Origin of the sequence: Aneurinibacillus tyrosinisolvens (assembly GCF_001015055.1) — a bacterium.
Taxonomy (GTDB): Bacteria; Bacillota; Bacilli; order Aneurinibacillales; family Aneurinibacillaceae; genus Aneurinibacillus_A; species Aneurinibacillus_A tyrosinisolvens.
The window spans coordinates 1-57,671 of record NZ_BBWZ01000004.1 but is presented as its reverse complement, the minus strand read 5'-3'; the positions used below and the strand labels follow the sequence as shown (position 1 = coordinate 57,671).

The window sequence follows — 57,671 nt, the reverse complement described above, 5'->3', positions numbered from 1 at the left end:
ATGCTCCACCAAAACCAAAAGCACGTTCAGGTGTATACGTCCGGGGACGAACATACTTAGGAACTTCAATTTGTTGTTCACGGTTGACCATTTGAAAACAGAATGGCAGACCTGGAACAAAGCCAATCATGGAGACCAGGAACGGATAGTTTGTCAGATCTTGAATAAACTTCTCTTTAGACTCATATCCATTCACTCTAGCCGCGTATTCAATGTCTGTAGATTGCGGATCTTGATGGCGATCACGTGATTTCATAAGCGCATCATGTGTCCAGGGATCTTCAAAAAGTATCGGAACATCTACCGCGCGTGAAACGATTTCCATTTCTAATGAAATAGCAGATTCAATCTGCTTTAAAATTTCTATTAATTCATTTGGATGTAGAATTTCTGGGTCTACCCGAACCATATACGAGGCGTTGGAAGGACAAATATCTAGAATCCCCTCCACCTTTTTTTCTTTTAACTCCTGAGTAATCGCTACCCCTCGGAAATTTGCTTCCGAATTCATAGTCTCAGCCAATTCAACAAAAACAAACTCGTCGCCACCATACTCATAACGTGTAGCCAACTTTATTCACCTCACCTAACCTTAAGAAATATACGCATAAACATAATAAAGCAAGAATAATGCCAAAATTATATGCAATTTTAAATAGTCAAACCAGGAAAAACGAACATGATCTTTCACTTTTGAAACAAAATAGCACCTTTCGTTTTAGGAAATTTTTAAAAAAGCATTGAAATGACAAGTTCCATACCATTTATTTCATTTTTGAAACGTATCTTTCATTTTTGAAACAACATTGTTAGATTTTATGACAGAAAAGCCTGTTTTTATATTATGGGTCTAATTGGAATGTTAACTATTATTTTGGCTGTCGCAACGAATGGGAAGTATTATGCAAAGTCCGCTTCTATTGACACGCCTGAAGAAGCGTATATAATTCACTAAGAATTTAGTACAATTTTACAAATGAATGAATCACAAACAATAATCCGATCTCCAAATCGGACTATTGTTATTACCAATTAAAAATCGTACTATAATGCTATAATAGCCCATAGAGGTGAACAGATTGATTTATGTCATTAAAGCCGCATACAGCTTTTTTCTCCCTCCTGGGATTTTTATTATTCTCCTGCTCCTTTTAAGCTGGCAGCAGTATCGAAAAACAAAAAGCCCCCCTTCTTCCCCCTCCTTCTTGCTGTATGCTTTTATATCGTTTCCACTCCTTACATAGGCGATGTAGCAATTAAATCATTGGAAGACCGTTATCATCCTCCCACACAAATACAGGGAGATGTGCTCGTTATGCTTGGCGGGGGAGCGACATCCGGGACACCGGACGTTAATGGAGCAGGTCAGCTGTCAGGTTCGGCTGCCAATCGCCTGCTGACGGTCGTCAGACTCTACAATAAAACAAACCTGCCCATCATTTTGTCCGGCGGGCAGGTTTTTAGCGATTCCAGCAATGAAGCATCCATTGCCAGAAGACAATTAATTGAATTAGGAGTTCCCAAAAACAAAATTATTGTGGAAGACAAAAGCCGGAATACCGAGGAAAACGCCAAATATGTTAAGGAAATGCTGAGCAGGCACCATTTCAAGCAGCCGATTCTTGTTACTTCCGCCTTTCATATGGAACGCTCGGTGCGTAATTTTTCTGGTGTTGGAGTTACGGTGACTCCCTATCCAACAGATTATAAAAGCAGCCGTCCCATAACTCTTTACGCTAATAAGCTTGTCCCGTCTGCCAATGCTCTCTCCAATGTGAGTACAGCCCTTAAAGAATACATCGGCATCGCTGCTTTATCGTTCTGATGCGGTCTTTCATATGAAAGGCCATTTTTTAAGCTCCGCTCGCTTCTACCTGGCTTTTGGCTTTGGCCTTCTTTGATGATAAATAAACACCGGCAAAAATAATAAGAAGTCCGACAATTAGATTTGAAGTAATCGGCTCTCCCAATAAAACATAACCCCAAATCATCGCGGTTGCCGGAATTACGTATGTTACAGTCGTCGCAAATTCCGGACCGCCTTTTGCCATCATGTAGTAAAAAAGCAGATGGGCGATCCCCGAACCAAAACATCCAAGTCCGATAACAGCAAAAATAGGCAAGGAATGAAAAAGCATAGCTGGCTTAATCGGTTCAGTCAGAACCATGCCTGCTAAGCCGACAAGGGCTCCTACAAGCAGTGAATACGTTGTAATCACAAGCACACCTGTATTGGATAGAAAACGTTTTGCATACTGGGAAGCAAACCCATAACTCATGGTCGCCAGAAGCATCGTGCCAATTCCAACGAAGTCTCGTGCAAGAATGTGCCCGAACTGAAAATTCATAAGAACGAGGATACCAAAAAAGCCGATCATAATTCCGAACCACTGGCGGGCTGTTAATACGACAGAAAAAACCACAACACCCATTATCCCTGCCCAAATCGGTGTTGTTGCATTTAAAATAGAAGCCGTATTGCTTTGAATTGTTGTTTCACTCAGGGATATTAGTCCCCAGGGTAACCCGGCATTACATATTCCAACGACAATGAGAGATTTCCACGGTAGTGGTCCCGTGATTTCTTTGCGTTTCCTCCATAGAACTGGAAGAAGAATGATGGCTCCAGCGAGACACCGAAGAAAAACCGTGCCCCAAACACCGGCTGGTTCTAACAACCATTTCATAAATACAAAGGATAGGCCCCAGATTAAACTAAGGCCAAGTAAAGCACTATACAATCGCAGCATTTTTCTCCCCCTTTTACCGTTTTTTTGTGCTACCTCCATGGATAGTATAGCTGGATCGAGGAGGCTATGTAAGGTTTTGCGAATGAAAGAGCAAGATTACAAAAGCAGATTCTTTATGATTGCAGCAAGACGAGCCATTTCTCTTTCCATATCGGCAAGTGATGCATACGAATAGGAAAGCCTTAAATAATTGCTTGTATCAGGACCATACAGGTTTCCCGGGTTAAGCAAAATCCCTTCCTTTAACGCCTTCTCAAAAAGCTCTCGCGTTGCTGCAAGCGAAGTGAGCCGAACCCAAATATAAAATCCGCCCTCCGGAACATTCCATGAAGCAATTCCGCCAAAATACTTCTCAAGATAATGGACCATAGCATCCCTGCGCTCCTTGAGCTCTTTCCTGATAAAGCGAAGCTGTTCTGCGTATAGCCCGCTTGAAATCCATTCCGCTGCTGCCCACTGGGATAAAGAACTGGAGCCGTAATCTGTCTGCATTTTTATATCCGATAGCCGTTCAATTACCGGTTCCGGCCCTACGACCCACCCAATTCTCAGCCCCGGACTTACGGTTTTCGATAGGCTTCCCACATAAAGAACGCTCCCACTTTTATCGTTTGCCTTTAGAGGGCTTGGCGGCGGACAATCCATCCATAAGTCCCGGTACACGTCATCCTCAATGATAGGCAGCCTTTCTTTCTCACACACTTCGAGGAGCTGCGCCCTCCTTTTCTCTGTCATACACACCCCGGTAGGATTATGAAAAGACGGAATCGAATACAGCAAAGCCCCATCGCATTGCTTTTGATATGCAGCAAGCAGCGAAGTTTGAATGCCTGATTCGTCCATCGGAACGCCAAATAACTTCATGCCGGCTGACTGAAAGACATGGACGGAATATAGATAAGACGGTTTCTCGAGCAGTACCGCCGCTCCCCTGTGTAAGAGTCCAACCGAAATAAGCTGCAGCGCTTGCAGAGCTCCCGATACAATCAGGATGGATGCGGGAGAAGCCTGAATTCCTATCGTTTTTAAATACTTGCTCAATGTTTGGCGCAAAAACAAATTTCCTTTCGGCTCCTCATATCCTAAAGACAGATTGTGATCAGGAAGCTCTCGAAGCAGATTTTGTATTTGCCTATAAGGCAATAGCTCAGGGGAAAGTTCTCCTGTCCCCAGCCGAATCATATTCGGGCGAAATTCTGCATGGTTTATTTCTTGAACCGTCAATAAATTCGGCTGATGAATGCCTGAACGGACGAAGGAGTTCCAATCAGGAGGCGGACTGGACGCCAGCAGGCTCCACGTTGTATTCACCACTCTTGTCCCGCCGCCTTTTTTCCCTTCAATCAAACCCTGGGAGGCGAGTTCATCCAGGGCGGTAACAACGGTGCTGCGATTAACGTTAAGCAGATTTGCTAACCTGCGCTGGGAAGGGAGCTTTGTTCCAATTGTCCATTCTCCATTGCTGATTTTTTCTTTTAAATGTTCTTCAATTTGCTTATGCAGCGGAACCGAAGAGAAGCGATTGGGTTTCCAATCCAAAGCGTTCACCGTTTTCCCCCCCATATGATTTTTAAAGATATGCAATTTGGTTGGTTTAACATGCATCCAAATGGATGGAGACAAATCATTCCTCTATTTTTAAAATAAAACTGTAGTCATTTTTACATAATGGAGGATACATAATGATAGAAGCCGTAATGCATGCCGTTGTTCTTGCCTTTGGGCTCATTTTGCCTTTAGGTGTTCAGAATGTATTTGTTTTTCAGCAAGGAGCCTACCAGCGCAGTTATTGGAGGGCATTGCCCGTTGTTTTGACAGCGTGTCTCTGTGATACGCTGCTGATTACTTTTGCTGTAACAGGCGTATCCGTTCTGGTATTAACAAGCCCGTTGTTTAAGGTTATATTACTATCCGTCGGTGTTGTTTTTTTGTTGTATATGGGATGGATAACATGGAAAAGCAAGTCCAATAACGCCAGCGAACAGACGGAGGCTTTTTCATTTAAAAGACAGGTTATCTTCGCTGCTTCTGTGTCCCTCTTAAACCCGCATGCCATCATGGACACAATCGGTGTAATTGGCGTCAGTTCCTTGCAATACTCAGGTCTGGAGAAGGTCGCATTTAGCGTAGCCTGTATTTGCGTATCCTGGATCTGGTTTGCTTCCCTTGCACTGGCCGGCAGAGTTTTTGGCCGTATCGACTCATCGGGCAAACTTATGGTCCTGCTGAATAAAATATCGGCCGTCATCATGTGGGGTGTTGCCATTTATTTAGCAAAGTCAATGTTTTCGTAATACTATATTACCTTCCATGAGCAGCAAGCAAAGCGCTCGCCACTTCCCTGGCCTGGCGGGCCGACTCCTTCTTGTTTCCAATATGCGCGGTCACGATCGCCCCTTCTACAAGAAGCATGAGCTGATCCGCAAATGTACCCGGATCGCTTATCTTCACTTCACGAGCCAGCCCATGGATATAATCGCGTATAAACTCTTTGTGCTCATAGGCGATTCGCCGAACTTCCCCCTTCTCAGAACCAAACTCTCCCACCGCGTTAATAAACGCGCACCCTCGGAAATCTCCGGTTTGAAACCATGCATGCAGTGCATCAAAAACAGCTAAAAGGCGTTCCCTTGGCGTATCTGCCTGTTCAATGTATTCAGTAAACCAACTCCGCCAGTTTTCATCCCGCCGGATAAGGTAGGCCTCAATCAGTTTGTCTTTTGAAGGAAAATGCTTATACATTGTATTCATCGCAACGCCTGCTTCTTTCACGATGCGGTCGATTCCGACAGACTGGATTCCTTCCTGGTAAAACAGCGTTGCGGCAGTGCTCAGGATCCTTTCCGCCGCCTCGCTCTTCCCTGAATGCTTCGGTGTGTTCATTATTTTTCCATCTCCTTATTGACAGTAGAAAGAACGTTCTATATAGTTAATTATACAAAAAGAACGATCGTTCTACCTAAAAAGATTGTTCTTTTACATAAAAGGAGGGTTCCCCTTATGGAAGAAACACAGATTAGAGGCTTTCGGCTTGGCATTTATGTTTTCAAAGACGCAGAAATTATCGATTATGCGGCTCCCCATGGCGTGTTTTCGGTAGCCAGACGATTCGATCCGGAACTGGATGCGTTTCTTATTTCTGATTCCATGCATCCGGTTCAAACGCAGGCAGGGTTCACCGTCATGCCGAACTACAGTTTTGCGGATCGACCCGATATGGACGCTTTCTTAATTCCGGGAGGATTTGGCACGCGGCAGGAAACATATAACGGCCGCCTGCATGATTACATTACATCGCTGCCGCAGAAAACACTGCTGACGAGCGTATGCACAGGTTCCTGGATTTACGGGAATATGGGCTTGCTGGATGGGATACCGGCGACAAGCCGGAAGGAGCCCGATCGAGTGGAAGCCTCATCGTCCGGGATGGTGCCGATCGATCGGCTGGCACAGCTCGCGCCCGCTTGCAAAATAAGCAGATCCCGCGTGGTCGATAGCGGACGCATCATTACAGCCGGGGGCATTGCAGCAGGAATGGAGATGGGCTTTCACCTCTTGCGCCGTGCTGGTTACGATGAATCGTTTATTTATGAGGTGGCCCGTGTAATGGAGTATCACCAGGCGTATGAAGGGTACCGTGAGGATTTAGAAATCATGGACGCAAATCAATATCGCTAAGTACAGTAAACAGCCTGCTGAATTGAGTGAATTCGGCAGGCTGCTGTTTTTAAAAATGGTTGTTATATTACCTTCCAAACAAACAGGAAAAAACGCTGCTTTGTTATAAAATTATCACAAATCAATCGGGAAAGGTGTGATAAAATATGGCGTTATTAGGAAGAATTGTTTTTTTACAAAGGTTAAAAGATGAGTTGATCGAAAAAATAAACCACCCTTCTACCACCTATTCTCAGATGACCGAAATCAACAAACAAATGCGCCAAATTAACCTAGAAATACAAAATATAAGGCGGACAGGAAATGAATAGATCTACTTGTCCTTTCATTATAAACCACCTGGGTTTCTATTTTAGCCTCCTTTTACGTTTCACCTCTAAAAAATACGGGAAGAGGGAGAACATAAGGGGTGAAAACGATGGTAATGTTAATTTCTGTGTTAGCCTTTTCCCTGGCAATTCTGCTGTCATTTTTCATGGCCTATCGATATCGGAAAGAACGCCAGGCAGTATCATGGTTATTTTCAGGGATAGGAGGGTTTGCACTCCTTTTATCCGGCAGTGTTTTTGGTTTTATTTATACGCACCCAAAACCTCAGCCTTCTTCTTTCCTGCCGATTAAAGTCAGTGAAGCCGATCATTCAGACTCATCTTCTCTAATACCGGCAACTTCTTTTTCTTCTCTTCCGCAAAATCAACCGATCGAAGTACGTCTGATTTCCCGCTCACAACAAAGGGATATAACAGCAGTAAGTCCCGCTGATGCAAAACCGGAAAAGAAAGCAGGCCCAAAAAAAGAAAACAAAAACCAGTTAACCCCCCCTCCCCCATTACCTAAACAACAAAAGGAAAGAGGGACGAAACCAGCCTTACCTGAGCCTGTACAGTCTGCAAAAGCAAAAAAAGAGACAGTAAAATCGCAGCCAACGCCGTCAGAAACACAACAGCCGCGTACACCTGAACCGCTACCGCAAGAACAGCCCCCGGCTCCTTCAAAGCAAAATCAGGAACAACCTCCAGGAGACAGTACCAGTCAACCGCCACAGCCAGTGGAGCAAAATGTAACGCCGTCTCAGCCGCAGTCTCCAAACCCATCACAAGTAGATGAAGGCCAGGCCAAGGAAGTAAATGCAAGCTCACAATCAACAGAACAAGAGAAGCAGACCCCGCCGTCACCACAACCATAAAATATAAAGAAATAACAAGTAAGGCTCCAACAAAAACAGGCGGCATCTTTTTGTGAAAGATGCCGCCTGTTTTTGTTGTTCTACCGCTTGTTACCGCTCTTTCGCACTTTCATTCAGCAAATACAAGTTATAAAAAGTAACGATAGATAATGCCAAAAGAACAACGCTTACCAATCTGATAATGCTTGACATCCTCATACTCTTAACCCCGAGTAAAATGGTAAAATAAAGGAAGGGAAAGAAGAGTATGACCTACTAGGATTTTTTTGAAATCATTCAAATTGGAAGGAGTTATTCATTATGATTCGTAACATGGGACACATTACGATTCTTGTGAAAGATTATGAGGAAGCTATCAAATTTTATGGGGAGCCGAAGCAAGTGCCCTGGGGAGTCGAGGTTGTATTTGAGGATTTATATGGCAACCGGTTTGATTTAATTGAGCCTGTGATGAAGATATGACGGACAAAAATGTTGTTGAACTGCATAATGTCTCAAAAACCGTCGACGGAGAACCAATCATCCGGGATTTATCGTTTTCCATCCGGCGCGGAGAAATCTTAGGGCTGTTAGGGCCGAACGGCGCCGGGAAAACGTTCACGATCCGCATGATGGTCGGGCTTATTACGATGACGGATGGTGATATTTTCATTGAAGGGCATAGCATAAGAACCGATCGAACAAAAGCCCTCCAGCATGTCGGAGCGATTGTAGAAAATCCTGACCTGTACGGCTACATGACAGGGATGCAAAATCTCAAACACTTCGCCCGGATGTATGATACATCGATAAGCAGGGAGCGAATCATGGAAATCGTTCGTCTTGTCGAGCTTTCCGATGCGATTCACCGCAAAGTGAAAACATACTCACTCGGTATGCGTCAGCGCCTTGGAATTGCACAAGCGCTTCTCCATCAACCGGGCGTTCTTATTCTGGATGAGCCGACAAACGGTTTGGACCCGGTCGGCATTCACCAGCTCCGCGGGTACTTATATAAGCTTGTGAAAGAAGAAGGCATCGCTATTATTGTATCCAGCCACTTACTGGCTGAAGTTGAATTGATGTGTGACCGTGTCGTTATTATACAGAACGGAATGTTTGTCGGAGAACACAATATAAAGGAAAGAAAAGATAGCGTGACAGCCGTCGAAGTTGCTTTTGAAGTCACAGAACCAGACAAGGCAGTCTTGCTGCTCGCTTCCTTCGGCACTGTCCAGGCAGTCGAAACAACGATTATGCTTAAGCTCCCTAAACAGCAGGTTCCAGCTATTGTCGCATTGCTTGTTGAATCTGGAATCGGTATTTACCAGGTCAACATTAGGACTGAATCCCTTGAAGAAACGTTCTTAACCTTAACAGGGGGAACACGGTTATGACAAGATTTCTCGCACTCATACAAAATGAAATTATAAAAATTAACAGTAAAAAGCAGCTCATATTCTTCCTATTGTTCTGTTTGCTGCTTATCGGGGGCATTGGCATTGCGAACCGGATTGTTCCTGATATGAGAGCAGCGGTGGATTACTTAAAATTCGCAAACAGCATGGCGTCGTTTCTGGCTGTCTTTCTTGTCTTGTTTGCTATCGTGCTGGGAGCCCAGTCTCTCTATGATGAATTCAAGGATGGCACAATTAAGCAACTGCTGCTGCGTCCGGTAAGCCGCACATCGATTTTATTATCGAAATATACGGCCAATGTTGTTGTTATCCTATTTGCCGCTCTTTTTCTATGTGTAGCATGTGCTGTCATTGGTTTGCTGTTGTTTGGTACAGGCAGAAGCGGAACCCTCACCCTTGGGGTTGTGTGCAAGTCCTACCTTTACAGTCTGCCGGATGTCCTTTTCATTATGACGCTCTCTTTTTTTATTGCGGGGTTGTCCAAAAGCAGTGCGTTGTCCATTACAATCTCCATTTTTCTCTACCTGGCTGGTGAGGCATTAACCTCTCTTATCCCGCAAAAGTGGGGAGCTAAATATATTATTTTTAATAACCTGAATTTGAAAGTTTACGACCAAAACCCTCTCCTGAATGGAGGGATAGAGGCCCCGTTCTCGGGGATGTCCTTTGGGTTTTCCATCATGCTTATTTTTCTGTATGTGGCCGCCCTGTTATTTATTGAAATTATTGTTTTTGAAAAAAGAGACGTGTATTAAACCATTGTGCTGCAAATAAAGCAGAGGCCAGGAAAGCCGGTCCTGCTTTTTTCTTTTATTTAGATATGATGCAGGGAGGGTTAAAGAAATTTCAGCTTTAAAACAGCCTGTCTACTGCCAAGTGGATAAAGGGTAAAATCGCCTCGTAATGAACAAAATAACACGGGAGAGGTGAGTAACAATGAAATACTTGGCAGAACTGTTTAAATTCCTGTAGAAAAAGCGGCCCGGTTTTGTTTAACTGCCGGCGTGTACGGAAAGGAGGAGGGATGACTAGAATGAACGCGTTAACTAGACATTTATATCGCATGGCCAAAATAATAAGCATCGCCCTCCTTCTTTCCTGTACGGCACATGCATCGTCTGCTACGGCAAAAAAACCTGAAAACCGGGCAGCGGATAGTTATCAACTGTATATTAATTTATGGTATCGGAAGCTGTACATAATAAAAGACGGCACCCCTATAAAAAAGTTTTCCATTGGCCCGGGTACAAAAGAAACGCCCTCCCCTATCGGCATATACCGTGTTGTTTCTAAGGATACCGGATGGGGCGGCGGTTTTGGAAGCTGCTGGCTGCAATTAAATGTTCCCTGGGGAACATACGGAATTCATGGAACGAATCGGCCGGGGCTCATTGGAAGATATGTAAGCCATGGCTGTTTTCGAATGAAAAACAGAGACGTTGAAGAAGTATACGAACTCATTCCCGTTGGCACACGGGTCGTTATTGACGGTCCCATTACAGGACATAAGGACGTAACATACCGCATTCTTGTAAAAGGATCAAGAGGGGCCCTCGTCCAGCTCGTTCAAAACCGTCTGCAGGCAGCAGGACTGTATAAAGGAAGATGCAATGGCATTTTTGACGGCGGTACAGAGCTTGCCGTTATGCGTTATCAAAAGCAAAATAAACTTCCGGTCACAAAGCAAATTGGCTATGAAGACCTACTTCATCTCGGTCTTATTGAATGAAAAAAATCTTGAATACAGTTAATGCCCACTTTTTTCTTTTTACCTCACGTTTTCCAATTTAAGACATAAGCTAAATGTAATTAACAAATATTTTTTCTTACTTTTACACCCCCGACCACTCGTAAGATAAACATAGGCCACCTCTAACATATGTGCTTATATCCTTTCCCTGCAAGGCGAGCTTCTTAGCAGGAGAGCGTTACACGCGAGATGCTCTGAGGTAATAAATGTACAGGCAACCGGAGTGAGGAGGGACAGCGTATGTATTACAATTTTGTGGAGTTCAGCTCTGGAGATACTTACACATACAAAAACCTGGAAACTGATTTGCGAAGCGGACGAGAAATTGATTTTTTATATAAAGATTCAAGATATTGCATTCTTTTAGAGGAAGAAGGATGGGTGTTTGTTGAGTTATTCAGCGGTTGGACAAGTGAGGTGTATGAAAGCTTCGAGGAATTGCTGGACACAATCAAGATTGATGGAAAGAAGCTAAAGGACATTCTAGACTCGCTAAAGGTGCGGTATATCTTCTAAAAAAGGAACAACTCCTTCTGGATTGTTCCTTTTCTTCTGCATTGCTCCGGCTATTTTAAGGACTCAGGATTCAGCCCTTCCAATTCAGGAATGACAAACCTTCCATCCTTCCTGATTAACCTGTCATCAAACCAAATCTCGCCTCCGCTGTATTCAGGGCGCTGAATGAGCACCATGTCCCAGTGGATGGCCGACGCGTTTCCATTATAAGCATCCTCATAGCACTCTCCCGGGGTAAAATGGATAGAGCCGTCTATTTTCTCATCGAATAAGATATCTTTCATCGGCTCGCGGATAAACGGATTGAGCGCGATAGAAAACTCCCCGATATAACGGGCGCCTTCATCGGTGTCAAAAATTTTATTAATGCGTGTTGTGTCATTCGCAGCCGCGTCGACAATCTTCCCATCTTTAAAAGTAAGCTTGATATTTTCGAATACGAAACCATTGTAAGGAGACGGCGTGTTGAAGCTGATAATGCCGTTTACCGAGTCCCTCACAGGAGCAGTATAGACCTCACCGTCCGGTATGTTGAGCTGGCCGGCGCACTTAACCGCCGGAATCCCCTTGATGGAGAAAGTAAGATCGGTATCTTTCGCCACCAGCCGGACTTTATCTGTTTCGTTCATTAAATGAGCGAGGGGGTCCATCGCCTTGTTCATCTTACTGTAATCCATTGTACAGACCTCAAAGTAGAAATTCTCAAATGCTGCTGTGCTCATGTTTGCCAGCTGGGCCATCGATGGATTAGGATAACGCAGCACGACCCATTTCGTTTTCTTTACCCGAATTTTGGAATGGACTTCCGCCATGTAGAGCTGATTGTACAGCTTCATTTTCTCTTCCGGTACATCGGAAAGCTCACTAATATTTGAGCCTCCGCGGATCCCGATATAAGCCTGCATCATGCTCATCTGTTTGGCATCAGCCTGGGTCCAGGTCCGTATTTGCTCTTCTGTTCCATTCAGCAGCAATTGCCGGAGAATCTCGTAGTCCCGTATATTTACATGCGGGTGTCCGCCGGCTTGATGGATTTTTTGAATAAGCGCCTTTACAAAAGCATGATCAATCCCAAACGCCTCGATTAAAACATGCTCCCCCGGTTGAACTTTTATGGAATAGTTGACAAGTATGCCTGCTAATTGTTCCAAACGGCTGTCTATCATGCGGGTTTCCTTCTTTCTGCGTCTGTGTAGTATTCTCAACTATTATTTACGATCCATCCGTTTTTTTCTCACCTTCCCAAAACAAGAAATCTTCGGGGAGCGAAATCGCAAGCCCCGAAGATTTCTTGTTATACGGTATCACATTCGACAATCATAACGGACAAATCCTTCATCAAATCAATATCATAATAAGAGGACACGCTGTGCCCTCCTGCGTCTTTAATAACCCGGAGAATGGGCCTTGTCGGCGCATCGCGGTTCTGACCGATGACAATCGCTGTTTCTCCTGTGTTTACTTTTACGGTAAGCCCTATGGGATAAATCGCAATCGTACTGCGAAACGCTTCCACGATATCAACATCGAAGTGCGTGTGCGTCTCTGTATAAATCAACTCCATCGCTTCATGGGGCAGCATAGAACGCCGGTATACCCGGTGTGTTGTCAGCGCATCAAACACATCGCACACAGACAGCACCTTTGCAAAGGGATGAATTTCATCTCCCTTTAGCCCTCTCGGGTACCCGCCGCCATTCAATTTCTCATGATGCTGGTATGCGCAGTGCGCCGATGACAAAGGAATTTCATATGTTTTCCGCAGGAATTCGAACCCATGTTCCGTATGCTTTTTTATCTGTTCAAATTCCTCTTCGGTCAGGCGGCCCGGCTTGTGTAGAATTCCCTGTGGGATAAACAGCTTCCCAACATCATGGAGAAGCGCTCCCATCCCAATCTCAGACAGCTGCTTTGTGTTAAAACCGCGTTTAATAGCGACAGCCGTTGTATATAGTGTAACATTCAGCGAATGAGAAAATACATAGTTTTCCTTAACATGCGTGTAAACGAGCATGTTCATCGCTTCTTTCGTTTGGCGAAGGTCCCCGTACAGCATCGTGAAGATCTTTTTAAACTCGTCTGCGATTTTTGCGCTGGCCTGCGTACCTCTCCAGCGAAAGGTGTCCTTTTCAATGGCAGAAAAAACAGTTTGAATCGAATTCATTGCTTCAACTCTTACTTCATGGGAAATAACATCATTCAGTTCAATATCCGCCGTAGCTTTATCTTGTATGTATAAAACAGGAATTTGATGCTGTCTTAGATTGTCAATCATTCTCTGGGTAAGGACGACGCCTCTTCCGAGCAGCACCATTCCTTTTTCATTAAATATAGGTTTAGCCAATTCCATCCCCGGAATACATCTGGCTGTTGCTACTAGTCTCATGGCTTTCTTCCTTATAATGTAAATGTGATAGTAAAATAGCTTTTTGTATGTAGACTCCAATTACATATTACACGTTTTATTGGCAGCTGAAACCATTTTGTATGTAAAAAATTTAAAGTGTACTTTTCATACAATGTTTTCTATAATAATTATTTGTATGTTGTTTTCTAAGAAAGACTGGCACACGTAGGTGGAAAATAAAAATTTATATACAGAGGTGAACTGCTTTGATGCGAGGAATGTATGATAAAGTGTTCTCCCGCTATTGGAGTCCGTATGTTGCTGTAGGGATTGCCGGCTTGCTAAGCGCACTCTACTTTGGAATTACAACGACGGTATGGGCGGTAACAGGAGAATTCACAAGATTGGGCGGCCATCTGCTTCAGCTTTTTGGTGTTGATATCTCAAACTGGGCATACTTTAACTTAGTCAAAATGAATGGAACACCGCTTGACCGGACCGACGGCTGGATTGTCATCGGGATGCTGGCCGGCGCTTTAATCACTGTGCTGCTTGGAAACAATTTCAAGATTCGCGTCCCCCAACAGAAGCGTCGTCTCGTCCAGGGCTTTGCAGGCGGTATCATCGCCGGGTTTGGCGCAAGGCTGGCACTCGGCTGCAATCTTGCCGCGTTCTTCACGGGCGTTCCGCAATTTTCTTTTCATTCGTGGATTTTTATGTTTGCTACTGCAGTTGGAACGTATATCGGCGTCAAAATCATCGGCACCTCCTGGTGGCGAGGCAAGCCCAACCTAAAACCGTTTAAGAAACCCGCAGCTTCTGAAGCGGGGGTCCCGGCAAAGAAACGTGTGAACCAGCGTATTCTCGGTCTTATTGCCGCCCTCCTCTTTATCGGTGTTGTTATCTTCTACTTCAGCACAGGAAAAACAATGCTTGCCATTGCCGCTCTTTTTGGTGCGGGCTTTGGAATGTCCATTGAAAGAGGGCAAATCTGCTTCACATCCGCTTTCCGCGACATGTGGATTAGCGGCCGCGCCGTCATGACGAAAGCACTGGCGATTGGGATGGCGATTAGCGTGCTTATCACTTTCTTCTTCCTTCAGTCCGGCATGGAAGCCGTAATTAAAGTTGCCGCTCCAAGCACCCTTGTTGGCGGGCTTTTATTCGGAATCGGCATCGTGCTCGCCGGCGGGTGCGAGACAGGCTGGATGTACCGGGCGATGGAAGGCCAGCTCCACTTCTGGGTTGTCGGTGCAGGAAATATTATCGGTGCAACCTTCCTCGCTTATGCGTGGGACCACCTTGGCGTTTACAATGCGCTTGCCAAAGGATGGCCGAAAATCAATCTAATTAAAGCATGGGGGGCCCCTACAGCCCTCATTGCAACGTTTGTGCTGCTTGCTGCCTGGTACTTCTTCTCCGTATGGTGGGAAAGGCATTATCGTTTCGGCCGCGGCTTGAAAACGGGAGAGGGAAAATACGTACCTCAGCATTCAAACATGCAATAGGAAAGAACGTTATACAGCGATCGAGGTGAAAAAAAGTGGATGAACTTGCTATCGATTTTGTGCTTGATATTCGCGGTGAGCCTTGACCGTACCCCGTTATGTATGCGCTGGATGCGCTGCGGAATATGAAAGCCGGACAGGTGCTGCAGGTCATTGCGGACTGTCCCCAATCGTTTAAAAGCGTGCCTGAGGAAGTTGTTAAACACGGCTATACGCTTGTAAAGGAACCGGAGAAGAAAGGGCACGATTTGTACTTTGTTATCAAAGTTACATCATAAAAATAATGCATGGAAGGACAGGTGAGAAATCACCTGTCTTTTTTTACTTTTATGAAACAAAATAGGCGTCAGCGCGTCAATTAAATAGGAAGAAGAAGAATTTTATGGAAAAGAAACGGAGAGAAAAATGAAGAAGAGAAGGATTGTTGTTTTTACACTGCTTATGTTTTTCGCATGCTCCCTGTCCCTGCCGGCCACAGCACAAACACCCACGATTAAGCTAGGAGATGACCTTCTCTTAAGCAACTATTCCAGTTTCATAAATGGAAAGAGAGTCGGCCTTATTACAAACCAGACCGGCGTAAACAGCCAGGGTCAAAGCACCATTAATGTGCTCGCCTCCTACAGGAACGCTTCACTAACAGCGCTCTACAGCCCGGAGCACGGGCTGGACGGCAAAGCGAAAGCGGGTGCTTATGTTGAATCTTACAGGCACAAAACGCTGGGCATCCCGGTATACAGCCTGTATGGCAAGACGCGGACTCCATCCGAAAGCATGCTCCGCAACGTTGATGTCCTCGTGTTCGATATGCAGGATATTGGCGCGCGTTCATATACGTACATGTCAACGCTGAACTACTGTATGACAGCAGCGAAAAAGTATAACAAGCAAATCGTTGTACTGGACAGGCCGAATCCCCTCGGCGGAACGATTGTCGAAGGCCCCGTCCTTGAAGACAAATACAAAACTTTTGTTGGTGTAGATAACCTGCCGATGACGCACGGGATGACAGCCGCGGAACTGGCCCAGTTCTTCAACCGGAAAATCGGAGCCGATCTTAAAATCGTACCGATGGAAGGCTACACACGGTCCACCATTTTTAAAGATACAGGCTTAAAATGGGTGCAAAGCTCCCCGTTAATGCCCAACCTTGATTCTGTCTTCGGCTACTCGGCAACCGGCCTTGGAGAAGGAACAGGAATTTTCCAGGCGGACGCTTTCAAGTGGGTTGGCGGAAAAGGCATTGATTCAGTAAAATACGCTGTCCTGCTCAACCGCTCCGGTTTGCAGGGTGTACAGTTCATCCCGGAAAAAAGAGGGAGCGCCGGCGGTGTTCGCTTAAAGATTACCAATCCGTATACGTTTAATCCGGCTCGTACAGGCATCTACACTCTGGCGTACGCCCATTCACTCAATAAATTTAAAGTACCAAAAAGCGGGCGAGAGATTGTCATGTTTGATAAAATTATGGGGACGAATAAAATCGGCCAATACCTTGAACAAGGCCTTATACCGAAGCAAATCGAAGCAAAATATGCGGCACAGCTCGCTCTGTTTAAAAAAGAGCGTGAGAAATACCTTTTATATGGAAATAGCAGCCTCGCTATGGCTGGCAAAAGAAAATAACGCAAAGAAACCCTCCGAATCCCGGAGGGTTTTTCTTGCTGGATAAGAAAAAGACCGCCATTGTCTCCCGCCCCGAGCTACCCAGATGTTTGGTGGGCGCTGCTCGCAGGGAGGTGGAGCGGACAGTCTCCTCTTCCTCGCGGAAGGGAAAGGCAAGTGGAATGAACTCCCTTTTTTCTTGCTTATACAGAGAAGTACTCGGCAAACCGTTCTTCTGTCAGGCGGTTTCCGACAATGAACGTACCAAATTCACCAAAGCGCGCGCTTGCTTCATCGAATCTCATCTCGTACACAAGCTTCTTGAATACAACCGGATCATCCGCAAACAACGTTACGCCCCACTCCCAATCGTCGAGGCCAACCGAACCTGTAATAATTTGGGTGACGCGGCCGGCGTAGCCTCTGCCGATCATTCCGTGGCTGCGCATCATGCCGCGGCGTTCTTCCATAGAGAGCATGTACCAGTTGTCGTTTCCTTCACGCTTTTTGTTCATTGGGTAGAAGCAAACGTTTTTCGCTTTCGGAAGAGCCGGCTTCAGCCGTGCCTGAATCGCGGGGTCCTCTTCCGGATTCTCCGCATGGGAAATATAACTGCTTAGTTCAACAATGGAAACATACGAGTAGTTCTGCATAGTGTAGGCGGCAAATCTGGTTTTATTAAAAGCCGTCTCTAATGCGTCTAATTCCTCAAGCGTAGGACGCAGGTGCATAAATGCGATATCCGCTTTATGGCCAACTACCGTAAACATTACGCTGCTTCCCTGTTTGTTCTCTTCCCTTGCTGCCCACTCGCGGGCCAATGATTGCAATTCATCCAATGCCGCATTCCGTTCTTCTTCAGAACTGTTTGTCCACATCGTCCAGTCAATCGAGCGGAAATCATGGAGGGCGTACCAGCCTTCCAGCGTGTTTACTGCTTCACTCATTCCAGGTCAACTCCTCACAAATAGATTGCTATGTAGCTGCGTTTCGTACCACAACTCCCATTATATCAAAAACCCGGGAACAAAATGCAAAAGGAGATTTGTTTACAATTAAGCAATTGAGCATAAAGGAAAATTCTGCTTCTTTAGACATAACTATTTAGATCATAATCTAAATCTTTACAGTATAAATAGGACATCAATGTAAGTAAAAATAGGTTAATTTTATCATTTATCTGAGAATAAAAGGTATTTAACTATCCTTCATGAAATAAATTACTTGTTTTAGAAATTTTACAATATTTTCAAGGAGGTACTGTATGAAATCAAAGTTTTTAGCTGTTGCGCTCACTTCTGTTCTTGCCGCAGGTAGTTTGGCAGGAACTGCCTTCCCGGTCAAGGCTAGTACTTCAGCCAATCAGACTTATCTTGTTGCCTTTAAACAAAAACTTCCGCCGGATTATCAATCCATTATCTCTAAATCAGGTGGAAAGGTTCTCCGTGCTCTCCCAGAAATCGGAGGATTGGAAGTGCAATCCACTGATCCTTCTTTCCTTGACAACCTTAAAGGAATTTCTGCTGACGTGCAGGCGGCTAACGTGGAAGCACGCCACAAGCTGGACGATGAGCAGCCATCCGCTGCAGATGGCCAGCCTGTAACCGATATCCCTCAACCGAATAAAACGAGCAGCTATTGGCAATATCAGTGGGACATCCAGCGTATTACCCACAATGGTGATTCTTACAGGAAAGAAACGGGTGGAGTTAAAAATCCGAATGGAACAGTAACGCACAAAGCTGTCGTCGGTGTTATCGATACAGGAATTGACGCTAACCATCCTGATCTACAAGTTAATTTTCTCGGTGGGCGAAATATGGTTCCGGCGGGCGTAGACGCTGGGGAGACGGGGGATCCTACCGATGTAAAAGATAGACAGGGACACGGTACACACGTAGCCGGTTCGATCGCCGCAAACGGAAAAGTCAAGGGCGTAGGACCCGATCTGGGCATTCGTTCGTATCGGGTGTTCCCAATGGCGGATGGTGCGGCCACTGCCTGGATTGTAGATGGCATCGTCGCAGCATCCAATGACAAAGTAGATGTCATCAACATGTCGATAGGCGGATACGATTCGATGAAGTATCTATATAACGGAGAGAAACAAAGCGATATTGCTGATGCTGTACTGTGGGAGCGTGCCGTTGAATATGCGGTTAATCATAATGTGACGGTTGTAGCAGCAGCCGGTAATGAATCCCTTAACCTGGATGACAAGAAAGCTGTTATTGATTATATGAACCAGAATAACACGATCCCCGGGGTTGTATATGAAGGAAAACCGCTTGAGACACCCGGAACTTCTAACCTCAAAAGCTACGCTCTCCTCCATGGAACATCCATGGCTTCACCTAAGGTGGCCGGCATTGGCGGGAATCATAAAGGCAGCAAATCCAAGTCTATCCCCTTCCCAGGTTGCCTCGCTCATTGAGCAATCTTCCATGGATTATGGAAAAAAGGGAGCCGATCCGCTTTTCGGAGCCGGTGAAGCAAATGTCTTCAATGCACTCACGCAAATGGGTAAATAAACAAGCCCAAGCCTGGCAAAAAGACACCTGAAAAGGTGCCTTTTTGTTCTCTATGCATTAGCCATATCGTCTTACCAGTCTATACTTTGCCAGAAATTCCTCCGCTTTTATGATAATACCAGCGAATTACCTGCAGTCCAAGAATACAGGCAATCAGCCAGGTTCCGCCAATCGTAAACCCGGCAACAACATCGCTGGCGAAATGCACGCCCAGGTAAATCCGGCTCAACCCGATGCACACGGCGAAGCTAAGAAAAACAAGAGGGAATACCCAGCGAACAAGCTTCCGGTGTCTGAAATGGTACCAGAGAAGGTATCCAATCATTCCGTAAAATACAAAGGAATTCATAGCATGGCCGCTTGGAAAGCTATACCCTCCCGCTTCTACAAGGTGCTCAATATCCGGCCGGGCGCGGTGGAACGTTACTTTCAGCAAATAGTTAAACAGCCCGCTTCCTCCAAGGGCAATCGTTAACATGAAAGCCTCAAGCCTTCGCCTGAGAAAAAGCAGGACAAGGAATATGACCAAAAAGATAGGGACAACCCTTGTCGCTGATCCCATGTTCGTGAGAAAAATAACATCTTGCGTCAGGGACGGGCTGTGAAACGTATGCAGAAATGAGTATACCGCTTGATCGAACTGGCCCGTTTCTTTCTCCACGACGTCTTCCATTAATTTAGCTGAAAGCAGCATAAGAAGAAAAGCAACGGCGAAACCGACAGCAAGCACAATCCCAAGGCTTCCTGCCGGCCGGACTTTATTTATCACGCGATAAATAGAATTTTCAATGGTCTGTTTCTCTTTCACTATGCATCACCTTAGCCAAATTATGTATCACAAACCGCATCCTGTCCAGCCTGTAATTCGCTGCTGTTATGTATTATTGTTTCCTCGTTTTTTCATCCTTTGCCAGCCCGGAAACAAGTTTCCCGAACATTTCGGTTGCGTGGTTCTTGCCTGTTGTTGGCTGCTCTTCAGCGACAATCGCGATTGCATACCGCGGGTTTTCCCTTGGTGTATACCCTACAAACCACTGATTGTTTTTCTGTTCTCCCCCAACGATCGTCTGTGCGGTCCCGCTCTTCCCGGCAATGGACCAGGGCAGCCCTTTTATTCCTATACCAGTGCCGTGATCAACGACCCCTTCCATCAAATGCTGGAGCGTTTTTGCGGTTTGCGCCGTTATCTCTCTTCCCTCTAACGGCCGATCCTCGAACTGATAAAAGCTCGTACCGTTCTGGTAATCGATAGCGTCTACGATACGGACTTTTTGTTTCTTTCCATTGTCCGCAATCGTCGCCGCGATTCCGGCTGCCTGAAGGGGTGTCATTTGGACATCTCGCTGCCCGATCCCGGTCTGGATAAGAATTCCTTCATCGTTTCTTGGAATATCGTTGGCAAAAACCCGGCCGCTATCCTCACCATCCAGTTGGCGGAAGGTTCCCATCTTAAAGAACGGATTTTTCTCCCAGCCTATCTGCTGATCCAGCCCAAGATCGACGGCATACTGCTGGAGCTTTTCTGCCCCAACTCTTTTCGCTACCTCAGCGAATGTAATATTGCATGATTCGGCGAATGCATCTGCAAATGTAATATCCCCATGCCCGCCTTTCTTAGGGCACGAGAAACCGTACTTGCCGTATTCGCCCTTACACATAAAATGTTCATCCGGTTTTACGAGGCCTTCTTGAATAGCGGCTGCAGCCACAACAATTTTAAAGACGGAGCCCGGGAACGTCTGTTTAATCGCCCTGTTTTTCGAGCTATCCGATAAGGGATCAGGACTTGTCGGATCAAAATCCGGCCGGGATACCATCCCCAGCACATCCCGGGTTTTCACGTCAAGCACGACGGCAGCACCTTTCTTCACCGTTGATTCATCAAATAAAGTTTCCATCTGTTTTTGGATTCCCGAATCGATTGTCGTACTTATTGAAAGCGGATAAAAAGCGTTTTGCGGCTCCTGCAGACGAATATCAAGCCCATTCAGCGGGTTTCCCTTCCCGTCCACAAAGTAGGAAACAGACTTCTCTCCGACACCGACAAGGAAAGGCTGGAACGAACGCTCAAGCCCTGCTGCCCCGATTTTACTCGTTGCATGCAGCGCCCCAGTCAGCAGTTCTTCCTGGTATTTTTGCTCAATTTCTTTCGTATTTTGTCCGAGATAGCCAATGAGGTGATGGGCAATTCCACTGCCTGGGTATCGAACGGTAACAGGAAGTGGAAGAACACCGGCCAGATTAAGGGCCTGAACATCTTTTGCCTGCTTTTCCGTAAGTGGAATGATTTCACCGTCTTTATTTTTCCAGAAGCCTGCGTGCTTAGCCTGGGATAGAGCGTTCACGATTTCGCCTGTGGATACGCCAAGCGCCTGCGCCAGCCTGTTCATTTTCTCATTTTCACGTAAGGAATAACGAACGAGAGGAAAGATTGCGAGTCCTGTCTGCTCCTCTCCCGTTAGCGAAACCCCGTTTCGGTCATAAATCATGCCTCTGCCTGTATTCAACACAATTTTCTCACGCCGCTGTGCAATAGATTTCTCCACAAGATCAATATGATGGGAAGAAAAAGAGCGGGTGGCTATCACCTGGATCCACGCCATCCGCGTCACGATTCCTGTATAAATGAGCGTAAACAGCAGAAGTACCACGAGCATTCTTCGTTTTTTCCGTTTCTCGGGCATAAAAAAAGCTCCTCCTACTCCGGTAGACTTATAACCTTAAGTCTTGCCGGATAGAAAGAGACTTTATACATACACAACGTTAAAGAGAACTTAGTACTGTATTAATTTTCGTGGAAAGCAGATCAATCGCTACGCGATTTTGTCCGCCTTCCGGCACGATGATATCGGCATAGCGCTTCGTCGGTTCTACAAACTGCATATGCATCGGGCGGACGACACCGAGGTATTGCTCCACAACAGATTCAATCGTGCGTCCACGGTCCCGGATATCCCGCATCATCCTGCGGATAATCCGCACGTCAGCATCCGTATCGACAAACACTTTGATATCCATCACATTGCGCAGGCGTTCATCCTCAAGAATAAGAATGCCTTCCAGAATAATGACATCCTTCGGCATTACCGTTTCTTTTTCCTGCGCCCGCGTATGGAGCTTGTAATCGTATGCCGGCTTCTCTATCGGTTTATGGCGGACAAGCTGGTTCAAATGGTCAAGAAGCAAATCATTGTCGAATGCGAGCGGGTGATCATAATTTGTTTTAACTCTCTCTTCAAATGAAAGATGGGACTGGTCTTTGTAATAAGAGTCCTGTTCAATCATCACGACGCTCATATCGGCAAACTGGCGGTAAATTTCTCGTGCGACTGTTGTTTTTCCGGAGCCGGTTCCACCTGCCACTCCAATCACGATTGGTTTCGCCATTATTTCTTCTCCTTGCGCATCATGTCATGGCGGCTGACAGGTTTACTCGCGCGGAGCTTGACGGTCATCATCGCGTGAGGAGCAGATGCAATCGGTTCGTCGTCTTCATTCCACATTTCCTGCACTGTCTGGGTGAAGCGGTCAATGGTTGGACCGAAGAATTCAATCGTGTCACCGATGCTGAATTTGTTTCGCTGTTGAACGGTAGCAATTCCTGTTTCCTCATTATAATCAAGGACAAGCCCGGCAAAGTCGTACTCAGGAATGTCTTCATTTTCACCATACAACTGATCGCTCTCCGTGGGAACACCATAGAAAAATCCGGTTGTTAAGGAGCGGTGTGAGGCTTTCCAGATTTCTTCCATCCATTCCCGCTTTATCCTATATTGTTCCGGATTTGCACAGTATGCATCCACCGCACGGCGGTATTGATTCGTTACCGTTGCTACATAATGAATGCTCTTCATCCGGCCTTCTATTTTAAAGCTGTCAACTCCCGCATCAATCATGTCGGGCAAGTATTCAAGCATGCACATGTCTTTCGAGCTCATCGTAAACGGCTCTTCTTTCTTTCCGATTTGCTGGATCACGGCATCGTCTTTCGGCAGTTCTTCGAATAAATCATACTTCCAGCGGCACGACTGAGAGCAGCCGCCCCGGTTCGAATCGCGCGCCGTAAAGTGGTTGGAAAGAACACAGCGCCCGGAGTACGAAATGCACATGGCACCGTGAATGAACGCTTCAATCTCAATATCGACATGTTTTTTAATCTCGCGAATTTCCTGAATCGACACTTCACGGGCGAGGACGATGCGGCTGAGCCCTTCTTCTTTCCAGAACTGCACCGTCTGCCAGTTCGTTGTAGACGCCTGCGTGCTCAGATGCAGTTCCAGGCCAGGGGCCGCCTGCTTCGTTCTTTCAATCAGAGCCGGATCTGCGACAATGATGGCGTCGATGCCCACACGCTCCAGGTTTCTCATAAAATCATCGACCTGGTGCAAATCTTCATTATGCGCAATAATGTTCGTCGCCACGAAAACTTTGGAACCGTGAGCGTGGGCGAAATCAGTTGCTTCCTGCATTTCGTCGAAAGAAAAATTATCGGCATTGGCCCGCAGCCCAAGGCTCTGTCCCCCGATATATACGGCGTCCGCCCCATAGCGGACCGCATATTTTAACTTCTCCAGATTTCCCGCAGGTGCAAGCACTTCCGGTTTTTGGAGAATAGGGCCGCGCGGCGTAAGTATGTTTGTATTTGAAATGACGTTCAATTGCGCCATATGAGTCACCCCTTTAATAAACTTGCTCCTTAAACAGGAAGCCTGTCGTTAGCACCCGATTTTTCGGTTGAATTTGTTCGATTTCTTCCAGCAACTGTTCCGCAATTTCCGCGTAAGAATCTGGGTTTTCAAAGCAGGCATCAATCGCGCGCCGGTAGACGGATACTACCTTTATATTATAGTCCGTATCCTTCATAACGCCGTCTATTTTTAAACTGTCGATTTCAGCCTCAAGCAATTCATCAAGATTCTCAAGCAGGCAAATATCTTCGGCGCTCATGATGTGCGTTCCGTTGCGGTCTTCGAACACAGGATACTGCAGGTCCTCCCGCTTTTCTTCTGTGACGAACAGGCTGCGTTCCTTGCCCGCGTTTCCGCCTTCTTTCCCCTGGAACTTCTCATAATTCGTTACAAGGTCGCGGCGTGAATGGAAAATACAGGTCATTCCGTGGACCTGCACCTGAATTTCGACTTCGGCGTGCTCTTTAATCTCAACAATGGCATCGATATTGAGCTCTCTCGCCAGATAAGCCCGGGTCGCGCCTTTTCGGCCCCAATAGTTAATCGTTTCATAATTCGTGGTCAGCACTTCCGCATTCCAGTGAAGGGGCAAATCCGGTGCCACCTGGCGCGCCGTCATGACGACAGCAGGGTCGCCAAAAACAACCGCATCCACGTCCATTTGCCAGAGCGCCTGTAAGTACGCCGGCAGCTCCGTTAAATCCTCGTTATGAAGGACAGCATTCACCGACACGTAGAGGCGTGCATTCCGTTTATGCGCCTCCTCCACTGCCTCGCGGATTTCATCAAGCGAGAAATTCCCCGCTACCCGCAGGCCATATTGTTCATGGCCTATGTTTACCGCATCCGCACCGGCATCAATCACCTCGATGAGTTCGTCCATACTGGCTGCCGTGCAGAGTAATTCCGGCTTTTTCACGTTATTCCCCCCCGTTTTATACATAAAGCAAGCCCGTCGCCCACAGGGACAAAGGACGTTTCCAGCGCCGGGTGCCCGGCGAGAAACCGGTTAAATTCCTGCAGCCTTGTAATCATCGTCCGCCTGCCCCGCGGGATCTCTTCTTCGGCAACCATTCCGCGGAAAAAGACATTGTCGCAAACGAGCAGCCCGCCATCTGAAAGATACGGCACATACTTCTCAAAATAAGTCATATATTGTCCTTTGGCGGCGTCAAGAAAAATAAAATCAAACGCATGCTCACCCGTAAGCCCGTCCTGCGCATCCTGGTGGTAGATTGTAATCCGATCGCTAATCCCTGCCTCTTCAAAATTCGCGCGGGCCCGGGTGACCATCTCCGCAGAAATCTCGATGGACGCAATGCGCGCTTGCGGTGCCGCTTGTGCCAGCCAGATCGTGGAATAACCGATCGCCATCCCTACCTCTAACATGCTTTTCGGCTTGTGCATGGTGAGCAGGAGGCGAATCAGCTGGATACTGGACAATTGGATAATCGGGATGCGCTGGGCTTCGGCCTCCCTTTCCATTCTAAGCAGTTGTTCGCTTCTCTCCGGAATGAGAGCATCGATATACTGCACCATTTTATCTCCGGTAATCATAAAATACACTCCATCGCTTTATCATAAACTTCTCTATAGTAGCATACTGGCAGGGCAAAATCTATTTCTGGTTCGCCTTGCTTTTTTCAATGTTTTTAAGGTGTTCCGGGTAGGTGGCCGCAAAATAATGCTCGCCTGTCCCATCTTTTTTCGTTACATAATAAAGGAACTTGTTCGACTCGGCATTGACAACGGCCTCAAGCGCAGCCTTGCCCGGATTGGCGATCGGTCCTGGCGGCAGCCCTTTCACCTTGTACGTGTTGTAAGGGTCGTCCTTTTTTAAATCGGCAAAGGTGACGCGTTCTTTCTGCTTGCCGAACATGTATTGAATGGTCGCATCCGCCTGCAGCGGCATTTGCTGTTTCAGGCGGTTGAGATAGACACCTGCTACTTTTGCCCGTTCTCCTTCCGCCCGCACCTCCCGCTCTACGATCGACGCCAGCGTGACGGCCTGGTGCACGCTTAAACCGTGCTGCTTTACTTTCGCATTCCAGCTAGTGTCCCATACTTCCTGGAACCGCCCCAGCATGCGATCGATGTACTCGTGCTCTGTCGTTCCTTTTTTAAATTCGTACGTGTCGGGAAAAAGGTATCCTTCCAGCCGGTGTTTCATTTTAGTATCGCCCGGAATCGCTTTCACTATATCATAAGGGAATGTCCCTTTATCCGCCTCGTGAAGAAACACCTGTTTGTTAACAAGGTTTTTGCCGGCAAGGCGGTCCGCGATTTGCTCGACGGTGAAGCCTTCCGGTATCGTGACCGTAATCGTATCCTTGTACACTTCTCCTTTGGACAGCTTCTGCACAATCTCGTCAATCGGCTGCCCGACGGTGAATTGGTATTTTCCTGCCTTCAGCATGCTTCCTTCTCCCTTGATTTTCGTATAAACGGTAAACATGCGGGCATTTTTTATTAACTTATTCTTTTCAAGGATAACCCCCACAGACCGCGGGGAAGACTTAGCCGGAATGACAATCGTTCTTTTCTCTCCGCTATCTGCCTGAACAGGCTGTAGAGCATTCCATACATAATAGCCTGCACCACCTACGATGGCAGCAAAAGCAAGCAAAATAACAATAATAAATTTAATAATTTTCCACGATGTACTGCCATTTCTGTTGTCCATCAAAATCCCCTTTCCTTTCCAATTCCTCTCACATCGCTCTATTATACAACATTCCAGGCAAAACGTCGTACGATGTACTTTTTTGTCATAATTTGCTGAAGAGCAATGTTTGTAAGGTCAAGATTAAGGAGAAATGGGGAGAACAATTTCGAAAACCGTTCCCTGCCCTGGTTCGCTCTGAACCTGAATCCTCCCTTTATGATTTTCAATAATATTGTAACTAACCATTAAACCAAGTCCGGTTCCCTTCTCTTTCGTCGTATAATACGGCTCTCCTAGCATTCTAATTTTCTCTCCAGAAATTCCGTATCCATCGTCCTTGAAACGAATGGCGATAAAATGATTCTTTGTTTTTTTCATCTCAATCTGAATCCTTCCTCCTTCCGCCACAGCCTCCAGCGCATTTTTTAAGATGTTGACAAACACCTGCTTCATTTGATTTTCCACACACTCAATAGGCGGTACATCCGGAGAGAAATCGGTAGTAATTATCACATTCTTTACAACCGCCTGTGCCTCAAATAGCGGGAGCAGATCTTGCAGTAAATCAGCCAACTGTTTCTTTTGGAAATTCATTTTCTTTGGACTGGAAAGCATAAGAAACTCATCAATTATACTCTCAATTCTATGTATTTCACTTGTCATAACATCAAAATAAGCCGGGTTTAACTCCTTCTCATTTTTCCATAGCTGTATAAATCCTCGAAGAACAGTGAGTGGATTTCGGACTTCATGGGCAATTCCCGCAGCTAGATTTCCCGCAATCGTGAGGCGATCCGTTTTCCTCAGCATCTCCTCCTTCTTCCGAAGTTCCGTTATATCATGGGCGACTCCCAGAAGGTGGGTGCACTCTTTTTCTTCATTGAATATGGGGATCATCGTGACTTCAACAATTAAAAGAAAATCAGGCATTTCGACTGTTTCTTCGTATCTAATTGGTTTCCCGGCATCGATAGCTTCTCTATATTTTTGCTGCACAAATGCCGCTTCTTTCTCGGGCAAGATTTCCTGAACTGTTTTTCCCATCTGTTTTTCACTCAGGCCGGTAACCCGGAGGTAAGCCGGATTTGCATCCACCCAGCGATACATTTCGTCTTTTCCAACTTCTATGAGGCAGATGAGGTCGGAAACATTATTAAAAATCAGGTGAAAGTTTTCAGCCCTCCTGGTAATGGAAAGCTTCTCGTTCTCATGCTCGCCTGTCATGTCCAATCGCCCTCTCCCTTTATCCTTACTTCTTTCTTTTTGCTCCTTTTATTCATCTCGGCAGAAAGACGGCGTAAAAAAGCCACTCTAAAACAAGCTTAGAGTGGCGGACAGCCCGAGGGGGGAAGGTTACTGGCGCGCGCCGGCATCATATCGACACACGGGCGCGCCGGACTACCAACCGGACTGTGTTTTTACACTCCACCTAAATTATATCCAGTACAAATAGGAAAAGGAAGGTACAAATGGGTACCTTCCCTCATTTTAGCGATTTAAAATTTGATCCTTGAGGATTAATCTTCTTCTTTCTCGATTTCATCCATTAATGTTTCAAACGTCGCTTCAACCTGCTGCCACTCTTCATCGCTTTCGATTTGATGGAGAGTTTCCGTACCATCGAAACGCATGAACTGCACTTCGTATTCTTCCTCATCCTCCTGGTCAGCCGGAACGAGGCAGAGGTACGTACGGTCTTCGATTTCAAAAATATACATCACAAGAAACTCAAGATCCTCGCCGGATTCTTCGTCTGTCAGTGTAATGTATTCTCCTACATCAATCCCCATGCTTTCTAAATCCATATGAAAACCCTCCTATTTTTGGGCATCCAGGTAATTTTGCAAAATCATTACCGCTGCCATTTTATCGATGACCTGCTTTCGTTTTTTCCGGCTTACATCAGCGGAAATTAGCATTCTTTCAGCAGCCATCGTCGTTAAACGTTCATCCCACATTTTTACCGGCAAATGAGAACGATTATGCACGTATTCAGCAAAAACCTGGCATAATTCAGCGCGCGGTCCGATAGTGCCATTCATATTTTTCGGGAGTCCAACAATAATTTCCCCTACATCATATTGTTTTATAAGCTCTTCGAGCCGGGCGTAATCTTTTTTCTTGCCCTCTCTTCGAATCGTTTCTACTCCCTGCGCGGTCCAGCCCAGTTCGTCGCTTACCGCCACGCCGATTGTTTTATCTCCAACATCGAGTCCCATACTGCGCATCATTTATTCTCCTGCATAAATTGAAATGGATAGCCTCTCTTCTAAGAAAAGGGCCCTGATAGGCTATAAATTAAGCGGAACCATACCCCGGACTAACGGTGCTCACGGAGGTAGGAACGGACAAGCTCCTCAATCAATTCATCCCGTTCCAATTTACGAATGAGGGTGCGGGCATTGTCATGACGAGGAATATAAGCCGGATCGCCGGAAATTAAATATCCGACAATTTGATTAATGGGGTTATACCCTTTCTCTTCCAGGGCAGAGTATACGCGCAAAAGCACTTCGCCTGCCTCTATCTCTACATCATCCTGCTTGAAATTAAATTTCATCGTATGATCCATTGAACTCACTGCCTAGCACCTCTTTCGAAAGGTCTTGTCTCTTTTCCTATTCGCCTTCTTTGGCTGATTTCCTTTTTATAAATAGACTAAACCTGTTCTTCTACCCAATTCTTTACAAAATCGAGCGCTTCACCCAGCTGAGCCGGGTTTTTGCCGCCCGCCTGCGCCATATCAGGGCGTCCGCCGCCCCCGCCGCCGCAGCGAACCGCGACTTCTTTCACCACTTTACCCGCATGGAATCCTTTTTTAACGAGGTCTGCAGTGACACCCGCTACGATGTTTACTTTATCTTCTTTTACCGATCCTAGTACGACAATAGCAGATCCAAGCTTATTCTTCAAATCGTCTACCATGTTGCGCAGATTATCCATATCAACGCCGTTTACCTTCGCTGAAAGAAGCTTGACGCCCTGGATGTCCTGTACCTGCTCCGTGAGCGAGGAAGCTTCCACATTGCTCAGCTTTGCCCGCAGGGACTCGTTCTCTCTCTCCAGGTCTTTCATTTCAGCTTTCATCGTTTCGATGCGCTGCGGCACATTCGTAATCGTTGTCTTTAAGTCATCCGCTACAGATTTCAATGTGTGGAGCTGCTTGTTTAAATACTGGTATGCCATGCGGCCGGTAACCGCTTCGATCCGGCGCGTTCCCGCTCCGATTCCAGTTTCGCTGATGATTTTGAACAGCCCGATTTCCGCCGAGTTGTTCACATGGCACCCGCCGCAAAGCTCAAGGCTGTAATCTCCAACTTCTACTACACGTACGTTATCACCGTATTTTTCACCGAACAAAGCCATAGCACCCATAGCTTTTGCTTCCTGGAGCGATTTATGCATAATATTTACATCAAGGTTACGCCAGATCTGCTCGTTTACGTTGTTCTCGATTCTCTCCAGCTCTTCCGCTGTAATGCTTCCGAAGTGAGAGAAGTCGAAACGGAGGCGATCCGGTGCCACAAGGGAACCGGCCTGGTTTACGTGCGTGCCAAGCACTTCTTTGAGCGCCGCATGCAGCAGGTGTGTAGCCGTGTGGTTTTTAATCGTATCCGCGCGGGAAGAACAGTTGACCACAGCCTCTACTGTGTCGCCAACTTTCAGTGTTCCGCTTTCAACGAGGACAGTATGAACATTCTGCCCGTTTGGCCCTTTTTGTGTATCTTCAACTTTTGCCCGCGTTTTTCCAGCCTCAATAAATCCCTTATCCGCCACCTGCCCTCCGGACTCAGCATAGAATGGTGTGCGATCAAGGATCACCTGGCATTCCGTACCGGCACCAACCATATCAACGGATTCATTATTATGGACGATAGCAACTACTTTTGCGTGGGAGGCAAGATTATCGTAACCGACAAATTCACTCTTCACTTTGATGTCGCCCAGCACACCGCCCTGTACCTGCATGCTGCCTTCATCCTGGCGGGCTGCACGAGCGCGGGCACGCTGTTCATCCATTGCGGTATCAAAGCCTTCCCGGTCAACGGTGATGCCTTTTTCCATCGCGAAGTCTTCCGTCAAATCGAACGGGAATCCGTATGTGTCATATAATTTAAACGCTTCCGGCCCCGTAATCTGTGTCCGGTTTTCTTTCTTTGCTTCTTCCACCATCTGTTCGAGGATATGCAATCCTTCATTCAATGTCTCGTGGAAACGGACTTCTTCGTTTTTAATCACGCGTTCAATGAACTCCCGCTTCTCAAGAACCTCAGGGTAGTAAGCGTTCATGATTTCGCCGACAACTGGTGTCAGCGAGTAAAGGAAGGACTTATCAATTCCGAGTACCTTCCCATAGCGAACCGCACGGCGGAGCAGGCGGCGAATGACATATCCGCGGCCTTCATTCGAAGGAAGGGCGCCGTCTCCGATAGCAAAAACAACCGTCCGGGAGTGATCGGCGATAACTTTCAGCGCGATATCATACTCCAGCTTCTCCCCGTATTTTACGCCCGCGATTTCACACGTTGCCTCGATAATCGGGAACAGAAGGTCGGTCTCATAGTTGTTGTCCACATCCTGGATAACAGAAGCCATCCGCTCGAGTCCCATCCCGGTATCAATGTTTTTCTTCGGCAGCGGGGTGTAAGAACCGTCCGGATTATGGTTGTACTGCGAAAATACAAGGTTCCAAATCTCAAGATAACGCTCATTTTCCCCGCCCGGATACAGTTCCGGATCGGACGGGTCATTGCCGTATTTCTCTCCTCTGTCATAGAAAATCTCACTGTTCGGTCCACAAGGGCCTTCCCCAATGTCCCAGAAGTTCCCTTCCAGCCGCACGATGCGTTCTTCCGGAATGCCTACCTTCTTATTCCAGATTTCAAATGCTTCTTCGTCCTCCGGGTGAATCGTTACAGACAGCTTTTCCGGGTCAAACCCAATCCACTCAGGGCTCGTAAGGAACTCCCATGCCCAGACAATCGATTCTTCCTTGAAGTAATCCCCGATCGAGAAATTACCGAGCATTTCAAAAAACGTATGGTGGCGAGCTGTTTTCCCGACATTCTCAATGTCGTTCGTGCGAATGGACTTCTGGGAATTCGTAATCCTCGGATTCTCCGGGATAACCCGGCCATCGAAATATTTCTTCAAGGTAGCAACTCCGCTATTAATCCAGAGAAGCGTCGGGTCATCAATCGGGATAAGCGGCATACTTGGCTCTATTCTATGACCTTTACTCTTAAAAAAATCCAAAAACTTTTGACGAATCTCAGCAGAACTCATGGATTTCATCAAACAATCCCTCCAAATTCACATAAATAGTTGTTTCTAAAAGCAAAAAAAGCCCTCAATCCCAGAATTTCTTCAGGGACGAGAGCTTGTCTTCTCACGCGGTACCACCCTGCTTACCCGCCTATGCATACGGCAGGTCGCCTTGATTTCACAATAACGGGCATATGAAAATGCCCGGCAGGCTTTATCCAGCCCACTCTCAGGAGTAGCGTTCAACGACTCTTCTTCCTAGACATTCTCTCAACCCATGGAATGTCCTCTCTGTAAAAAGGGCTGCCGCCTACTGATTCCCTCAACGATTTTACAATATTAAAATTCATTCATAACATGATTTATTATACAAATTCACCTTGGCCCCTGTCAATTGGCCCTTATTACTCCGGCCAATCCGGGCGGCGGACAGTGTGGGCCACAATATGCTGCAGGATAACCTTGATGCTGGCCACAAGCGGAACGGCTAGAATCAGGCCAAGAATGCCGGCGACCTCCCCGCCAACCATCACCGAAAAAATAATAAGCAAAGGGTGCAAGCGCAGGGATTTCCCTACGATGAACGGCGAGACAATATTCCCTTCCAGCAGTTGAATAATCGCATTAATGATAATGACATAGACGGCTAGCTTCCAGGAGATGGTCAGGGCAAAAAGAATGGTCGGCGCAGCCCCGATAAACGGTCCGATATAAGGGATGACATTCGTAACAGCGCTAATAATTGCAAACACGAGCGCGTATGGAAGCCCGATAATAAAATAACCGGCATAAGCAAGAAGTCCAACGATGCCGCACACCGTCAACTGACCGCGCACATATTGCCCAAGCGCCGTATCAATGTCATGCAGTACATGCTTCACTTTCATCCGGTGGCGGCCTGGAATAAGGAGCAAAATCCCCCGCTGCATCGGCTTCATATCCTTCAGCATATAAAAAACAATAAACGGGATAAGCATGACAATCAAAACCTTCTCCATAATGCCGTTCATTCCACTGAACAGTCCCGTAATATACCCTGTCAGCGCCACTTCCATCGTGCGCACTCCGCTTGTCAGCCCGCTGTGCAGCGAGAATGGCGCACCGACCTGCTGCATTCGCATCCGGTCAAGCCAGCCCCGGTATGTTTCCATTAGCTCAGGGATCTTTCCTGAAAGCTCCCTGTATTCCTCAATAATAATCGGCCCTCCGTTCTTTACGACGAAGGCAACAAAGAGAAGAAAAAGGGTATATAAAATGAAAACGGCGAACCCTCTGGGAAAGTGGTGCCGGTTCAAAAAGGTGACGATCGGGTTTAATAAATAAGCGATAATAAGGCTAAAGAAAAACGGGGTTAGCACCTTCTTTACAATCACCAGTGCCTTAACAAAGAAGAAACTAACCTTTCCGATCATAAAAATAATGCTGAGCAGCAGCAGCAGAACGACCAGCCCGTAGATCCATTTTGTCCTCATAATCCTCGCCATCCCGTTCCCACACTCCGCTTCTCCCTCATTTTCTTTCTTTAGTATGGACGGAAGGAAGCAAAGTTACTTATACTAAAAACCGCATAGGTAAAATTGTTATAATATTGTGTATTTTCCTTTAATACAGTGAACTGATTAAAAAATATGACGCTTCTTATAAGTATAAGGGGTGAAAAAAATCCGCTGGATATACACCCAGCGGATCTTTCTTTCTTTATCTGGCCATGCCGCGCATCATACTTCTGCCCGCCTGCATTATATTCTTAGCGGACCGGTTGTATAGAGCGGGCACGTCTACGTTTCTCATGATCCAATTTCCCATTCTCATCATCTGCCATGTGCGATTGTTGCGGCTTCTAAGCATTCTTCTTATCCCAAAGAAGGCAAGAACAAGAATGCCGATCCAAAGAGAGCGACTCATAGTACCCATCCCCTCACATATTAGTTTCAAAAGGTGGCGGGCAATCATCAAAAAAAAGGTCATTCAGCGAATGAAGGCTGCCGTCTTCTTCTACCTGGAAGATCGAAGAAATTTTATTGCCGGCAGCGGTAAATTCAATGCAGCAGTTCCAGCAATAGTATTGATTGGTACCGATTTTACCGATGTCCTTCCCCTGACAATTTGGGCAATCATTCATTTTCTTTCCTCCTGTTAGTAAAGAGGCGCCTTTACTCCGTTCCAGAGACAATGATCACATCTTCACCCATCTTAATGTTTTTTGTATGTCGAATGACTCTGCGACCGTCCATAATATCGGATAAAATGCCATCCGACAGCTCGTACCCTAGTATTTTGCCCAATTGAGGCTGGAAGTAAACATCTTCCACAAATCCCAAATGGCGGCCGCACTCAGTAATGAAGGGCTTTCCTTTAAGATGTGAATTTCCGGTCTCCAGTCCGATCCAGCCAGGAGGTTCTTCAAAGAAAATGACGGCACCGGCGTCAGCAATCGTTACACAATCAGTGCCTACTGCATGGACGGCTTCCACTGAAAGATAGCTCCCCTGCCTCAGCAGGCTTTTCTCCCCCAGCAGCACACCTGTACAGTACCACTGCTCATTAAACAGAAGATCGCGGACATGGCCCACCTCTTTCCCCGTCTTCAATTCAATGACAGGAAGTCCAATGACATCATGCGCTCGATTCATGACGCTCATCTCCTTCCATATCATATAGTATCGGGAAAAGAATTTGTTATATGCTGTTAAATGAATTCCAGAATTTCCTGTGATAAGGGAAAAGCAGGTTACCCTTTATTCAGCTCAGCAAGCGCATTCTGTGCCAGAATATGATTGGGGTTTATGGTAAGCGCCTTCTCAAACTGCTCTTTTGCTTTCCCCATATCATTGAGGAAAGCATAGGCAATACCGAGGTTATACAGCGCGTCATCGTGCTCCGGCGACAGAGCGAGCGTTTGCAGGAAATCATCCCGGGCTTCCTCAATGCGCCCCATGCGGGCATACGACATCCCCCGGTTGAAGTAAGCTTCCATGTCATCCGGTTGCGCCGCCAGGCACACAGTAAAAAATTCCACCGCTTTCTCCAGCCGGTCCGACTGCAGATAGGACATCCCAATCATGAAATCAAGATCATGATGGTTCATTCCTTTTGCTTTCGCCTGCTCAAAGGCGGCCCGGGCCTCTTCGTAATTGCCGGTATTAAAATAAGAATTACCGATTCCGTAATAGGCAAGTTCAAGGTTTGGATCCAGTTCAATCGCTTTTGTAAACCATTGGACGGCATCTGCTTCGTTGCCTGTCGCCGCCAATATATTCCCCATGTTGCAGTAAGGCCGGGCATACGTATTGTCCGCCTCAATCGCTTTGCGAAACAGGGCCAGAGCTTCTTCGAAATGCCCTTGCGCTAACTCCTGTAATCCTAAGTCACTGTATTGTTCCGCTTTTTTTCTCAATCGTACAAACTCCTCCATTTACTTGTTGCCGCCCTGGACAATTCCCCCGATTTTTCTTGCTGCAGCGCGGATTTGTTCCGGAGAATTTCCGTAGCCGAAGCTAAAACGAATCGCCGATTCCACAATAGCCTCAGGCAGATTCATCGCTTGCAGCACATGGGAAATTTCCAGCGACCCGGCCGTGCAGGCAGAACCGCTCGCTGCTGCAATCCCGGCGATATCAAGATTCATCAGCATCGTCTCTGTTTTGATCGAAGGAAAACTCACATTCAAAATGTGTGGCAAATAATGCTCAGGATGACCATTAAGGGTGTACTCGACGCCCATTTCCTGCCAGATTTCAAGCATAAGCGCACGATACTTCAAATAATCCGCGCGGTGTTCTTCCCGCTGTGCCATCACAATTTCAACCGCTTTAGCAAATCCGGAAATGCCGGCCACGTTCTCTGTTCCGGCACGCCGCTTTTTCTCCTGGTTTCCCCCGTGCAGGTAAGGAGCAATCTTTATGTTGCGGGCGATATAGAGGGCACCGATTCCTTTCGGTGCGTTAATTTTATGAGCGGATAAGGATAGCAAATCAACCGGAAGCTGTTTCACATCCAGTGCCTCGACGCCATAAGCCTGCACTGCATCCGTATGAAAATACACACCATTTTCCCGGGCGATCCGCCCGATTTCTTCAATCGGCTGCAGCGTACCTACTTCATTGTTGCCGTACATGATGCTGATCAAGACCGTGTCAGGCCGAATCGCCGCGCGAATTGCTTCTACTGAAACGGTGCCCGTATGGTCGACAGGGACATACGTCACCTCATAGCCCTGTCTTTCAAGATACTCGCACGTATCCAGCACGGCATGGTGCTCGATTGTACTCGTAATAAGGTGTTTTCCTTTTTCGGCGTGCGCTGCCATGATGCCTATGAGCGCCATGTTATCCGCTTCCGTTCCCCCGCTCGTAAACACGATTTCCGCAGGCGATGCATGAAGGGAGGCAGCAATGGTTGAGCGCGCCTGGTCAACTACATAGCGGGTACGCTGTCCAAAACGATGCAAACTCGATGGATTTCCGTGCATCTCTTTATAAAACGGGAGCATCGCATCCAACACTGCGGGATGCACTGGTGTCGTTGCCGCGTGATCTAAATAAATTTCTTCCATCTGGCTATCCCCCTCGGGATGTTAAATATAGAACATATAAGACCCACCATCGCCTTTGTCCTGATAGTTCACCAGGTCTTCCAGCGTTGTTGAATCGAGTACTTCGCTAATACTGTCCCGGATGCGTATCCACAGATCGCGCTTTGCCGGGTCTTCTTCCTCATCGAACTCTACCGGACTTATCGGTCCCTCCAGTACACGAATTACGTCTCCTGCTGTAATTTTCTCCGGAGATTTTGAAAGTATGTATCCACCATACGCACCGCGGATGCTTTTTACAAGACCGCCGTTGCGCAAAGGTGCGACAAGCTGCTCAAGGTAGTGCTCCGACAGGTCGTGCTTCTGCGCAATCGACTTTAAAGACGTCTGTCCTTCGCCGTAGCGCCGTGCCAGCTCCATCATAATTGTGAGTCCGTAACGTCCTTTGGTTGATATCTTCAAACAAATCCCCCTATTCTTATATGTGCTCATTTCTCCTTGCGAATGGTTCGTAAATAATCCTTCATATGGCGTTCATACCCGATTTCTTTCGGCCGATAAAACCTTTCCTTTATCCCTTCCGGCAAGTATTCCTGCTCCACATAAGAATGGGGATAATCGTGCGGATAAAGATATCCTTTCCCGTGCCCGAGCTTCTCAGCGCCCTTATACGATTGGTCTCGTAAATGCAGCGGAACCGGTCCGTGTCCACGCTGGCGAACATGCTGAAGCGCCTGGTTGATGCCTTTATAAGCCGCGTTGCTTTTCGGTGCGGAGGCCAGATAGGTCACAGCCTGGGCAAGCGGAATGCGCCCCTCCGGCATCCCGACTAATTCGAGCGCCTGAAAAGCAGAAATCGCAACCTGCAGCCCCCTCGGGTCGCCGTTGCCAACGTCTTCCGATGCTGCAATAACGAGCCTGCGTGCGATAAAACGAGGGTCCTCTCCCGCGTCAATCATGCGCGCCAGCCAATATAATGCCGCATCCGGATCAGATCCCCGAATCGATTTGATAAAGGCGGAAATTGTATCATAGTGGTTGTCTCCCGATTTATCGTAACGGACGGCCCTTCGCTGGATTGAATCCACTGCGGCTTCAAGTGTAACATGCAGCGAACCGTCCTTTTCCCTCGGTGTCGTCGCTGTAGCCAGTTCAAGTGCATTCAACAGACGGCGGCTGTCCCCTTCCGCATAGTGTATAAGGTGTTCCCTGGCCTCATTATCCATTCGGATTTGCAGCTCTCCATATCCACGTTCTTTATCTTGAAGCGCTTTATCCATTACCTCGCCAAGTGCATCCGGCGCAAGTGAATGAAGCTGGAACAGCTGGGAACGCGATAAAAGGGCCGGGTTTACTTCGAAAAAAGGGTTTTCAGTTGTCGCCCCAATAAGCCGGATCGTGCCGTCTTCAACATACGGCAGAAGGGCATCCTGCTGGGCTTTATTAAAACGATGGATTTCATCTACAAACAGGGTTGTTCCCTGCTCGTACATATCGCTCCGCTGTTTCGCTTCTTCGACTACACGGCGAATATCAGCAATTCCCGCTGTAACCGCGTTAATGTCTGTAAAATGCGTCCTCGTCGTACGGGCAATGATACGTGCAAGTGTGGTTTTTCCCGTACCGGGCGGACCATGAAAAATAAGGGATGTAATCCGGTCCGCTTCAATCGCCCGGCGGAGCAGCTTTCCTTCACCTAGAATATGCTCTTGTCCAACGAATTCATCCAGCGTGCGCGGGCGCATTCGATCGGCCAGCGGCTGATTTTTACTCTTCCCGCTGCTGCGCTCTTCTTCATGCGCATAAGAAAATAAGTCCACATTCGTTCCCCTCGCTTTCGCATGTGGGATCCATACTAAATCCTACTAATTATAGGAAAAAACAAGACATAAGTAAAGGAAGACGGGAATTAATCATCCCGCCTTACTTCGATTCCTGCCTTATCCAGAAGATCCCGCACAACAACGCTTGCCATAATGAGTCCGGCAACGGAAGGAACAAACGCTGTGCTTGCAGGCGGTCTCGTTGCCTTGCGGATTGGAGAATTCGGATCCTGCACAACCTGCTCTACGACTTCTTCCCGGGAAATGATGGGGGACTCTGTTGAGTACACAACTTTTATCCCCTTCTTAATGCCCTGCTTGCGGAGCTCACGGCGCAATACTTTTGCAATCGGATCGTACGAGGTATCGAACAAATCAGCTACTTCAAACCGGGTCGGATCCATCTTGTTCGCCGCGCCCATGCTGCTGATAAGCGGGATGTTTCGCCTGCGGCATTCCAGAATGAGGTGAAGCTTGGCTGACAGCGTGTCCATTGCATCCGCAACATAGTCTAGATGGTGAGCAAAAAGCTGCTCATACGTTTCTTCATTGTAGAACATTTTCAGCGTAACAACCTCACACTCAGGGTTAATTGTGGCGATGCGCCGCTTCATGATTTCGACCTTCTCCTGGCCGATCGTTTCAAGGGTAGCCGGGAGCTGGCGGTTGACATTCGTTATGTCCACGTTGTCCTTATCAATCAAGATGAGCTTCCCGATTCCGGTCCGGGCCAGCGCCTCTACCGTAAATGAACCAACCCCGCCTACGCCGAGGACAGCGGCGGTACTATTCTTAAACATCTCAATTCCCTCGCGGCCGACCGCAAGTTCTGTGCGTGAAAATTGATGGAGCATAACGTTCTCCTTTATAAGTCATTTTGAGGAATACTATATCACAATTCTTTACCCAACAACAAAGCAGGTCGCACAAAAAACCCGCAGATTTTGCTTCTGCGGGTGTGTTTATACGAGGAAAAACAAACAATGGAAGGATATAAGAACCCCGGGTTTGCCGTGCTCCCCATGTTTTGAACCTGCTAACGCAGGTGGGAGCTTCTGCCCGTTGCTTTACAGGTCCGCTCGGTCGGCGGCTTCTGTTCGGTAAACGAGACTCCGATCTCCCGAAGTAAAAGTGTTGGTACAAAACGAAAGGTTTATTCACGTACAACACAGGGTTCTATCATTCCGTGCTTTTATTTTACCAAAACCATGAAAGCGATTTCAAGGGGCAAATAGACCCAAATTTTTCTACTTCAAAAATCGCGGCTTCTTACTTTTCTGTTTTCTGCGGCAGGGCTACACGAATCGAGAGTTCTTCCAGCTGCTTCTCGTCTACCGGACCCGGGGCATCTGTCATTAAGTCCCTCGCACTCGCTGTTTTCGGGAAGGCAATGACATCACGCAGGCTGCTGCGGTTCGCCAGAATCATGATGATTCGGTCAAGCCCGAAAGCAATTCCGCCGTGCGGTGGTGCCCCGTATTCAAACGCATCAAGCAGGAAGCCGAATTTCTCCTGTGCTTCTTCCTTGCTGAAGCCAAGTGCCTTAAACATCTTCTCCTGCACGTCACGCTTGTAAATCCGCATGCTGCCTCCGCCGATTTCAAACCCATTTAACACCATATCATACGCCTGCGCACGGATTTGTGCCGGGTCTGTGTCAAATAGATGCACATCCTCTGGATGAGGGCGGGTGAACGGATGGTGAAGAGCTACATAGCGTTTTGCATCCTCATCCCACTCGACAAGCGGGAAGTCCACAACCCAGGCAAACGCATATTTACTTTCGTCAATAAAGCCGAGCTCTTTTCCGAATTTCAGGCGAAGGGCTCCAAGGGAATCGGCAACAACCTTTGGCTTGTCCGCCACAAACAGAAGCAGGTCGTTATTCTCAACTTCAAGGCGGTCCTTAATCGTTGCAATTTCTTCTTCGCTAAAGAATTTCGCAATAGGCCCCTTGATTTCGCCATCTTTAAACGCCATCCAGGCAAGCCCTTTGGCGCCGTATCTGCCGGCGAATTTCATTAAATCATCCACATCTTTACGTGAATAGTGGGCGCTTCCTTTTACATTGATTCCCTTTACCTGTCCGCCTCGTTTAATGGTGCTGCTGAACACCTGAAACCCGCAGTTCTCTGCAATATCCGAAATATCCTTCAATTCCATGCCGAAGCGAAGATCCGGTTTATCCGAACCATAACGGCCTATCGCTTCCGCATAGGTCAAGCGCTGGAATGGTGTTTCAATTTCAACGTTTAACGTTTCTTTCATTACCCTGGCCATCATCTCTTCCATCATGGAGAGAAGGTCTTCCATGCTCAGGAAGGACGTTTCAATATCAACCTGGGTGAACTCAGGCTGGCGGTCTGCGCGAAGATCCTCATCGCGGAAGCAGCGCACAATCTGGAAATACCGCTCATATCCGGCTACCATAAGAAGCTGCTTGAATTGCTGCGGTGACTGTGGAAGCGCATAGAACTCACCTGGATTTACACGGCTTGGCACGAGGTAATCACGCGCGCCTTCCGGTGAGCTTTTCGTCAGCATCGGCGTTTCAATTTCCAGGAATTCGTGGCTGTCCAGATAATCGCGGAAGATTTTTGCCACTTTGTGGCGCATCTGCAGCGTTCTGAACATATCCGGGCGGCGCAGGTCAAGATAACGGTATTTCAGGCGGATTTGCTCATCCACGTCGACGTCCTCCTCAATGAAGAACGGAGGTGTTTTCGCCTGGTTAATAATTTCAATTTCATCGACCTGGACTTCCACTTCTCCGGTAAGCATATTCGGGTTCACGGTTTCCGGATCGCGCTCTACGACTTTCCCTTTCACGCTAATGACATACTCTGTGCGCACTTTATCACCAATCGCGTGCGCTTCGGCATTAAATTCAGGGTTGAATACGACCTGAACGACACCGCTTCTGTCCCGCAGGTCTACAAAGATAACCCCCCCAAGGTCGCGGCGTTTCTGTACCCACCCGTTTAATGTAACCTCACTGCCGACATCAAATTTGCGAAGCGTCCCGCAAAATACAGTTCGTTGCTGGAATTCCATCTCTCTTCCTACCTTTCGATTTTATCTGTTTTGATCATAATTTTAACCGCTTCCGGCATGCCCGCGAGCTCAACTTCCTGCTGCTCGCCGGTTTCCATGTTCTTCAGCACGCCAATCCCGCGGGCCAGCTCATCCTCACCGAGGATGACAACCGACCTGGCATGGAGGCGATCCGCGGATTTCAACTGCGCTTTCATCTTGCGGCCAAGAAAGTCTTTATCCGCGGACAATCCGCTTTGTCTGATTTTATCCAGCAGTGAGAAGGCCGCTTCATCCGCTGCTTCACCCATGCTGACAACAAAGCAGTCGAGCGCCTGATTCACAGGCAGTTCTACTCCCTGTGTTTTCAGGGCAAGCAGGACGCGTTCAATGCTCGTTGCAAACCCGATGCCCGGCATGTCACTGCCGCCGATTTGCTCCACGAGCCCGTTATACCTTCCGCCGCCACAAATCGTGCTGACCGCTCCGATTCCTCTTTCCATAATTTCAAAAGCGGTATGCGTATAGTAATCGAGCCCGCGCACAAGGTGCGGATTGACTTCATAAGCGATTTTCAAATCATCCAAATGCTTTTTCACTTTTTCAAAATAAGCGGCAGATTCTTCATTCAGGTAATCAAGAATGACCGGCGCCGTCTTCATGAGTTCCTTATCTGCGTCCTTCTTACAGTCAAGAATACGCAGCGGGTTGCGGCTCAAGCGCGACTGGCAATCCTCACAGAAGTCGTGGATGTGCGGCGAGAAGTGAGCAATAAGCGCTTCTCTGTGTGCCTCCCGGCTTTCCGCATCGCCAAGGCTGTTTAATTCAACATGAAGCCTGGATAGGCCGAGCTCTTCATACAACCGCATGGCAAGCGCGATCACTTCCGCATCAATGGCCGGATCCTTGCTGCCGATCGCCTCGAGCCCGAACTGTGTAAACTGCCGCATCCGCCCGGCCTGCGGGCGTTCATAGCGGAACATCTGCCCGATATAGAACAGTTTTGTTGGCTGCTGCGGCAGGCCAAACATCTTGTTCTCCACATATGAACGGACGGTCGACGCCGTTCCTTCCGGGCGGAGAGTCAGGCTTCGTCCTCCCCGGTCCGTGAACGTATACATCTCCCGCTCTACAATATCCGTTGTCTCACCCACACCGCGGTGGAACAGTTCCGTATGCTCAAAAACAGGCGTCCTGATTTCCGCATAATTGTACCTGCGGCAAATGTCGCGTGCTTTCTCTTCTATATACTGCCAGAGTTCGATTTCACCCGGCAGAATGTCTGCTGTCCCTCTTGGGATTTGAATCATTCTATTTCCCTCCTTGTATTATGCCTTGTTTGTATGTATGAACGGTGGCGGATCTAAAAAATCTCCCGCCACTGACATATATAGTCAGGGACGAGAGATTGATTTAACAATTCCCGTGGTACCACCCTCATTGGATATAAGCATCCCACTCAAAATCCCGTAACGAGGGATAAACGCTGTGTGTTTTCCACCAGTCCTCCGGGTCGTCTTTCATCAACGGTTGCAGAGAATGCTTCCAGCCGCAGGCATCCTTCTCTGAACTGCAATCCCGTGTGATTACTCTTCCCTTCATCAGATCCGTATCGATTTGTCACAATTGTTTTATATGTTACTTTGTCGAGCATTATTTGTCAAGTTATCTTGTTTCAGTTTTTGAGGCAAACAACCGGTTAAGCGCTTCGATTTTGGCTTCCGTGTATTTTTCATACCCTTCGTTGTATGCTTTGGGCTCTTTTGGATTCGCGAAACGCGTAATTTCCCCGGTAACCGGGTGAACCCACTTGCTGGCCGCTCCGCAGCCAAGCCCGATAATCGACTGGACTTCTTCCATAATCATAATATTGTAAATGCTTTCCTGGCCTGGAATCGCATACCCGACATTCTCTAAATTGCCAAGAATGTTTTTCTGCCGGTACAAATAGTAAGGAATATAGCCCTTCTCCCTTGTCCAGTCAGCGGCGCGCTCCATCATTTGTGTAATTTCGTCCCGGCCTGCCACTTTATACTTTTCTCTGTTCTTCGTCATTTCAGACGCCCGTTTAAAAGACAGCGTATGAACGGTCAAAGACTCAGGCATTAATTTTTCTGTTTCCTGAAGCGTATGGTTAAATTCATCGATTCCCTCTCCAGGAAGGCCGATAATTAAATCCATATTAATGTTATTCATGCCAAATTCACGTGCAAGGTAGTATTTTTCTATCGTTTCACGAACCGTATGATGGCGGCCGATCGCTTTTAGCGTCTCTTCCCTATAAGACTGCGGGTTGATGCTAATCCGATCGATGTTCCATTTCTTTAACACGGTAAGCTTCTCTTCCGTGATGGTATCGGGCCGCCCCGCCTCAACTGTAACCTCACGGATATTCGGGACATCAGGAAACGATTCGTACATCTCTTCGTACAGCATATCCATCTCTTCAGCCGTAATGCTCGTCGGAGTCCCCCCGCCAAAGTAAACGGTCGTAATCCGAATGTTATTCTCCTTAAGCCATTGCCCGATGGCACGCATCTCGTAATGAAGGCCGCCAAGAAACGAATTCACCGACCCCTGCCTTCCATTGATCGCATATGCGGGGAATGTACAGTACGCGCACTTGGTCGGGCAAAAAGGAATCCCGATGTAGATGCTGACCTCATCACGCAAGCTGTATAGATCGGGAACAACGGTTAGCTGCCGTTCCACAATTTCCTGCATGAGCGTGATCTTTTCCTCACTGATCAGAACATCACTGCGAAGCTGCTGCCGGGCTGTTTCCGCATCCATTCCATTCTTCAGCTTCGCGTGAAGGAGCTTGGTCGGACGGATGCCGGTTAGGATGCCCCAGGGCTGTGTGAGCCCGGTGTACTGTTCCAGAACATGGAGCAGCGAATGGCTGACAGCCTGCCTGGCGTGCCTTTTCCATTCCTTCTCTTCTTTCTGGCCGTCCGTATCACGTGAATACGATGCCTGATAGGCGGCTCCACTTTGCTTATCGATAAGCCGGGCGGATGTTTGAATTACGTCCTCTCCCTCGATTTCCAGCTCAATGCGTACACTGGCTCCATCTTCTTCCGAGAACCGAACCTCAACCTCTTCAAAAAACAGGCGGACAATATTTTCAAGCGGGCGGTGAAACATTTCAGCCGCCCCGAGTATCGTTATGTGCATCAGTAAACTCCTTTTCTGCGCAATCATTTTAAAATTGTACCGGAGTGTACTTGAATGGTCAACGCTCTAATGTTAACGTCCCTGCTTTTGCTTAATGCTCTGGATTTCCGCTATGCCTGCCACCGCGTCTCCGGCCATTTCAATCGCTGAAAGAAGCGATTCCTTCTCCAGCGTTTCATGCATCGCAAACGGTAGCAGCTTACTGTTTAATTCTGTGGCCTGCTTATCCTTTTCACTCTGCCGCATCGCCCTATCCCCTCTTCGTTATGATTCACAGTTATCCTGCATTTACTTTTTATCTTTCCCTATACAAGCCATGTTTACGCGATTTATTTTAAAAATACATTAACTTTCCGCAAGAACATTTAAACTTTTTTGTAACTCTGGTAGGATAAATAACGTAAAGAAAAGATAACAATAAAGGGTATGAGAATATAAACTGCACGATATAAGAGAAAGCTATAGCAGTAGGAGGAGCAGCATAGATGGAGAAACTTCTTTTCTTATCAAAATTTCTACGTTCACCGAAAACCGTTGGCAGCGTCACGCCGAGTTCCCGCTTTCTTGCCAAAGCGATGGTAAAGCCTGTCGATTGGTCGTCCGCTAAAAACGTGGCCGAGCTTGGCGCAGGTACGGGAATCTTCACCCGGTATATTGACCAATTAAAGGGCCCCGACTGCAAAGTCGTGATTTTCGAGCAGGATCACAGTATGCGCCACAGGCTGCAAACCCGTCATCCAGGTTTATACTACCACCATGATGCGCTTAAAATTAGCGATGCAATGGAAACGTATGAGATCCCGCAATTTGACTATATTATATCCGGTCTCCCTTTTACGAATTTCCCCCAGGAATTGAGAAACGGGATCATGGATGAAGTGGAAAAAGCGTTAAAGCCGGGTGGATTGTTTATTGCTTTTCAATTCTCTTTACAAATGAGAAAACAGCTGGCGGAACGCTTTGAAGAAATCGACCTTGCGTTTGTGCCGATGAACTTCCTTCCCGCCTTCGTTTACCAATGCCGCAAAGCAGAGATTTGAGCAGGAGGAAAGGAAGGAAAGTTAAAAGCAAAAGCAGCCGATTCAAGGTTGGCTGCTTTTGTTTACATGCTGGAAGTTCAAATTGTGCTATTTATTTTCTACAATAAGTGTCACAGGGCCGTCATTTACAAGCGAGACCTGCATCATCGCGCCGAAGACACCCGTTTCTACAGACAGGCCCAGGCTTCCCAGTTTCTCGTTAAACAACCGGTAAAGCGGCTCCGCTTTCTCAGGCCGGGCCGCTTCCATGAAGCTCGGCCTGCGCCCTTTGCGTGTGTCTCCGTATAAGGTAAACTGTGATACCGAAAGAATGGAGCCGTCCGTATCCAGTACCGAACGATTCATTTTTCCGTTTTCATCCTCAAATATACGCAGATTTGCAATTTTCTCTGCGACATAGGCAATGTCCTGCTCCGTATCCTCATGGGTAATCTCCACAAGGAGCATTAGCCCCGCTTCAATCTGTCCTACGATTTGGCCGTCCACCGTAACAGACGCCTGCTTTGAACGCTGAACAACTACACGCATAGTAGTAAACCCTCTCGCCTCTAAGTGTTTAGTATACGACGCACTGAATAGACATCGCGGATTTTTTTAATCCGTTCAACAACCTTGTGGAGATGATCGATATTTCGAATCGAAATGGTCATATTGATTCTCGCCACACGGTTTTTATCCGATTTCCCGGAAACAGCGGAAATGTTTGTTTTGGTATCGGCTACCGTCGCAAGCACCTCATTGAGCAGCCCGCTCCGGTCATTCCCGGTTATTTCAATATCAACATTATATTCATGCTTTAAGTCCGCATCCCACTCCACATCAATCAGGCGGGCCTGATCTTCCGCGTCACACACCTGCAGGTTCGGGCAGCTTGTTCGGTGAACCGACACGCCGCGCCCCCTCGTAATAAATCCAACAATATCATCGCCGGGTACAGGGTTACAGCAGCGGGAGAACCGGATGAGCAAATTGTCGATCCCTTTCACGCTTACGCCATGATCCGGGCGTTTGCGCGGGGTATCCGATTTCATCTCCGTAACGTTCGGCCGCTGCTCTTCCCGTTCTTTGCGCAGCTTATCCGTTAAACGGGTTGCGATTTGCGCAGCGGTAATTCCGCCGTACCCGATCGCGGCGAACATATCTTCATCCCCCTGGAAGTTAAACTTATTCGCTACTTCCTGGAGATTTTCACCGGTCATAACCTCTTTCGGCTCGAAGTTATTCTTTTTCAGCTCGCTTTCCACGAGTTCGCGGCCTTTTGCCACGTTTTCTTCCCGCTTTTCCTTCTTAAACCACTGTTTGATTTTATTTCGGGCGTGGGAAGATTTCGCTACCTTCAGCCAGTCCCTGCTTGGCCCATAGCTATGCTTGGAAGTGAGTACTTCTACGATATCCCCGGTTTTTAACTGGTGGTCCAGCGGGACAATCTTCCCGTTCACCTTAGACCCGATCGTCCGGTTGCCTACTTCGGAGTGGATACGGTAAGCAAAATCAAGGGGAACCGATCCTTTCGGAAGTTCAACCACATCGCCTTTCGGGGTAAATACAAATACCAGATCGGCGAAAAGATCCATTTTAAGGGACTCCATAAATTCCTGGGCGTCTCTTGTATCCTGCTGCCACTCCAGAATTTCCCGGAACCAGGAAAGCTTTGTTTCAAAATTCTCTTCAACGCCAAGGTTTTTCCCTTCCTTATAGGCCCAGTGCGCGGCAATCCCGAACTCCGCAATCCGGTGCATCTCATCCGTACGGATTTGGACTTCAAGCGGTTCCCCATTCGGGCCGATAACGGTCGTGTGCAAAGATTGATACATGTTCCCTTCGGCATGGCGATATAATCTTTAAAACGGCCCGGCATCGGCTTCCAGAGCGTATGGACAATGCCGAGCACGGCATAGCAATCACGGATATCCTCCACAATAATGCGCACCGCAAGCAAATCATAAATCTCGTTAAACTCTTTATTTTGCTTGACCATCTTGCGGTAAATGCTGTAGATGTGCTTTGGACGGCCGGAGATTTCCGCTTCTATATTAATTTCCCGTGTTTTCTCAAGCAGGGTCTCAATTACGTGCTCAATATATTTCTCGCGTTCTGCCCGCTTTTTCTTCATGAGATTTACAATTCGATAATACTGCTGCGGATTGATATACCGCAGACCGGTATCCTCCATCTCCCACTTGATGGATGCGATTCCAAGACGGTGGGCAAGCGGGGCAAAAATCTCAAGCGTTTCATCGGAAATCTGCCGCTGCTTCTCTTCCGATAAATGCTTGAGCGTTCGCATGTTGTGCAGGCGGTCGGCAAGCTTGATCAGCATGACCCGTAAATCCTTCGCCATGGCAAGGAACATTTTCCTGTGGTTTTCCGCCTGCTGCTGCTCCTTGGACTTAAATTTAATCCGGCCTAATTTGGTAACCCCTTCAACAAGGCGGGCTACATCACTGCCGAATTTCTCCTCGATTTGTTCACTCGTTACCTCTGTATCCTCCACCACGTCGTGCAGAAAAGCGGCAGCGACAGTGACAGCATCCATCTGTAAATCGAGTAAAATTCCCGCTACAGCAATCGGATGAATAATATACGGCTGTCCCGATTTGCGAACTTGCCCTTCATGCGCCTGTCTGGCAAATTCATAGGCCTCTATAAGAAACTGAACGTCTTTATCTGACAAGTATGTTTTCGCTTTATCTATGACTTTATCGATAGCGGTTTCTATCGCCGTGTCGATACTCATTACGCTTATCTCCTTTACTGCTATCCGGGAATATTACTCTATATTATCTTTGAATCGGATAAGAAAGTAAAGAGCAGGGATGGCATCACCTGCCCTTTGTTCTAAGAAATATATGGATATGAAAACAATCCTCCCCATTGAAGGGAGGATTGGCTAATGAAGTGAGTGGCATTAGTATTGAATAAGTGTAAATACGTCGTATTCTTCACCGATTTTTTCCCGGCCGTTAAGGTACGTAAGTTCAATCAGGAAGGCAAGGCCGACGATTTCTCCGCCCAGCTGTTTCACAAGGTCCATCGTCGTTTTAATCGTTCCGCCTGTAGCCAGAAGATCGTCGGCAATGAGCACGCGCTGTCCCGGCTTAATCGCATCCTTATGCATGGCGAGCGCATCGCTTCCGTATTCCAGGCTATATTCCGCCTGAATCGTCTCATAAGGGAGTTTTCCTTTCTTGCGGACCGGGGCGAATCCGAGGCCAAGATCGACAGCCAGCGGGCACCCGATAACGAAGCCGCGCGCTTCCGGGCCGACTACGATATCCGCGTTTTTCTCCCTGGCAAACACAGCCATTTTTTCGATCACGGCTTTATAGGCGGGGCCGTCCTGCAGCAGTGTCGTAATATCTTTAAACCGGACTCCTTCCTGGGGGTAGTCAGGAATAACGCGAATCTTTTCTTTAAAATCCATTGGCTATCTTCTCCTTTGCCTCTAAACAATTTAATAAAAAAACACACAATGAAGGATACGAGGAATATAAAAGCTCGGTTTCAAGCTCCAGCGCTTCCTTTTGCTGCCTGTAAATGCTTGACTCCGTTAACTCTCTCTTCGTAATCCCCTGGGCCAGGTGATACGTTTCCCCGGTTTTTCCGAGGAAGCCGAGCTCGTGAAATACACATAAAATAAAAGAGACGGCGGATGGCGTCAGCCCCTTTGCTTTGGCCAGCCGCGGAATGTCCTTGTCCGCCAACGTTTTATGGCTGTGCATCACTTTGTAAACTTCGGTAAAATGGTCACGCTGCGGCAGGGACGGCAGTGAATCCGGCTCTTCACCGAACAAGCAGTAAACCCTCTCTAGAGCAGTATACTCCTCAAGCTGCTCCCTTATTTCCGCAAACGATCGCGGCAGGTCGTACAGCACAACGGTCCGGGCGTCCCGCCTGTCCTTCTCCGCAGGCCGTACCCCGTGCCATGCAGTGCGGTTCCGGTTAAAAACGGCCTGGTTTTGCGGGCGAAAAATAATAACATCTACCGGGTTTCCGCCATCCAGCTTTTCTAACTTCTCCACTTTATTCCGGACGCCACGCCAGTCAAAAATCTGCAGGCCCGGGACTTCGATATCCTTTAGAATCATCTGCGGTTTCCGGTGCTGGTTCCATTCGTTCACCGTAAGCTCCCCGACGATGTTCGCTTTTGCCTGAAGGGAGAGTTCATTTGTAAGAGCAGCCAGCTTAAAGCCGATGCCGTCAAGAACGGTATCCTGCTGGCGGAACTGACATTTCATATGGGCTTCGTCTTTCCCGATGATGCGCATATCAGCCAGCTCTACTTCTTGAATCAGAATGCGCGGGCTTGGATTGCCCATGCCAAACGGGGCCATCTTCTCCAACTGTTCAATCGTTTCCAGATTTGCATCCTGCAAACTGCACACAGCATCTACTTTTGTAATCGGGACGTAATCTTCCTCAGCAAGCCATCCACGGGCTGTTTCATTTAATCTGCGGCGCAATTCACCTACATTCTCAAGCGAAAGCGTCATCCCTGCTGCCATCGGGTGCCCCCCATAATGAGGAAGAATGTCGTCACATGTCGTAAGCGCTTCATACATGTTAAATCCGGCGATGCTTCTCGCGGACCCTTTTGCCTTATTATGTTCCTTATTTATACTAAGCACAATGGAAGGACGATAGAATTTTTCCACAAGACGGGAGGCAACAATTCCGATGACTCCTTCATTCCAGCCTTCCTTTGCGACAACAAGCACGCTTGTTTCTTCTTCCGGCATCGCAAGCACTAATTGCTCCGCCTCTGCTGCGATCGTCTCTACAAGCTCCTGGCGCTCTTTGTTCAATTCGTCGAGTTCCTGTGCATACTTCTCCGCTTCTGCATGGTCCTTCGTTATCAGCATCCTGACGGCCCGGTCAGCCGTTTCAAGCCGCCCCGTTGCATTAATCCGGGGCCCCATGCCAAATCCGACATGGTAAGCGGATGTCTTCCCGTCAATTCCGCATATTTTCTTTAACGCCTTCACACCGGGATTGGCCGTATGATCAATGGCCAGAAGCCCGAATTTAGAAATTAGCCGGTTCTCATCCACAAGCGGCACAAGGTCGGCAATCGTTCCGATGGCTGCGATATCGAGCAGCTGATGAGGAAACTCTCCGAGCAGCGCATGCGCGAACTTGAATGCGACACCGGCCCCCGCCAGCATATCAAAAGGATACGTACAGCCTGGCTTCTTTGGATTTATAACCGCGTAGGCGTCGGGTATAACACCCGGCGGTTCATGGTGATCGGTGATGATAATATCAAGGCCGAGCTCTTTTGCCGTCTCTACTTCTTTCACGGCGCTAATGCCGGTATCTACGGTAATGACGAGCGAGAAACCATTTTCAGCCGCTTTCACAAGCGCATCCTCATTCAAGCCGTATCCTTCAGTAAACCGGTTCGGTATATAATATTGAAAGGTTGCTCCGGCAAGACGCATCGTATGAACCATAATGCTCGTGCTCGTTACACCGTCCGCGTCGTAGTCTCCATATATGAGAATCGGTTCGCCCGTTTGGATAGCTTCCTTAACGCGGCGGATCGCTGTATCCATTCCGCCAAGCAGAAATGGATCGTAGAAATCTTCTATATCCCCGCCCAGGAATTTTCTTGCCGCCTCCGGTGTAACGATGCCCCGCCCGATTAACAGCTGGGCGAGAAGAGCCGAAATATGTAATTGCTCCTGTAATTGCTGTGCCTGTTTTTCGTCAACCTGTTCTACCTTCCAGCGGGTCTTCGGTTTTAACAAAGCAGCTCCCACCTCTCTTTAACACCTGTTCATTATACTAGAGAGAGGAAAAGTAGGGCAACCATTCTTTAAGAGTGAGAAAGAGCCGCGGGATTCCCCGCGGCTTTATTCCTGTTACTCTATAGTCTGGCCAAACTATGCTTCATTATTAACCGGCCTTGCTTTTTTGCTTTTAAAATCTCTCTCTCTCCACGATACCCAAATCTGGCTGGCAATGAAGATGGAGGAGTAGGCACCAAAGGTTAAACCGATAATAAGCGCCAGTGTAAAGTTACGAATCTCCTGCCCACCGAAAATATAGAGTGCCAGTGCACAAATAAGAACGGTAAGTACCGTGTTAATGGAACGGGCCAGCGTCTGGCTGATACTATGGTTTACGACATCCTCAATATCCTGTACCGTTTTTAATTTAGCATGCTTCAGGTTATCACGAATTCTATCGAAAATAATGATGTTATCGTGGATTGAATATCCAACAATCGTCAGAATCGCGGCAATGAAAGGAATGTCCACTTCAATACGGAGCAGGCTAAACACCGTAATAACAAGAAACACGTTATGCAGCAATGCAATAATCGAAGAAAAGGCAAACCGGAACTCAAAGCGAATCGTAATATAAAGCACAATCCCGATGGAAGCAATCAGTACCGAATAGACGGCTGACCGGGCCAGCTCCTGGCTGACCATTGGATTCACCGTACTTTCCTGAATGGATACGTCTTTTCCGTATTTATCCTGCAGCGTTTTTGTTAATTTGGTAATTTCATCCTTATGAATCGGCTCGCCAAATTGGATAACGGCAATATCCTTTTGAACGCCTGCCGTTAAAACAGTACCCGGGTTTAACCCTGCGTTTTTCACCACTTGCATTACTTCTGTCTCAGAGAACGTCTTTCCAAGCGTCGCCTGTATGCGCGTTCCACTCTTAAAATCGACGCCCAGGTTTAACCCAACTGCAAAGAGGGAAATAAGCCCTAGAAGGATTAAAACCGCGGAAACGATAAAATATTTCTTACGGTGTTTAACGAAATCGAATCTATAAGTCACGGATATCACGCTCCTTTACCCCGTAATAGAACGGTTTGTTAAACAGGTTGGAGCGTACGGCAAGGCTCAGCATGAGCCTGGACCCGGCCACCGCTGTTATCAAGCTGACAACAATACTAAGAATCAAGGTAACCGCAAAGCCCCGAATGGCACTGGAACCGAAGTACGCCAGTACAAGCGCACCGATAATACTTGTTACATTGGCATCAAGAATCGTGCTGAGCGAGCGCTTTGAACCGGCCCGCAGTGCGGAAAGATACGATTTTCCGCTGCGCAGTTCTTCTTTGATACGTTCATACATAATGATATTCGCATCCACGGCCATCCCAATCCCAAGAATAAACGCGGCAATCCCCGGAAGGGTAAGCGTTGCGCCCATCAGATTCTGGAACAGCATTAGTAAATAAACATAAGCAATAAGCGTAATGCATGCAACAACACCCGGCATGCGGTAGTACAAAATCATGAATACAAGGACAATTAACGTTCCGATAATCCCTGCTTCTACACCATTGTAAAGGGCTGCCTGTCCAAGCTTGGCTCCCACGCTTGTGGAGAAGATTTCTTTCATATTTACCGGGAGGGCACCGGCATTGAGAACCCCGGCTAACTCCTTCGCCTTCTCAATCGACTCCTGGCCGTCTATCTGCGCGCTTCCGTTCGGAATCACGCTATTAATTCTCGGCGCGGTAATCGGGTTTTCATCAAGAAAAATCCCTACGGGCTGTCCAATATATTTCTGCGTTACATCCGCAAACTTCTTCGCGTCTTTAAACTTCAACGTTACAATCGGGCGCTGCATTTCGTCAAATGTACCCTGCGCTCCGTTTTCAGCCAGGTCGCTTCCGTCCATCAGCACTTTCCCGTTTGTCATGTCACGGAACGTAAGCTTTGCAGGTTTCCCTACGATGTCGCGGGCTTTCTTCTGATCGGTTACACCGGCCAGCTGCACGCGGATGCGGTCGGTTCCCTCCACTTTAATATCCGGCTCCGACACGCCGAGCACGTTCACGCGGCTATTGATCGCGGTAACGGCGGCATTTAATGTATCCTTGGTTAATTTTTGATTCGGATTCAACGGCGATACTTCATACAATATTTCAAATCCCCCGCGCAAATCGAGGCCGAGGGTAGTATTCATCGCTACCTTCTTTCCTGTTAGGGCAACCGTGCTAAAAATAATGGCTGTAATAACAAGAAATGTAACAATGCGACTCCACTTAATCATCTCCCGTATTTCCTCCTTTATAAAACCAATACATTCTATTATAAGCACTCGGAATTTTCCATGTCAATTTATGTTTTAAAGGTAAAAAAGAGAATCTATGGCTAATCCGGTAAATTCCCTTTAAACGCCTGCATCGTCATCCAGTTCATAAATCTCCCCGGCTTTAAAGAAAGAATATCATTCACAACTTTATGGAGCGCAGGTATCTCCTTGTATTTCTCGGATACACAGCGCCAGATTTCTTCTTCTGCGATTTCTTCGTAGCCAAGCGCCGAAAGCTCCTGTGCCTTTAACCGGCACAAATATAAGATTTCCGCATCTAGCGCACTTTTCTGCATCGGATAAGCCCTCCCATTTGCTTGTACTTTATAGCATGTTTTTAAGGGGTACATGCATATGCTGTCAACAGAAGATGAAGTAATAAAGAGAGGATAGAGAGTGATGAGCAAACAAACGTTTATTAAAGGAACCCTTGTACTTGTAGTGGCAGGTCTTATTGTAAAAATCCTCGGTTTCATCAACCGCGTTATGCTGGCCCGCATTATCGGGGCAGAAGGCCTCGGGCTGTACCAGATGGCGGTGCCGACCTTTATTCTAGTCATCTCACTGGCTACATTCGGGCTCAACGTCTCGATTTCTAAAATGGTAGCAGAAGCGGATGCATCGGGCGATCGCGGAAAAATCCGTTTGATTTTACAAATTTCACTTGTCATCGTCTCTGTTCTTAGCTTTATTTTCACCACGTTAATGATTGTAGGCGCATCGCTCATTTCCACATACTTCTTAACCGATGCCCGCGCTTATTACCCGCTCATTGCGATTGCGCCGATTGTTCCGATCGTTGCCATATCGTCTGTCCTGCGTGGATATTTCCAGGGAAAGCAAAATATGATTCCACCCGCAAGCTCACAGGTGATCGAGCAGATCGTACGCATGTTTACCGTTATCCTTCTCGCGATGTGGCTCATGCCAAAAGGAGTGGAGTTTGCCGCCGCCGGTGCAATGGCCGGCGTCGTCATCGGCGAGGCGTTCGGTATGCTCAGCCTGTTTCTCCAATTCAAGCGGCAGCGCTTGCCGCAGCTGCTGCAGAAAAGAAGCCTATCCGGGATTATGAAAAAGAACCGGGAAGTGTTCCAGCAATTGCTCGATATCTCCCTTCCGGTAACGGGGAGCCGGATCATCGGTTCATTAACGTTCTTCGTCGAACCGATTATCGTCGCACAAAGCCTTATGCTGGCTGGCATTTCATCGAGCGCCGCTACCAGCTTTTACGGACAGCTGGCAGGGATGGCAATCCCCCTGCTCGTGTTCCCAACGTTTATTACGTACTCGCTTTCGGTTTCTCTCGTTCCTGCCGTCGCGGAAGCGGCCGCCCAGAAGAACGACCGGCTCGTATACCGGCGAATCTACCAGTCCTTGCGGCTTGCCCTTGTTTTCGGCGCTCCCTGCTCGGCGCTTCTTTATGTGTTTGCCGAGCCTCTGTCCCTTATGCTGTACCATGATGATAAAGTCGGCCATTTCCTCAAGATTCTGGCCCCTTACTCTATCTTTCTTTACTTTCAGGCCCCCCTGCAGGCTGCCCTCCAGGGACTGAATCACGCAAACATCGCGATGCGCAACACGATTATCGGCGCCCTATTAAAAACCGCCGCTATCTTTCTTCTTGCCTCACGCCCGGAGCTTAATGTCGATGGAGTCGTACTGTCCGTCAATATTAGCATTCTATCCGTAGCCTTGCTTCACTTCTTTAGCGTCAGCAAAGTAACCGGCTTTACGATTCAAATACAGGACTTTATTAAGGTAACCGGCAGTGTCAGCCTGTCCAGCTACCTAGCCCTGCATATGGCGCAGTACTGGTCGAACATGCTGCCTCTCTCGCAGGCCATGATCATCGCCTCCTTGCTTTCCCTGTTCATCTACGGGCTGCTCTTAATCTGGCTTAAAATTCTTGGCAGGCAGGATGTGCAGCGTATCCCCTGGATCGGTACTACACTTGCCCATTTCTTCCCAAAGAGATAAGGCGTTACAACCAGCGTTTTCTTTTAAAATAAAGCAGCATCATAATGGAATAAAGAAAAAAGGCGGCAAAAATTTGTCCGCCTTTTCATCATACGAGAAAACAAAGTGTGTTTCAAATAAAATTATTGTAAATGCTCCCCCGCTATTTTCTCTTCGACTCCTAACTTTTTGGCAACATATGCTGTCGTGCTGGCCTGCAGCAAAATGGTAATCAAGATAGTCAGAAACGTAACCGACGCAATGACATCCGCATGCGGCACTCCCATCCCGACTACCATCCCCGATAGTGCGGCAGGAATAACTCCTGTTTCCCGCACCCAGCACATGAACAGCATCTCTTTCCATGTCCAGCGGGATTTGCGGTCCGGAAGCGCACAAAAAAAGACAGTAAGCGGACGGGCTATAAACATAAGGACAAACACGACAATGACTCCTCCCCCGGCATATTGCATAACCGAAGAAAAATTGACCTGGCTCCCCAGAAGAATAAAAATGAGCATCCGCATAATCGTCGTAATGTTCTCTGAAAAGTGAAACATTTCCTCGTGCTTGTCCGTCATATGCAGCCCGAAGGAAGAGGAATTTCCCCACATAAGCCCCGCGACAAACGTTGCCATAAAGCCGCTGACATGCAATTGGTCCCCGATTAGATAAGACAGGAGCGCCGATACAATCATCGCAATCGTTGTGTAATCACGTAAAAACCCGAGGGCAGCATGGGCAACAACATACGTTGTAACATACCCGACGATGATGCCGATTAAAATCCCGCCAAGAGAAACCTTTAAGAAGTCAACCACACTCCCACCGACCGACACATCCGCCGTTCCCATCGCGATCGCCAGGATAGAGAACGTTAAGATGGAGCCTGTTGCATCATTGAAGGCAGACTCGCTTTCCACGGTTTCCCGCAATTTCGCGTTAATTCTCACCTGCTTAAACACAGGAATAAGAGTTGCCGGATCCGTTGAGGCAATAATGGCCGCCAGCAAAAACGCGTAGACAAGCGGCAGCCCGAGAAAGAAATGCGCGGCATAGCCTACAACCGCAGCCGATATGAGCACGCCAGGCACGCTGAGCAACGTAATCGTCGGCCATACCTCGCGCAGTGTGGATAAGCGGATATTACGCCCTCCATCAAACAGAATGAGCGTTGCACCAAGCACAAGGATGAATTGGTTCGTAAACGAACGGCTCGACTCGGAAAGAAGGTGGAGGATAGGGCCGAGGACAATACCGAACAGCAAAAACAAAGCAACATCGGGGAGATTCAGCTTGCCCGCTATTTTGCCGGCGATCATGCCAACGGAAAAGACGAGGATTAAAATATATAAGGCATGGTTAATTAACTCTGTTATATTTTCCATTTTTAACTCAACTCCAATCTTTGATGTAAGCATAAGAATAAACCGTTTTTTCTTATCATAGATTGTACAAAAAGCGAGGTGGTGTCCATGTTTAAAATCGAGCAAATCAAGTTTCCCATATTTGCAGGTACGCTCTACAGCCTGATTATTGTTTTCATCGGCTCCCTCATTGCATCTCTTCTTCTGGCGTTCACAGGGGTAACGGAAGCTTCACTTCCGAAGCTCGTCTATATTGTGAATGCTCTCGCCCTTTTTATCGGCGGATTTGTTTCCGGCCGGCGCGGGCAGGAAAAAGGCTGGTACTACGGGGGAATGACTGGCATTATGTATTACGTATTTCTCCTTCTCCTCGGATTTCTCGGATTTAACAGCCAGCTCGGCATGCACAATGTGTATTACCTCCTTCTTTCCTTCGTCATTTCCGCGCTCGGAGGAATTATCGGGGTGAACACAACGCGGAAGTAGCAAGAAGAACAAAAAACGGAGGAACAAAAGCTAGCCCTTTTGCGCCTCCGCCTTTTTGTGTATGCGGGAATTTCGTTATTCGACTTTTTCCCCGACAACGGAGTTAATTGACCCTTTCTCAAACGTTAATTTTTGGCCTCCGGCATTGATGACCACCGTGTTCGCTTCCTCATTAATCAAATCAACGGTGCCGTGCAGTCCACCGGCTGTGATTATCCGATCTCCTTTTTTAATCGCGGAGAGCATCGCATTTCTTTGCTTTTGTCGCTTCTGATTTGGGCGAAGCAGCAGGAAGTAGAAAA

Annotated in this window: 58 protein-coding genes, 1 other RNA gene and 1 pseudogene (1 of these 60 running past the window's edge); 17 read left to right on the top strand and 43 right to left on the bottom strand. The window is 47.4% G+C overall.

The window, feature by feature from the left end:
• Positions 1-571 carry the 5' portion of a 5-oxoprolinase subunit B family protein gene (locus MBEAL2_RS05175; RefSeq protein ID WP_236692690.1) on the bottom strand. 302 nt of this gene lie to the left of the window's left edge, so the window shows 571 of its 873 coding nt (coding positions 1-571); it begins with the start codon at positions 569-571; the stop codon falls past the left edge of the window.
• 693 nt (positions 572-1,264) lie between these two features.
• On the opposite strand from MBEAL2_RS05175, the gene MBEAL2_RS05170 reads away from it, so the two are divergent.
• Positions 1,265-1,825 carry a YdcF family protein gene (locus MBEAL2_RS05170; RefSeq protein ID WP_236692689.1) on the top strand — a complete coding sequence of 187 codons (561 nt, stop codon included), beginning with the start codon at positions 1,265-1,267 and terminating at the stop codon, positions 1,823-1,825.
• A gap of 28 nt (positions 1,826-1,853) precedes the next feature.
• Here the strand turns inward: MBEAL2_RS05170 and MBEAL2_RS05165 are convergent, their stop codons facing one another.
• Positions 1,854-2,750: a DMT family transporter gene (locus MBEAL2_RS05165; RefSeq protein ID WP_047151275.1), complete on the bottom strand. Its 897-nt coding sequence runs from the start codon at positions 2,748-2,750 to the stop codon at positions 1,854-1,856.
• A 96-nt stretch (positions 2,751-2,846) separates the two neighbouring features.
• A complete protein-coding gene (locus tag MBEAL2_RS05160) occupies positions 2,847-4,298 on the bottom strand; it encodes an aminotransferase-like domain-containing protein (protein WP_152667708.1) in 1,452 nt (483 codons plus the stop codon).
• A gap of 134 nt (positions 4,299-4,432) precedes the next feature.
• Here MBEAL2_RS05160 and MBEAL2_RS05155 point away from each other — a divergent pair, with 134 nt between their 5' ends.
• The gene (locus MBEAL2_RS05155) at positions 4,433-5,044 is read left to right on the top strand and encodes a LysE/ArgO family amino acid transporter (protein ID WP_082129768.1); all 612 of its coding nucleotides are present in this window, start codon (positions 4,433-4,435) and stop codon (positions 5,042-5,044) included.
• A gap of 7 nt (positions 5,045-5,051) precedes the next feature.
• Here the strand turns inward: MBEAL2_RS05155 and MBEAL2_RS05150 are convergent, their stop codons facing one another.
• Positions 5,052-5,633, bottom strand: a complete 582-nt coding sequence (locus MBEAL2_RS05150) for a TetR/AcrR family transcriptional regulator (protein ID WP_047151274.1) — start codon at positions 5,631-5,633, stop codon at positions 5,052-5,054.
• Between the two features lie 117 nt (positions 5,634-5,750).
• Between MBEAL2_RS05150 and MBEAL2_RS05145 the strand changes: the two genes are divergently transcribed.
• The 8 genes from MBEAL2_RS05145 (at position 5,751) to MBEAL2_RS05120 (ending at position 11,277) form a co-directional block, all read left to right on the top strand.
• Positions 5,751-6,428: a DJ-1/PfpI family protein gene (locus tag MBEAL2_RS05145; RefSeq protein WP_047151273.1), complete on the top strand. Its 678-nt coding sequence runs from the start codon at positions 5,751-5,753 to the stop codon at positions 6,426-6,428.
• Positions 6,429-6,574: 146 nt separating this feature from the next.
• A complete protein-coding gene (locus tag MBEAL2_RS31635; RefSeq protein ID WP_161798173.1) occupies positions 6,575-6,739 on the top strand; it encodes a hypothetical protein in 165 nt (54 codons plus the stop codon).
• A 107-nt stretch (positions 6,740-6,846) separates the two neighbouring features.
• Positions 6,847-7,614 (top strand): hypothetical protein, encoded by a 768-nt coding sequence (locus MBEAL2_RS05140; protein ID WP_152667707.1) that lies wholly within the window; start codon positions 6,847-6,849, stop codon positions 7,612-7,614.
• A gap of 300 nt (positions 7,615-7,914) precedes the next feature.
• Entirely contained in the window at positions 7,915-8,076 is a 162-nt protein-coding gene (locus tag MBEAL2_RS32210; protein WP_173427694.1) for a VOC family protein, read from the top strand.
• The gene (locus MBEAL2_RS05135; protein ID WP_047151271.1) at positions 8,073-8,990 is read left to right on the top strand and encodes an ABC transporter ATP-binding protein; all 918 of its coding nucleotides are present in this window, start codon (positions 8,073-8,075) and stop codon (positions 8,988-8,990) included. Before MBEAL2_RS32210 ends, MBEAL2_RS05135 begins: the two co-directional genes overlap by 4 nt.
• Entirely contained in the window at positions 8,987-9,766 is a 780-nt protein-coding gene (locus MBEAL2_RS05130) for an ABC transporter permease (protein ID WP_047151270.1), read from the top strand. The genes MBEAL2_RS05135 and MBEAL2_RS05130 overlap by 4 nt, the downstream gene beginning before the upstream one ends.
• Positions 9,767-10,035: 269 nt before the next feature.
• Positions 10,036-10,740 carry a L,D-transpeptidase family protein gene (locus tag MBEAL2_RS05125; protein WP_236692688.1) on the top strand — a complete coding sequence of 235 codons (705 nt, stop codon included), beginning with the start codon at positions 10,036-10,038 and terminating at the stop codon, positions 10,738-10,740.
• Positions 10,741-11,001: 261 nt separating this feature from the next.
• Positions 11,002-11,277: a hypothetical protein gene (locus MBEAL2_RS05120; protein ID WP_047151268.1), complete on the top strand. Its 276-nt coding sequence runs from the start codon at positions 11,002-11,004 to the stop codon at positions 11,275-11,277.
• 50 nt (positions 11,278-11,327) lie between these two features.
• On the opposite strand, the gene MBEAL2_RS05115 is transcribed toward MBEAL2_RS05120, so the two are convergent.
• Together MBEAL2_RS05115 and MBEAL2_RS05110 are read right to left on the bottom strand one after the other, a co-directional pair.
• Entirely contained in the window at positions 11,328-12,443 is a 1,116-nt protein-coding gene (locus tag MBEAL2_RS05115) for an aminopeptidase (protein WP_047151267.1), read from the bottom strand.
• Between the two features lie 128 nt (positions 12,444-12,571).
• A complete protein-coding gene (locus tag MBEAL2_RS05110) occupies positions 12,572-13,663 on the bottom strand; it encodes an HD-GYP domain-containing protein (RefSeq protein WP_047151266.1) in 1,092 nt (363 codons plus the stop codon).
• Between the two features lie 230 nt (positions 13,664-13,893).
• Here MBEAL2_RS05110 and yedE point away from each other — a divergent pair, with 230 nt between their 5' ends.
• The 3 genes from yedE to MBEAL2_RS05095 all read left to right on the top strand — a co-directional run bounded on the left by yedE (position 13,894) and on the right by MBEAL2_RS05095 (position 16,758).
• Positions 13,894-15,132: a selenium metabolism membrane protein YedE/FdhT gene (gene yedE / locus MBEAL2_RS05105; protein ID WP_047151265.1), complete on the top strand. Its 1,239-nt coding sequence runs from the start codon at positions 13,894-13,896 to the stop codon at positions 15,130-15,132.
• Between the two features lie 98 nt (positions 15,133-15,230).
• Positions 15,231-15,410 (top strand): sulfurtransferase TusA family protein, encoded by a 180-nt coding sequence (locus MBEAL2_RS05100; RefSeq protein ID WP_047151264.1) that lies wholly within the window; start codon positions 15,231-15,233, stop codon positions 15,408-15,410.
• 127 nt (positions 15,411-15,537) lie between these two features.
• Positions 15,538-16,758 (top strand): DUF1343 domain-containing protein, encoded by a 1,221-nt coding sequence (locus tag MBEAL2_RS05095; RefSeq protein ID WP_047151263.1) that lies wholly within the window; start codon positions 15,538-15,540, stop codon positions 16,756-16,758.
• A gap of 182 nt (positions 16,759-16,940) precedes the next feature.
• Here MBEAL2_RS05095 and hemQ read toward each other — a convergent pair whose 3' ends face one another.
• Positions 16,941-17,684 (bottom strand): hydrogen peroxide-dependent heme synthase, encoded by a 744-nt coding sequence (gene hemQ, locus MBEAL2_RS05090; RefSeq protein WP_047151262.1) that lies wholly within the window; start codon positions 17,682-17,684, stop codon positions 16,941-16,943.
• Positions 17,685-18,001: 317 nt separating this feature from the next.
• Between hemQ and MBEAL2_RS05085 the strand changes: the two genes are divergently transcribed.
• Positions 18,002-19,171, top strand: coding sequence for a S8 family serine peptidase (locus tag MBEAL2_RS05085; RefSeq protein WP_236692686.1), 1,170 nt, complete (start codon positions 18,002-18,004; stop codon positions 19,169-19,171).
• Between the two features lie 176 nt (positions 19,172-19,347).
• Here MBEAL2_RS05085 and MBEAL2_RS05080 read toward each other — a convergent pair whose 3' ends face one another.
• From MBEAL2_RS05080 to MBEAL2_RS31630, 27 genes are all read right to left on the bottom strand, one after another.
• Complete coding sequence (locus MBEAL2_RS05080) at positions 19,348-20,076, bottom strand: phosphatase PAP2 family protein (protein ID WP_052947486.1); 729 nt, start codon at positions 20,074-20,076, stop codon at positions 19,348-19,350.
• Positions 20,077-20,149: 73 nt separating this feature from the next.
• Positions 20,150-21,952 carry a peptidoglycan D,D-transpeptidase FtsI family protein gene (locus tag MBEAL2_RS05075; protein WP_047151261.1) on the bottom strand — a complete coding sequence of 601 codons (1,803 nt, stop codon included), beginning with the start codon at positions 21,950-21,952 and terminating at the stop codon, positions 20,150-20,152.
• 79 nt (positions 21,953-22,031) lie between these two features.
• Positions 22,032-22,658 (bottom strand): uridine kinase, encoded by a 627-nt coding sequence (gene udk / locus MBEAL2_RS05070; protein ID WP_152667706.1) that lies wholly within the window; start codon positions 22,656-22,658, stop codon positions 22,032-22,034.
• Positions 22,655-23,935, bottom strand: a complete 1,281-nt coding sequence (locus MBEAL2_RS05065) for a peptidase U32 family protein (RefSeq protein ID WP_047151259.1) — start codon at positions 23,933-23,935, stop codon at positions 22,655-22,657. The genes udk and MBEAL2_RS05065 overlap by 4 nt, the downstream gene beginning before the upstream one ends.
• 13 nt (positions 23,936-23,948) lie before the next feature.
• A complete protein-coding gene (locus MBEAL2_RS05060; RefSeq protein ID WP_047151258.1) occupies positions 23,949-24,875 on the bottom strand; it encodes a peptidase U32 family protein in 927 nt (308 codons plus the stop codon).
• A complete protein-coding gene (locus tag MBEAL2_RS05055) occupies positions 24,872-25,513 on the bottom strand; it encodes an O-methyltransferase (protein ID WP_047151257.1) in 642 nt (213 codons plus the stop codon). The genes MBEAL2_RS05060 and MBEAL2_RS05055 overlap by 4 nt, the downstream gene beginning before the upstream one ends.
• Positions 25,514-25,574: 61 nt before the next feature.
• Positions 25,575-26,639 carry an endolytic transglycosylase MltG gene (gene mltG / locus MBEAL2_RS05050; RefSeq protein ID WP_047151256.1) on the bottom strand — a complete coding sequence of 355 codons (1,065 nt, stop codon included), beginning with the start codon at positions 26,637-26,639 and terminating at the stop codon, positions 25,575-25,577.
• Positions 26,640-26,762: 123 nt separating this feature from the next.
• Positions 26,763-27,845, bottom strand: a complete 1,083-nt coding sequence (locus MBEAL2_RS05045; RefSeq protein WP_052947484.1) for an ATP-binding protein — start codon at positions 27,843-27,845, stop codon at positions 26,763-26,765.
• A 293-nt stretch (positions 27,846-28,138) separates the two neighbouring features.
• Complete coding sequence (locus tag MBEAL2_RS05040; RefSeq protein ID WP_047151255.1) at positions 28,139-28,426, bottom strand: DUF1292 domain-containing protein; 288 nt, start codon at positions 28,424-28,426, stop codon at positions 28,139-28,141.
• 12 nt (positions 28,427-28,438) lie between these two features.
• A complete protein-coding gene (ruvX, locus tag MBEAL2_RS05035) occupies positions 28,439-28,849 on the bottom strand; it encodes a Holliday junction resolvase RuvX (RefSeq protein WP_047151254.1) in 411 nt (136 codons plus the stop codon).
• Positions 28,850-28,941: 92 nt separating this feature from the next.
• A complete protein-coding gene (locus MBEAL2_RS05030; RefSeq protein WP_047151253.1) occupies positions 28,942-29,202 on the bottom strand; it encodes an IreB family regulatory phosphoprotein in 261 nt (86 codons plus the stop codon).
• A 77-nt stretch (positions 29,203-29,279) separates the two neighbouring features.
• On the bottom strand, positions 29,280-31,916 hold the full coding sequence (alaS, locus tag MBEAL2_RS05025) for an alanine--tRNA ligase (protein ID WP_047151252.1): 2,637 nt from the start codon (positions 31,914-31,916) through the stop codon (positions 29,280-29,282).
• A 374-nt stretch (positions 31,917-32,290) separates the two neighbouring features.
• A complete protein-coding gene (locus MBEAL2_RS05020) occupies positions 32,291-33,358 on the bottom strand; it encodes an AI-2E family transporter (protein WP_161798172.1) in 1,068 nt (355 codons plus the stop codon).
• A 226-nt stretch (positions 33,359-33,584) separates the two neighbouring features.
• On the bottom strand, positions 33,585-33,791 hold the full coding sequence (locus tag MBEAL2_RS05015) for a hypothetical protein (RefSeq protein ID WP_047151250.1): 207 nt from the start codon (positions 33,789-33,791) through the stop codon (positions 33,585-33,587).
• 13 nt (positions 33,792-33,804) lie between these two features.
• Positions 33,805-34,008 (bottom strand): YrzR-like zinc ribbon domain, encoded by a 204-nt coding sequence (locus MBEAL2_RS05010; protein ID WP_047151249.1) that lies wholly within the window; start codon positions 34,006-34,008, stop codon positions 33,805-33,807.
• Between the two features lie 31 nt (positions 34,009-34,039).
• On the bottom strand, positions 34,040-34,519 hold the full coding sequence (locus MBEAL2_RS05005; RefSeq protein ID WP_047151248.1) for a PRC-barrel domain-containing protein: 480 nt from the start codon (positions 34,517-34,519) through the stop codon (positions 34,040-34,042).
• 98 nt (positions 34,520-34,617) lie between these two features.
• Positions 34,618-35,283: a tetratricopeptide repeat protein gene (locus MBEAL2_RS05000; RefSeq protein ID WP_052947483.1), complete on the bottom strand. Its 666-nt coding sequence runs from the start codon at positions 35,281-35,283 to the stop codon at positions 34,618-34,620.
• An 18-nt stretch (positions 35,284-35,301) separates the two neighbouring features.
• The gene (locus MBEAL2_RS04995; RefSeq protein ID WP_047151246.1) at positions 35,302-36,441 is read right to left on the bottom strand and encodes a cysteine desulfurase family protein; all 1,140 of its coding nucleotides are present in this window, start codon (positions 36,439-36,441) and stop codon (positions 35,302-35,304) included.
• Between the two features lie 21 nt (positions 36,442-36,462).
• Positions 36,463-36,882 carry a cysteine metabolism transcriptional regulator CymR gene (cymR, locus tag MBEAL2_RS04990; RefSeq protein WP_047151245.1) on the bottom strand — a complete coding sequence of 140 codons (420 nt, stop codon included), beginning with the start codon at positions 36,880-36,882 and terminating at the stop codon, positions 36,463-36,465.
• A gap of 26 nt (positions 36,883-36,908) precedes the next feature.
• The gene (locus tag MBEAL2_RS04985; RefSeq protein WP_047151244.1) at positions 36,909-38,240 is read right to left on the bottom strand and encodes a replication-associated recombination protein A; all 1,332 of its coding nucleotides are present in this window, start codon (positions 38,238-38,240) and stop codon (positions 36,909-36,911) included.
• Positions 38,241-38,329: 89 nt separating this feature from the next.
• Entirely contained in the window at positions 38,330-39,097 is a 768-nt protein-coding gene (locus MBEAL2_RS04980) for a tRNA threonylcarbamoyladenosine dehydratase (RefSeq protein ID WP_047151243.1), read from the bottom strand.
• Between the two features lie 141 nt (positions 39,098-39,238).
• A non-coding RNA gene (gene ssrS / locus MBEAL2_RS30020) (6S RNA) lies at positions 39,239-39,421 on the bottom strand.
• A gap of 91 nt (positions 39,422-39,512) precedes the next feature.
• Entirely contained in the window at positions 39,513-41,297 is a 1,785-nt protein-coding gene (gene aspS / locus MBEAL2_RS04975; RefSeq protein WP_047151242.1) for an aspartate--tRNA ligase, read from the bottom strand.
• Between the two features lie 8 nt (positions 41,298-41,305).
• On the bottom strand, positions 41,306-42,586 hold the full coding sequence (gene hisS, locus MBEAL2_RS04970) for a histidine--tRNA ligase (RefSeq protein WP_047151241.1): 1,281 nt from the start codon (positions 42,584-42,586) through the stop codon (positions 41,306-41,308).
• A 149-nt stretch (positions 42,587-42,735) separates the two neighbouring features.
• Positions 42,736-42,930: a hypothetical protein gene (locus MBEAL2_RS30990; RefSeq protein ID WP_152667704.1), complete on the bottom strand. Its 195-nt coding sequence runs from the start codon at positions 42,928-42,930 to the stop codon at positions 42,736-42,738.
• A gap of 11 nt (positions 42,931-42,941) precedes the next feature.
• Positions 42,942-44,453 (bottom strand): coproporphyrinogen III oxidase, encoded by a 1,512-nt coding sequence (locus MBEAL2_RS04965; RefSeq protein WP_047151240.1) that lies wholly within the window; start codon positions 44,451-44,453, stop codon positions 42,942-42,944.
• Positions 44,454-44,525: 72 nt separating this feature from the next.
• A complete protein-coding gene (locus MBEAL2_RS31630; protein ID WP_161798171.1) occupies positions 44,526-44,699 on the bottom strand; it encodes a hypothetical protein in 174 nt (57 codons plus the stop codon).
• A 239-nt stretch (positions 44,700-44,938) separates the two neighbouring features.
• Here MBEAL2_RS31630 and MBEAL2_RS04960 point away from each other — a divergent pair, with 239 nt between their 5' ends.
• Positions 44,939-45,493: a class I SAM-dependent methyltransferase gene (locus tag MBEAL2_RS04960; RefSeq protein WP_047151239.1), complete on the top strand. Its 555-nt coding sequence runs from the start codon at positions 44,939-44,941 to the stop codon at positions 45,491-45,493.
• 87 nt (positions 45,494-45,580) lie between these two features.
• On the opposite strand, the gene dtd is transcribed toward MBEAL2_RS04960, so the two are convergent.
• The 7 genes and pseudogenes from dtd to MBEAL2_RS04930 form a co-directional block, all read right to left on the bottom strand.
• Positions 45,581-46,021 (bottom strand): D-aminoacyl-tRNA deacylase, encoded by a 441-nt coding sequence (gene dtd / locus MBEAL2_RS04955; RefSeq protein WP_047151238.1) that lies wholly within the window; start codon positions 46,019-46,021, stop codon positions 45,581-45,583.
• Positions 46,022-46,041: 20 nt separating this feature from the next.
• Positions 46,042-48,230, bottom strand: a pseudogene (locus MBEAL2_RS04950) (RelA/SpoT family protein).
• A gap of 171 nt (positions 48,231-48,401) precedes the next feature.
• Entirely contained in the window at positions 48,402-48,917 is a 516-nt protein-coding gene (locus tag MBEAL2_RS04945; protein ID WP_047151237.1) for an adenine phosphoribosyltransferase, read from the bottom strand.
• Positions 48,907-51,243, bottom strand: coding sequence for a single-stranded-DNA-specific exonuclease RecJ (gene recJ / locus MBEAL2_RS04940; RefSeq protein ID WP_047151236.1), 2,337 nt, complete (start codon positions 51,241-51,243; stop codon positions 48,907-48,909). Before recJ ends, MBEAL2_RS04945 begins: the two co-directional genes overlap by 11 nt.
• A gap of 135 nt (positions 51,244-51,378) precedes the next feature.
• A complete protein-coding gene (gene secF / locus MBEAL2_RS28905; protein WP_052947482.1) occupies positions 51,379-52,290 on the bottom strand; it encodes a protein translocase subunit SecF in 912 nt (303 codons plus the stop codon).
• Positions 52,280-53,518 carry a protein translocase subunit SecD gene (gene secD / locus MBEAL2_RS28900; protein WP_052947481.1) on the bottom strand — a complete coding sequence of 413 codons (1,239 nt, stop codon included), beginning with the start codon at positions 53,516-53,518 and terminating at the stop codon, positions 52,280-52,282. Before secD ends, secF begins: the two co-directional genes overlap by 11 nt.
• Before the next feature lie 101 nt (positions 53,519-53,619).
• The gene (locus tag MBEAL2_RS04930; RefSeq protein ID WP_047151235.1) at positions 53,620-53,856 is read right to left on the bottom strand and encodes a post-transcriptional regulator; all 237 of its coding nucleotides are present in this window, start codon (positions 53,854-53,856) and stop codon (positions 53,620-53,622) included.
• Positions 53,857-53,959: 103 nt separating this feature from the next.
• Between MBEAL2_RS04930 and spoVB the strand changes: the two genes are divergently transcribed.
• Complete coding sequence (gene spoVB / locus MBEAL2_RS04925) at positions 53,960-55,537, top strand: stage V sporulation protein B (protein WP_047151234.1); 1,578 nt, start codon at positions 53,960-53,962, stop codon at positions 55,535-55,537.
• A gap of 122 nt (positions 55,538-55,659) precedes the next feature.
• On the opposite strand, the gene MBEAL2_RS04920 is transcribed toward spoVB, so the two are convergent.
• Positions 55,660-56,904 carry a cation:proton antiporter gene (locus MBEAL2_RS04920; protein WP_047151416.1) on the bottom strand — a complete coding sequence of 415 codons (1,245 nt, stop codon included), beginning with the start codon at positions 56,902-56,904 and terminating at the stop codon, positions 55,660-55,662.
• Between the two features lie 87 nt (positions 56,905-56,991).
• Here MBEAL2_RS04920 and MBEAL2_RS04915 point away from each other — a divergent pair, with 87 nt between their 5' ends.
• Positions 56,992-57,369, top strand: coding sequence for a TIGR04086 family membrane protein (locus tag MBEAL2_RS04915; RefSeq protein WP_047151233.1), 378 nt, complete (start codon positions 56,992-56,994; stop codon positions 57,367-57,369).
• Positions 57,370-57,444: 75 nt separating this feature from the next.
• On the opposite strand, the gene yajC is transcribed toward MBEAL2_RS04915, so the two are convergent.
• Positions 57,445-57,671: preprotein translocase subunit YajC (gene yajC, locus MBEAL2_RS04910; RefSeq protein WP_047151232.1), on the bottom strand; the 227-nt coding region annotated here is incomplete at its 5' end.

Excerpts from the sequence above, each read along its gene's own strand:
- MBEAL2_RS05045 (WP_052947484.1), bottom strand. The coding sequence starts at position 27,845 with ATGACAGGCGAGCATGAGAACGAGAAGCTTTCCATTACCAGGAGGGCT.
- MBEAL2_RS05010 (WP_047151249.1), bottom strand. The coding sequence starts at position 34,008 with ATGAATGATTGCCCAAATTGTCAGGGGAAGGACATCGGTAAAATCGGT.
- MBEAL2_RS05120 (WP_047151268.1), top strand. The coding sequence starts at position 11,002 with ATGTATTACAATTTTGTGGAGTTCAGCTCTGGAGATACTTACACATAC.
- MBEAL2_RS04980 (WP_047151243.1), bottom strand. The coding sequence starts at position 39,097 with ATGCTCCATCAATTTTCACGCACAGAACTTGCGGTCGGCCGCGAGGGA.
- ruvX (WP_047151254.1), bottom strand. The coding sequence starts at position 28,849 with ATGCGCAGTATGGGACTCGATGTTGGAGATAAAACAATCGGCGTGGCG.
- spoVB (WP_047151234.1), top strand. The coding sequence starts at position 53,960 with ATGAGCAAACAAACGTTTATTAAAGGAACCCTTGTACTTGTAGTGGCA.
- MBEAL2_RS04995 (WP_047151246.1), bottom strand. The coding sequence starts at position 36,441 with ATGGAAGAAATTTATTTAGATCACGCGGCAACGACACCAGTGCATCCC.
- hemQ (WP_047151262.1), bottom strand. The coding sequence starts at position 17,684 with ATGAGTGAAGCAGTAAACACGCTGGAAGGCTGGTACGCCCTCCATGAT.
- MBEAL2_RS04915 (WP_047151233.1), top strand. The coding sequence starts at position 56,992 with ATGTTTAAAATCGAGCAAATCAAGTTTCCCATATTTGCAGGTACGCTC.
- MBEAL2_RS05165 (WP_047151275.1), bottom strand. The coding sequence starts at position 2,750 with ATGCTGCGATTGTATAGTGCTTTACTTGGCCTTAGTTTAATCTGGGGC.
- MBEAL2_RS31635 (WP_161798173.1), top strand. The coding sequence starts at position 6,575 with ATGGCGTTATTAGGAAGAATTGTTTTTTTACAAAGGTTAAAAGATGAG.
- MBEAL2_RS05075 (WP_047151261.1), bottom strand. The coding sequence starts at position 21,952 with ATGCCCGAGAAACGGAAAAAACGAAGAATGCTCGTGGTACTTCTGCTG.
- MBEAL2_RS05085 (WP_236692686.1), top strand. The coding sequence starts at position 18,002 with ATGAAATCAAAGTTTTTAGCTGTTGCGCTCACTTCTGTTCTTGCCGCA.
- alaS (WP_047151252.1), bottom strand. The coding sequence starts at position 31,916 with ATGAAATCCATGAGTTCTGCTGAGATTCGTCAAAAGTTTTTGGATTTT.
- MBEAL2_RS05135 (WP_047151271.1), top strand. The coding sequence starts at position 8,073 with ATGACGGACAAAAATGTTGTTGAACTGCATAATGTCTCAAAAACCGTC.
- MBEAL2_RS05145 (WP_047151273.1), top strand. The coding sequence starts at position 5,751 with ATGGAAGAAACACAGATTAGAGGCTTTCGGCTTGGCATTTATGTTTTC.
- MBEAL2_RS05015 (WP_047151250.1), bottom strand. The coding sequence starts at position 33,791 with ATGAGTCGCTCTCTTTGGATCGGCATTCTTGTTCTTGCCTTCTTTGGG.
- mltG (WP_047151256.1), bottom strand. The coding sequence starts at position 26,639 with ATGGACAACAGAAATGGCAGTACATCGTGGAAAATTATTAAATTTATT.
- MBEAL2_RS05100 (WP_047151264.1), top strand. The coding sequence starts at position 15,231 with ATGTATGCGCTGGATGCGCTGCGGAATATGAAAGCCGGACAGGTGCTG.
- MBEAL2_RS05065 (WP_047151259.1), bottom strand. The coding sequence starts at position 23,935 with ATGGCGCAATTGAACGTCATTTCAAATACAAACATACTTACGCCGCGC.
- MBEAL2_RS30990 (WP_152667704.1), bottom strand. The coding sequence starts at position 42,930 with ATGCTCGACAAAGTAACATATAAAACAATTGTGACAAATCGATACGGA.
- MBEAL2_RS05055 (WP_047151257.1), bottom strand. The coding sequence starts at position 25,513 with ATGATTACCGGAGATAAAATGGTGCAGTATATCGATGCTCTCATTCCG.
- dtd (WP_047151238.1), bottom strand. The coding sequence starts at position 46,021 with ATGCGTGTAGTTGTTCAGCGTTCAAAGCAGGCGTCTGTTACGGTGGAC.
- MBEAL2_RS32210 (WP_173427694.1), top strand. The coding sequence starts at position 7,915 with ATGATTCGTAACATGGGACACATTACGATTCTTGTGAAAGATTATGAG.
- MBEAL2_RS05125 (WP_236692688.1), top strand. The coding sequence starts at position 10,036 with ATGACTAGAATGAACGCGTTAACTAGACATTTATATCGCATGGCCAAA.
- MBEAL2_RS31630 (WP_161798171.1), bottom strand. The coding sequence starts at position 44,699 with ATGCGGCAGAGTGAAAAGGATAAGCAGGCCACAGAATTAAACAGTAAG.
- MBEAL2_RS05140 (WP_152667707.1), top strand. The coding sequence starts at position 6,847 with ATGGTAATGTTAATTTCTGTGTTAGCCTTTTCCCTGGCAATTCTGCTG.
- MBEAL2_RS05150 (WP_047151274.1), bottom strand. The coding sequence starts at position 5,633 with ATGAACACACCGAAGCATTCAGGGAAGAGCGAGGCGGCGGAAAGGATC.
- MBEAL2_RS05155 (WP_082129768.1), top strand. The coding sequence starts at position 4,433 with ATGATAGAAGCCGTAATGCATGCCGTTGTTCTTGCCTTTGGGCTCATT.
- MBEAL2_RS05115 (WP_047151267.1), bottom strand. The coding sequence starts at position 12,443 with ATGATAGACAGCCGTTTGGAACAATTAGCAGGCATACTTGTCAACTAT.
- MBEAL2_RS04930 (WP_047151235.1), bottom strand. The coding sequence starts at position 53,856 with ATGCAGAAAAGTGCGCTAGATGCGGAAATCTTATATTTGTGCCGGTTA.
- MBEAL2_RS05020 (WP_161798172.1), bottom strand. The coding sequence starts at position 33,358 with ATGAGGACAAAATGGATCTACGGGCTGGTCGTTCTGCTGCTGCTGCTC.
- MBEAL2_RS04960 (WP_047151239.1), top strand. The coding sequence starts at position 44,939 with ATGGAGAAACTTCTTTTCTTATCAAAATTTCTACGTTCACCGAAAACC.
- MBEAL2_RS04945 (WP_047151237.1), bottom strand. The coding sequence starts at position 48,917 with ATGGATTTTAAAGAAAAGATTCGCGTTATTCCTGACTACCCCCAGGAA.
- MBEAL2_RS05130 (WP_047151270.1), top strand. The coding sequence starts at position 8,987 with ATGACAAGATTTCTCGCACTCATACAAAATGAAATTATAAAAATTAAC.
- MBEAL2_RS04920 (WP_047151416.1), bottom strand. The coding sequence starts at position 56,904 with ATGGAAAATATAACAGAGTTAATTAACCATGCCTTATATATTTTAATC.
- aspS (WP_047151242.1), bottom strand. The coding sequence starts at position 41,297 with ATGGAATTCCAGCAACGAACTGTATTTTGCGGGACGCTTCGCAAATTT.
- MBEAL2_RS05040 (WP_047151255.1), bottom strand. The coding sequence starts at position 28,426 with ATGGATTTAGAAAGCATGGGGATTGATGTAGGAGAATACATTACACTG.
- MBEAL2_RS05005 (WP_047151248.1), bottom strand. The coding sequence starts at position 34,519 with ATGAATCGAGCGCATGATGTCATTGGACTTCCTGTCATTGAATTGAAG.
- MBEAL2_RS05095 (WP_047151263.1), top strand. The coding sequence starts at position 15,538 with ATGAAGAAGAGAAGGATTGTTGTTTTTACACTGCTTATGTTTTTCGCA.
- yedE (WP_047151265.1), top strand. The coding sequence starts at position 13,894 with ATGCGAGGAATGTATGATAAAGTGTTCTCCCGCTATTGGAGTCCGTAT.
- MBEAL2_RS05110 (WP_047151266.1), bottom strand. The coding sequence starts at position 13,663 with ATGAGACTAGTAGCAACAGCCAGATGTATTCCGGGGATGGAATTGGCT.
- secD (WP_052947481.1), bottom strand. The coding sequence starts at position 53,518 with ATGATTAAGTGGAGTCGCATTGTTACATTTCTTGTTATTACAGCCATT.
- MBEAL2_RS04965 (WP_047151240.1), bottom strand. The coding sequence starts at position 44,453 with ATGCACATAACGATACTCGGGGCGGCTGAAATGTTTCACCGCCCGCTT.
- hisS (WP_047151241.1), bottom strand. The coding sequence starts at position 42,586 with ATGATTCAAATCCCAAGAGGGACAGCAGACATTCTGCCGGGTGAAATC.